This window comes from Mesorhizobium sp. M0408 (genome assembly GCF_040321495.1).
Classification (GTDB): domain Bacteria; phylum Pseudomonadota; class Alphaproteobacteria; order Rhizobiales; family Rhizobiaceae; genus Mesorhizobium.
This window is the reverse complement of the sequence record NZ_JAMYRO010000003.1, coordinates 163,901-220,339: the sequence shown is the minus strand read 5'-3', so window position 1 is coordinate 220,339 and position 56,439 is coordinate 163,901. Positions and strand designations below refer to the sequence as shown.

General features: G+C 62.1%; 57 protein-coding genes, 1 tRNA gene, 1 other RNA gene and 2 pseudogenes (2 of these 61 only partly in view). 45 read left to right on the top strand and 16 right to left on the bottom strand.

Annotated elements, in window-relative coordinates; all coding sequences use genetic code 11:
* Positions 1-141: the final stretch of a hypothetical protein gene (locus NKI67_RS05120; RefSeq protein ID WP_352644604.1), read on the top strand. Its footprint begins 249 nt before the window's first position; the window shows 141 of its 390 coding nt (coding positions 250-390); the start codon falls outside the window, past its left edge; the stop codon is at positions 139-141.
* On the opposite strand, the gene NKI67_RS05115 is transcribed toward NKI67_RS05120, so the two are convergent.
* Genes NKI67_RS05115 through NKI67_RS05095 form a run of 5 tightly spaced genes read right to left on the bottom strand, consistent with a single transcriptional unit; the run spans position 116 to position 4,896 of the window.
* Positions 116-700, bottom strand: a complete 585-nt coding sequence (locus NKI67_RS05115; RefSeq protein WP_352644602.1) for an SCO family protein — start codon at positions 698-700, stop codon at positions 116-118. The two genes, NKI67_RS05120 and NKI67_RS05115, sit on opposite strands and share 26 nt — an antisense overlap.
* A complete protein-coding gene (locus tag NKI67_RS05110; RefSeq protein WP_352595952.1) occupies positions 697-1,704 on the bottom strand; it encodes an ABC transporter substrate-binding protein in 1,008 nt (335 codons plus the stop codon). Before NKI67_RS05110 ends, NKI67_RS05115 begins: the two co-directional genes overlap by 4 nt.
* A gap of 42 nt (positions 1,705-1,746) precedes the next feature.
* A complete protein-coding gene (locus NKI67_RS05105) occupies positions 1,747-2,757 on the bottom strand; it encodes an ABC transporter substrate-binding protein (protein WP_352595954.1) in 1,011 nt (336 codons plus the stop codon).
* Positions 2,758-2,803: 46 nt separating this feature from the next.
* Complete coding sequence (locus NKI67_RS05100) at positions 2,804-3,853, bottom strand: ABC transporter substrate-binding protein (protein ID WP_352595957.1); 1,050 nt, start codon at positions 3,851-3,853, stop codon at positions 2,804-2,806.
* Between the two features lie 29 nt (positions 3,854-3,882).
* Complete coding sequence (locus NKI67_RS05095; RefSeq protein WP_352595960.1) at positions 3,883-4,896, bottom strand: ABC transporter substrate-binding protein; 1,014 nt, start codon at positions 4,894-4,896, stop codon at positions 3,883-3,885.
* 515 nt (positions 4,897-5,411) lie between these two features.
* On the opposite strand from NKI67_RS05095, the gene NKI67_RS05090 reads away from it, so the two are divergent.
* The 4 genes from NKI67_RS05090 to NKI67_RS05075 all read left to right on the top strand — a co-directional run bounded on the left by NKI67_RS05090 (position 5,412) and on the right by NKI67_RS05075 (position 8,818).
* Positions 5,412-5,564, top strand: a complete 153-nt coding sequence (locus tag NKI67_RS05090; RefSeq protein WP_352590059.1) for a hypothetical protein — start codon at positions 5,412-5,414, stop codon at positions 5,562-5,564.
* A gap of 454 nt (positions 5,565-6,018) precedes the next feature.
* Positions 6,019-7,287, top strand: coding sequence for a DEAD/DEAH box helicase family protein (locus NKI67_RS05085; protein ID WP_352644600.1), 1,269 nt, complete (start codon positions 6,019-6,021; stop codon positions 7,285-7,287).
* Positions 7,288-7,340: 53 nt separating this feature from the next.
* A complete protein-coding gene (locus NKI67_RS05080) occupies positions 7,341-8,201 on the top strand; it encodes a hypothetical protein (RefSeq protein WP_502897414.1) in 861 nt (286 codons plus the stop codon).
* A 284-nt stretch (positions 8,202-8,485) separates the two neighbouring features.
* Positions 8,486-8,818, top strand: a complete 333-nt coding sequence (locus tag NKI67_RS05075) for a hypothetical protein (RefSeq protein WP_352634284.1) — start codon at positions 8,486-8,488, stop codon at positions 8,816-8,818.
* A 212-nt stretch (positions 8,819-9,030) separates the two neighbouring features.
* On the opposite strand, the gene NKI67_RS05070 is transcribed toward NKI67_RS05075, so the two are convergent.
* Positions 9,031-9,120: transfer RNA gene (locus NKI67_RS05070), tRNA-Ser, on the bottom strand.
* Between the two features lie 338 nt (positions 9,121-9,458).
* Between NKI67_RS05070 and NKI67_RS05065 the strand changes: the two genes are divergently transcribed.
* From NKI67_RS05065 to NKI67_RS05055, 3 genes are all read left to right on the top strand, one after another.
* Positions 9,459-10,166 carry a 50S ribosomal protein L21 gene (locus NKI67_RS05065; RefSeq protein ID WP_023678078.1) on the top strand — a complete coding sequence of 236 codons (708 nt, stop codon included), beginning with the start codon at positions 9,459-9,461 and terminating at the stop codon, positions 10,164-10,166.
* Between the two features lie 98 nt (positions 10,167-10,264).
* Positions 10,265-10,534, top strand: coding sequence for a 50S ribosomal protein L27 (gene rpmA / locus NKI67_RS05060; protein WP_023678077.1), 270 nt, complete (start codon positions 10,265-10,267; stop codon positions 10,532-10,534).
* A gap of 120 nt (positions 10,535-10,654) precedes the next feature.
* Positions 10,655-11,242 (top strand): GNAT family N-acetyltransferase, encoded by a 588-nt coding sequence (locus tag NKI67_RS05055; RefSeq protein WP_023678076.1) that lies wholly within the window; start codon positions 10,655-10,657, stop codon positions 11,240-11,242.
* 10 nt (positions 11,243-11,252) lie between these two features.
* Here the strand turns inward: NKI67_RS05055 and NKI67_RS05050 are convergent, their stop codons facing one another.
* Positions 11,253-12,122, bottom strand: a complete 870-nt coding sequence (locus NKI67_RS05050; protein ID WP_023678075.1) for an endonuclease/exonuclease/phosphatase family protein — start codon at positions 12,120-12,122, stop codon at positions 11,253-11,255.
* Positions 12,123-12,293: 171 nt separating this feature from the next.
* Here NKI67_RS05050 and obgE point away from each other — a divergent pair, with 171 nt between their 5' ends.
* The 5 genes from obgE to NKI67_RS05025 all read left to right on the top strand — a co-directional run bounded on the left by obgE (position 12,294) and on the right by NKI67_RS05025 (position 17,984).
* Positions 12,294-13,325: a GTPase ObgE gene (obgE, locus tag NKI67_RS05045; protein ID WP_352590050.1), complete on the top strand. Its 1,032-nt coding sequence runs from the start codon at positions 12,294-12,296 to the stop codon at positions 13,323-13,325.
* 2 nt (positions 13,326-13,327) lie between these two features.
* Entirely contained in the window at positions 13,328-14,482 is a 1,155-nt protein-coding gene (proB, locus tag NKI67_RS05040) for a glutamate 5-kinase (RefSeq protein ID WP_023678073.1), read from the top strand.
* Positions 14,483-14,495: 13 nt separating this feature from the next.
* The gene (locus NKI67_RS05035) at positions 14,496-15,782 is read left to right on the top strand and encodes a glutamate-5-semialdehyde dehydrogenase (RefSeq protein ID WP_352644598.1); all 1,287 of its coding nucleotides are present in this window, start codon (positions 14,496-14,498) and stop codon (positions 15,780-15,782) included.
* Between the two features lie 250 nt (positions 15,783-16,032).
* Positions 16,033-16,620, top strand: coding sequence for a nicotinate-nucleotide adenylyltransferase (locus NKI67_RS05030; RefSeq protein WP_352644676.1), 588 nt, complete (start codon positions 16,033-16,035; stop codon positions 16,618-16,620).
* Positions 16,621-16,694: 74 nt separating this feature from the next.
* On the top strand, positions 16,695-17,984 hold the full coding sequence (locus NKI67_RS05025) for an MFS transporter (RefSeq protein ID WP_023678070.1): 1,290 nt from the start codon (positions 16,695-16,697) through the stop codon (positions 17,982-17,984).
* Positions 17,985-18,013: 29 nt separating this feature from the next.
* On the opposite strand, the gene NKI67_RS05020 is transcribed toward NKI67_RS05025, so the two are convergent.
* Complete coding sequence (locus NKI67_RS05020) at positions 18,014-18,871, bottom strand: mechanosensitive ion channel family protein (protein WP_023678069.1); 858 nt, start codon at positions 18,869-18,871, stop codon at positions 18,014-18,016.
* A 239-nt stretch (positions 18,872-19,110) separates the two neighbouring features.
* On the opposite strand from NKI67_RS05020, the gene rsfS reads away from it, so the two are divergent.
* The 8 genes and pseudogenes from rsfS to NKI67_RS04980 form a co-directional block, all read left to right on the top strand.
* A complete protein-coding gene (rsfS, locus tag NKI67_RS05015) occupies positions 19,111-19,488 on the top strand; it encodes a ribosome silencing factor (protein ID WP_023678068.1) in 378 nt (125 codons plus the stop codon).
* Positions 19,489-19,549: 61 nt separating this feature from the next.
* Positions 19,550-20,032, top strand: coding sequence for a 23S rRNA (pseudouridine(1915)-N(3))-methyltransferase RlmH (gene rlmH / locus NKI67_RS05010; RefSeq protein ID WP_023678067.1), 483 nt, complete (start codon positions 19,550-19,552; stop codon positions 20,030-20,032).
* A gap of 151 nt (positions 20,033-20,183) precedes the next feature.
* On the top strand, positions 20,184-21,527 hold the full coding sequence (locus NKI67_RS05005; RefSeq protein ID WP_352644596.1) for a murein hydrolase activator EnvC family protein: 1,344 nt from the start codon (positions 20,184-20,186) through the stop codon (positions 21,525-21,527).
* Complete coding sequence (locus tag NKI67_RS05000; RefSeq protein ID WP_023678065.1) at positions 21,528-22,853, top strand: S41 family peptidase; 1,326 nt, start codon at positions 21,528-21,530, stop codon at positions 22,851-22,853.
* A gap of 202 nt (positions 22,854-23,055) precedes the next feature.
* Positions 23,056-24,252, top strand: a complete 1,197-nt coding sequence (locus tag NKI67_RS04995; RefSeq protein WP_352644594.1) for a divergent polysaccharide deacetylase family protein — start codon at positions 23,056-23,058, stop codon at positions 24,250-24,252.
* Between the two features lies 1 nt (position 24,253).
* A complete protein-coding gene (locus NKI67_RS04990) occupies positions 24,254-24,775 on the top strand; it encodes an RNA pyrophosphohydrolase (protein ID WP_352574652.1) in 522 nt (173 codons plus the stop codon).
* A 29-nt stretch (positions 24,776-24,804) separates the two neighbouring features.
* The gene (alr, locus tag NKI67_RS04985; protein ID WP_352574654.1) at positions 24,805-25,956 is read left to right on the top strand and encodes an alanine racemase; all 1,152 of its coding nucleotides are present in this window, start codon (positions 24,805-24,807) and stop codon (positions 25,954-25,956) included.
* A gap of 117 nt (positions 25,957-26,073) precedes the next feature.
* Positions 26,074-27,351: pseudogene (locus NKI67_RS04980) on the top strand (D-amino acid dehydrogenase); the annotation flags it as partial.
* 37 nt (positions 27,352-27,388) lie between these two features.
* Here the strand turns inward: NKI67_RS04980 and NKI67_RS04975 are convergent.
* Positions 27,389-28,270, bottom strand: coding sequence for a LysR family transcriptional regulator (locus NKI67_RS04975; protein WP_023678060.1), 882 nt, complete (start codon positions 28,268-28,270; stop codon positions 27,389-27,391).
* A gap of 378 nt (positions 28,271-28,648) precedes the next feature.
* Here NKI67_RS04975 and NKI67_RS04970 point away from each other — a divergent pair, with 378 nt between their 5' ends.
* From NKI67_RS04970 to NKI67_RS04960, 3 genes are all read left to right on the top strand, one after another.
* Positions 28,649-30,145, top strand: a complete 1,497-nt coding sequence (locus NKI67_RS04970; RefSeq protein ID WP_023678059.1) for a CoA-acylating methylmalonate-semialdehyde dehydrogenase — start codon at positions 28,649-28,651, stop codon at positions 30,143-30,145.
* A gap of 190 nt (positions 30,146-30,335) precedes the next feature.
* On the top strand, positions 30,336-30,632 hold the full coding sequence (locus tag NKI67_RS04965) for a hypothetical protein (protein ID WP_023678058.1): 297 nt from the start codon (positions 30,336-30,338) through the stop codon (positions 30,630-30,632).
* Positions 30,633-30,935: 303 nt separating this feature from the next.
* Positions 30,936-31,250: a hypothetical protein gene (locus NKI67_RS04960; protein WP_352569558.1), complete on the top strand. Its 315-nt coding sequence runs from the start codon at positions 30,936-30,938 to the stop codon at positions 31,248-31,250.
* Positions 31,251-31,263: 13 nt separating this feature from the next.
* Here NKI67_RS04960 and NKI67_RS04955 read toward each other — a convergent pair whose 3' ends face one another.
* A complete protein-coding gene (locus NKI67_RS04955) occupies positions 31,264-31,854 on the bottom strand; it encodes a GntR family transcriptional regulator (RefSeq protein WP_502895519.1) in 591 nt (196 codons plus the stop codon).
* 166 nt (positions 31,855-32,020) lie between these two features.
* On the opposite strand from NKI67_RS04955, the gene NKI67_RS04950 reads away from it, so the two are divergent.
* The 13 genes and pseudogenes from NKI67_RS04950 to NKI67_RS04890 all read left to right on the top strand — a co-directional run bounded on the left by NKI67_RS04950 (position 32,021) and on the right by NKI67_RS04890 (position 46,640).
* Positions 32,021-32,914, top strand: a complete 894-nt coding sequence (locus NKI67_RS04950; RefSeq protein WP_352569559.1) for a dihydrodipicolinate synthase family protein — start codon at positions 32,021-32,023, stop codon at positions 32,912-32,914.
* 48 nt (positions 32,915-32,962) lie between these two features.
* Positions 32,963-34,213, top strand: a complete 1,251-nt coding sequence (locus tag NKI67_RS04945) for an NAD(P)/FAD-dependent oxidoreductase (RefSeq protein ID WP_352569560.1) — start codon at positions 32,963-32,965, stop codon at positions 34,211-34,213.
* Positions 34,214-34,241: 28 nt separating this feature from the next.
* Positions 34,242-35,243: a 4-hydroxyproline epimerase gene (locus tag NKI67_RS04940; RefSeq protein ID WP_352634258.1), complete on the top strand. Its 1,002-nt coding sequence runs from the start codon at positions 34,242-34,244 to the stop codon at positions 35,241-35,243.
* Between the two features lie 333 nt (positions 35,244-35,576).
* Positions 35,577-36,479, top strand: a complete 903-nt coding sequence (locus NKI67_RS04935; protein ID WP_023678052.1) for a branched-chain amino acid ABC transporter permease — start codon at positions 35,577-35,579, stop codon at positions 36,477-36,479.
* A 4-nt stretch (positions 36,480-36,483) separates the two neighbouring features.
* Complete coding sequence (livM, locus tag NKI67_RS04930) at positions 36,484-38,112, top strand: high-affinity branched-chain amino acid ABC transporter permease LivM (RefSeq protein ID WP_352574662.1); 1,629 nt, start codon at positions 36,484-36,486, stop codon at positions 38,110-38,112.
* A pseudogene (locus NKI67_RS04925) lies at positions 38,112-39,272 on the top strand (ABC transporter ATP-binding protein); the annotation flags it as partial. The gene livM and the pseudogene NKI67_RS04925, both read left to right, overlap by 1 nt.
* An 8-nt stretch (positions 39,273-39,280) precedes the next feature.
* On the top strand, positions 39,281-40,009 hold the full coding sequence (locus NKI67_RS04920) for an ABC transporter ATP-binding protein (protein ID WP_352455032.1): 729 nt from the start codon (positions 39,281-39,283) through the stop codon (positions 40,007-40,009).
* 19 nt (positions 40,010-40,028) lie between these two features.
* The gene (locus NKI67_RS04915; RefSeq protein WP_023678048.1) at positions 40,029-40,376 is read left to right on the top strand and encodes a DUF6867 family protein; all 348 of its coding nucleotides are present in this window, start codon (positions 40,029-40,031) and stop codon (positions 40,374-40,376) included.
* 138 nt (positions 40,377-40,514) lie between these two features.
* Positions 40,515-41,645, top strand: coding sequence for a branched-chain amino acid ABC transporter substrate-binding protein (locus NKI67_RS04910; protein WP_023678047.1), 1,131 nt, complete (start codon positions 40,515-40,517; stop codon positions 41,643-41,645).
* A gap of 231 nt (positions 41,646-41,876) precedes the next feature.
* A complete protein-coding gene (pyc, locus tag NKI67_RS04905; RefSeq protein WP_352644590.1) occupies positions 41,877-45,335 on the top strand; it encodes a pyruvate carboxylase in 3,459 nt (1,152 codons plus the stop codon).
* A gap of 161 nt (positions 45,336-45,496) precedes the next feature.
* Positions 45,497-45,757, top strand: coding sequence for a DUF2312 domain-containing protein (locus NKI67_RS04900; protein WP_023678045.1), 261 nt, complete (start codon positions 45,497-45,499; stop codon positions 45,755-45,757).
* A gap of 61 nt (positions 45,758-45,818) precedes the next feature.
* Complete coding sequence (locus NKI67_RS04895; protein ID WP_352644588.1) at positions 45,819-46,259, top strand: hypothetical protein; 441 nt, start codon at positions 45,819-45,821, stop codon at positions 46,257-46,259.
* A gap of 66 nt (positions 46,260-46,325) precedes the next feature.
* A complete protein-coding gene (locus NKI67_RS04890) occupies positions 46,326-46,640 on the top strand; it encodes a hypothetical protein (protein WP_023678043.1) in 315 nt (104 codons plus the stop codon).
* A 3-nt stretch (positions 46,641-46,643) separates the two neighbouring features.
* Here the strand turns inward: NKI67_RS04890 and msrB are convergent, their stop codons facing one another.
* The 3 genes from msrB to NKI67_RS04875 form a co-directional block, all read right to left on the bottom strand.
* Positions 46,644-47,048: a peptide-methionine (R)-S-oxide reductase MsrB gene (gene msrB, locus NKI67_RS04885; RefSeq protein ID WP_352569565.1), complete on the bottom strand. Its 405-nt coding sequence runs from the start codon at positions 47,046-47,048 to the stop codon at positions 46,644-46,646.
* 109 nt (positions 47,049-47,157) lie between these two features.
* The gene (locus NKI67_RS04880) at positions 47,158-47,979 is read right to left on the bottom strand and encodes an MBL fold metallo-hydrolase (RefSeq protein ID WP_352590027.1); all 822 of its coding nucleotides are present in this window, start codon (positions 47,977-47,979) and stop codon (positions 47,158-47,160) included.
* Positions 47,980-49,170, bottom strand: a complete 1,191-nt coding sequence (locus tag NKI67_RS04875) for a vWA domain-containing protein (protein ID WP_352569623.1) — start codon at positions 49,168-49,170, stop codon at positions 47,980-47,982.
* Positions 49,171-49,800: 630 nt separating this feature from the next.
* On the opposite strand from NKI67_RS04875, the gene NKI67_RS04870 reads away from it, so the two are divergent.
* Positions 49,801-50,862 (top strand): RNA-directed DNA polymerase, encoded by a 1,062-nt coding sequence (locus tag NKI67_RS04870; protein ID WP_352644587.1) that lies wholly within the window; start codon positions 49,801-49,803, stop codon positions 50,860-50,862.
* Positions 50,863-50,877: 15 nt separating this feature from the next.
* On the opposite strand, the gene NKI67_RS04865 is transcribed toward NKI67_RS04870, so the two are convergent.
* A complete protein-coding gene (locus NKI67_RS04865; RefSeq protein ID WP_023678039.1) occupies positions 50,878-51,324 on the bottom strand; it encodes a GNAT family N-acetyltransferase in 447 nt (148 codons plus the stop codon).
* A gap of 117 nt (positions 51,325-51,441) precedes the next feature.
* Positions 51,442-52,281, bottom strand: a complete 840-nt coding sequence (locus NKI67_RS04860) for an AAA family ATPase (protein WP_352569568.1) — start codon at positions 52,279-52,281, stop codon at positions 51,442-51,444.
* Between the two features lie 175 nt (positions 52,282-52,456).
* Here NKI67_RS04860 and ssrS point away from each other — a divergent pair.
* The 7 genes from ssrS (at position 52,457) to NKI67_RS04825 (ending at position 56,264) form a co-directional block, all read left to right on the top strand.
* Positions 52,457-52,612: non-coding RNA, 6S RNA (ssrS, locus tag NKI67_RS04855), on the top strand.
* A gap of 141 nt (positions 52,613-52,753) precedes the next feature.
* On the top strand, positions 52,754-53,338 hold the full coding sequence (locus tag NKI67_RS04850) for a 5-formyltetrahydrofolate cyclo-ligase (protein WP_352569569.1): 585 nt from the start codon (positions 52,754-52,756) through the stop codon (positions 53,336-53,338).
* 78 nt (positions 53,339-53,416) lie between these two features.
* A complete protein-coding gene (locus NKI67_RS04845; RefSeq protein WP_352569571.1) occupies positions 53,417-53,938 on the top strand; it encodes a DUF3592 domain-containing protein in 522 nt (173 codons plus the stop codon).
* A gap of 54 nt (positions 53,939-53,992) precedes the next feature.
* Entirely contained in the window at positions 53,993-54,817 is an 825-nt protein-coding gene (locus NKI67_RS04840; RefSeq protein ID WP_023678036.1) for a TIGR00282 family metallophosphoesterase, read from the top strand.
* Positions 54,818-54,887: 70 nt separating this feature from the next.
* A complete protein-coding gene (locus NKI67_RS04835) occupies positions 54,888-55,655 on the top strand; it encodes a TerC family protein (protein ID WP_352569572.1) in 768 nt (255 codons plus the stop codon).
* Between the two features lie 53 nt (positions 55,656-55,708).
* Positions 55,709-55,996, top strand: a complete 288-nt coding sequence (locus tag NKI67_RS04830; RefSeq protein ID WP_352569573.1) for a BrnT family toxin — start codon at positions 55,709-55,711, stop codon at positions 55,994-55,996.
* Complete coding sequence (locus tag NKI67_RS04825) at positions 55,977-56,264, top strand: BrnA antitoxin family protein (protein ID WP_352450852.1); 288 nt, start codon at positions 55,977-55,979, stop codon at positions 56,262-56,264. Before NKI67_RS04830 ends, NKI67_RS04825 begins: the two co-directional genes overlap by 20 nt.
* A gap of 42 nt (positions 56,265-56,306) precedes the next feature.
* Here the strand turns inward: NKI67_RS04825 and NKI67_RS04820 are convergent, their stop codons facing one another.
* Positions 56,307-56,439, bottom strand: partial view of an SRPBCC family protein gene (locus NKI67_RS04820; RefSeq protein ID WP_352569574.1) — the 3' portion only. 335 nt of this gene lie beyond the right edge of the window; only the last 133 of its 468 coding nucleotides appear in the window; its start codon lies off the right edge, out of view; it ends in the stop codon at positions 56,307-56,309.

Here is a 56,439-nt window from a genome sequence, read left to right as displayed (position 1 = left end):
CCCGACGGCCCCGAGCACGATCAGCAGGCCGACAATCGACAGGAACGCGATCAAGAGCTTGGTCTGGACGCGCGCCGGCAGCCGGGCAACCCAGCCAACGAGCCGGTTCGTTATGCTATTTGGATTCGTCCAAGAGGCTGAGAAGGTCATCCCGGAACTCCTCCAGGTCGAACCGGACACCAAGATACTGTACTCGCAAGATGCCACCGGGGTCCACGAGCGACGTCAACAAGTTATGGTCGACATCTCCGTTCGCCGCCTTCTTCGCGATGACCCCGTATTTCCGTCCAACCTCATGGACAATCGCCGGATCACCGGTAAGAAACGACCAGCCCTTCAGATCGGCGCCAAAATTCTGCGCATATTCCTTCAAAACATCGGGCGTGTCGCGCTCCGGGTCGACGGTGATCGAAACGAAGGCGATTTTCGGTCCGAATGCACTACCCAACTTTTCCTGCACGCTGGCCATATGGGCGGTCAGCATGGGGCAGACGTCGGTACAGTACGTATAGATGAATGAAACGGCGACCACCTTGCCGCGAAAGTCGTGCAGCGACACACGCACACCGTCCTGCGATACCAAGGTAAAGTCCGGCGCCTGTCCGATCGTCGGCAGGCGCTCGTCGTGCGGCGCGTCGTGCGCGTGTGCCGGCCCGGCCATCAGCGCCAGCAGCAAGATGCGCGCCGCCCACTCGCTCACGTTTTCATCTCGCGCTTGACCTCGTTGAAAAAGCGCCAATCCGTGCCGTTCGCGATGATCTCGTTTGGGTTCGACTTGACAATCCCGGCTTCATGCAGCCGCAGCGAGAAGAACCTCATCGTGTCCTCGGGATCGAAGTCGCGCCAATCAGAGTATGGGAGCTCGCGGAGCGACTGCACGGCGTAGTCGTATTGTTCGGTGTGTCCGCCATCCACCAGGAGGCGTGCCACCCGTTCCGGTTCGGCCGCGCAGATGTCGGCCGATTTGATGATGGCCCGGATGACGCGCTTGGTGGCAGCTGGATTTTTCTCGGCATACGCAGCGTTGACCGCCAGCATGCAGCAGTAATATTGCGACCACGGCCGGTCCTTGGAACTGTCGAGGATGACGTGGCCGACTTTGCGGGCGCGGAGGTCTTGAGCCTCAGGCGGAAAAGCCAGGAAGGCGTCGACCTTGCCCTCGGCGAAGAGCTCCGCCGGCTTTGCCTCGCCGACGATCCATTCGATGTCGCGTTGCGGATCGAGGCCGACATAGGTCGCCATGGCACTGACGAAGATATGCGGATCCGACGATAGATTGCCGCCGACGCCGACTTTGCGGCCCTTGAGATCCGCGATGCTCTTGATGTCCTCGCGTCCGAACAACTCGTAGCAGCCGACATGCACTCCGGAGATCACCTTGATCGGGGCGCCAGTGTCGACTGGAATGATTAGGGCCGTGGCAAAGTCAATGCCGAAGTCGATGTCGCCGCGCGCCAGCATCTCGGTCTGGGCGATACCAGCTTCGGCGGCCACGAAGCCGAAATCTGAGAACCCCTCTGCGCGGATCAGATCCTCGGCGACGTACTGCGGAGCAATGCAGATACCGGGCGCCGCCGCAAAGCGGGCGATTGTGGTTTCAGGTGCCGCTTCGGCGGCGGCCGCGTTGCGGCCCTTTGCAAGACCCACACCTGCGAGCGCGGACAGGCCTGTGAGGAAACGGCGGCGGTTCTGGATGATCTGCATAAGCCTTTCCTTCCCTGATGGGACACGACGTTCGGCGATTGCCTACGTCTTCAACTCCTGCTTTAGTTGATAGAGAAAGCGCCAATCCGTTCCGGTGGCGATTATCTCTTGCGGGCTCGACTTGATCATGCCCGTTTCGTACATGCGCAGCGCGTAGAAGCGCATCGAGGCTTCGGCATCGAAATCCCGCCATCTGTCGTACCGGAGGTCGCCAAGCGTTTGCAGCGCGAGTTCGTAGCTGGGGACGAAACCTCGATCGACCAGCTGCCCTGCAGTCCATGACGGATCTGAGACACAGAGGTCGGCGCCCTTGAGGATGGACCGCAGGACGCGCTTTGTCGCCGCCGGGTATCTGTCTACATAATCCGCAGTCGCGGAAATCATGCAGCAGAAGTGCTGCGACCACGGCGGGTCGGTGGTCGAGTTGAGGATTGTGTGGCCTACTTTCCTGGAGCGAAGTTCCTGCGTGCGGGGCGGTTGGCCGAGCACTGCATCGTACTTTCCTTCGACGAAGCCTTCCGCAAAATTGTGCTCTTCGATGACCCATTCGATGTCGTTGACGGGATCGAGCCCAACATAGGCGGCCATCAGAGAAACCAACACGTGTTGCGGCGAATCAAGCGTAAAGACCCCAACCCGCTTTCCACGCAGGTCCGAGACGCCTTTGACGCTGTCGTTGGCGATCAGTTCGAGGCACCCGGAGTGCAGTCCGCTTAGTACCCTGATCGGCACTCCTGCATCGATCGACGCCAGATGAATCGGCACATAGTTCACACTGAAATCCGTCTCGCCGTTTGCGATCCACGCGGAATGATCAACCTTCTTGTCACCTTGCACATAGCGGACATCGGTGAATCCCTCGGCGCGCAGCATCTCTCCGGCGAGGTACAGGCCCGCCCAGCAATAGGCGCCGCCGATGTACCGCGGCAGGCGGACCGAGGTGGTCTCCGGCAGCGGCTCAGCCCAGGCTTGCGTAGAGGTGCCGATAAGGCCCGCGGCGCCGGCTGACGCAGCGCCGGCTAGGAAACGGCGGCGGTTCTGGATGATCTGCATAAGCCACTCCTTCCCTCGATAGGGCGCACGGCATGATGGCGATTGCCTACGTCTTCAACTCCTCCTTCAGTTCGCTGAAGAAGCGCCAGTCGGTGCCTTGGGCCAAGAGCTTCTGGGGGGTGCTCTTGAGCATCCCGACCTCGTGGAGGCGCAAGGCGTAGAAGCGCAGGGTGTCCTCAGCGCTATACCCACGCCAACCGTAGGGGAGCCCCTTTATGACCTGGAGGGCATGGTCATAGCGCCTAGTATAGCCCTGCTCCACCAAGTACTGCGCGGACTGCTCCGGCTCGCTGGCGCAGAAATCCGCCGCTTTCAAGATGGCGCGGAGGGCGCGTTTGGTGGCCACCGGATACGTGCGGACGAACTCCCGGTTCCCAGCCAGCATGCAGCAGAAGTATTGCGACCAGGGCCGGTCCACGGTGCTGCTAATCACCACATGGCCGATCTGCCGCTCCCGCATCTCCTGCGGTTCGGGGGGAAAGCCTAGGTAGGCATCGATCTTCCCCTCACTTAGGAGCCGGATGGACTCGGGTCCCGGATGCGTGACGAAGTGTATGTCCTTATGGAGGTCCAGGCCTACATAAGCCGTCATAGCGGCGAGAAAGACGTATCGGCTGGAATCTAGCGCTGGCACGGCCACGGTCTTCCCCTTGAGGTCGCGGATCGACTGGATGCGATCGGTGCCGAACAGCTCAAAGCAGCCGACGTGGAGTCCTGCCAGGATGACGATGGGATCCCCCGCTTCCAGGCTGAGAAGGAGCGGGGCGGCGAAATGCGCACTGAGGTCGGCTTCACCAGAGGCGAGGGCCGGCGCGATGTCTGCGGTCCCCTCTTTTTGGAGGTAGTGCACCTCAGTGAACCCTTCGCTGCGCAGCAGTTCTTCGGCTACATACTGGGGGGCCTGACAGATGCTGGGAATCCGGACGAGCCGGATCCGCGTCGTCTCAGGCGGTGGCTCCGCAGCGGCTCGCCTGCGGACGCTAGTCGTTTCCGGCGGTGGCTCTGAGGGGAGCGATTGCTGGACCCCGACTAGGCTCGCGGCGCCGGCTGCCGAAAGGCCGGCCAGGAAGCGCCGGCGGCTCTGGATGATTTCCATGTCCACGTCTCCCCTTGAGACAAATGGGATCAGGTTTTCAGCTCACGCTTCAACTCGTCGAGGAAGCGCCAGTCCGTTCCGTCGGCGATGATCTGTTGCGGGCTCGATTTGATCATGCCCGTCTCCTGCATGCGGAGTGTGTAGAACCGCAGGGAGTCTTCAGGATCGAATTCCCGCCACCGGTCGTACCGGATATCCTTCAGCGTTTGGAGCGCGTAGTCATACGATGGGACGAAATCGCGATCGACCATCTGCCGAGCCACCCGCTGCGGATTCGACACGCAGAGGTCAGCCGCCTTGAGGATGGATCGCAAGACCCGCTTGGTCGCCACCGGGTACCTATTCACGTAGTCCGACGTCGCGGAGATCATGCAGCAGAAATACTGTGACCATGGGCGGTCGACGGCATTGTTGAGGATGGTGTGGCCGATCTTCTTGGCGCGCAGCTCCTGCGGCTGGGGCGGCGTGCCGAGGAATGCGTCGATCTTCCCTTGGACGAAGAGTTCCGTGGGCTTGACGCCCTCAGTCAAGACCCACTGGATATCGTTGACGGGATCGAGCCCGACATAGCCGGACATGAGGGACAGCCACACGTGTCGCGAGTTGTTGAAACCATCAACGCCCACCCTCTTGCCCCGCAGATCCGTGACGCTGCGGATGCTCTCCTTGGCGATCAGTTCGAGGCATCCCGAGTGCAACCCGGTTAGCACCTTGATCGGCACGCCGGCATCGATCGACGCGATTTGGTTCGGCGGAAAGTTGACCGAGAAATCCGTCTCACCGCGTGCGATCCACTCCGATTGGTCGACGCTTCTGTCGGCTTCTACGTAGCGAACGTCGGTGAAGCCATCTGCGCGCATCAGTTCTCCGGCGATGTACGCGCCGGCCCAGCAGTAGGAACCACCAACCCACCGCGGCAGCCGAACCGTGGTCGTTTCCAGCGGCGGTTCCGCGTGAAGCGACTCCGGAAGACCGACAATACCGGCAGCGCTTACCGCTGCAGCGCCGGCCAGGAATCGGCGGCGGGTTTGCATGATCTGCATCCGAACGCTCCTCTTCCGAATCGCAAATGGCAATTCTGGCCGGAACCGAGCAAAAGAGGTTCCGGCAGTGACAGACAGTCTTGTGAGCGCGCCGAACACAGCGAATTACGAGCGCGCCCAGAGTCTTGATGCGGGAGTCTTGCGCTCTCAGTCGCCGGCCCAGTATTAGCAACCGACGATATGCCACGGTACGCCCAATTTGCGTTGGTTGCGAGCGCAAAACTTACTCCGCCAAACGTCCCGCCAGCACCTCGCTGTCAGGGAGACTGTTTGCGCGGTTCAGAATGGCCACTTCGAGTTTACTGCGGCCGGGCCGAGTCATCGACGCAAAGGTCTGCACAGGGTCATCAGTACTGGTTGCGCTTAACGTCTGGTTCCGGGAAGGAAAATCGGCCTCGGAAGGTCCCGAAAGGGTCAGGAATGCTGGTCGCGGTGAATGTCAGCTATCGGGCAGCGAAATGGGCTCATGAAGGGCGGCTTTGGGTCAGGTCACGACGATGCCCACACCAACCTGAATGTCCGCTGTTGAATATCGCGGCGAAGCTGCCGGTCTGCTCTCGGCCCATTTCGACCAGAACGCGACCTTAGAGTATCTGCTCGGCAATGACCGCTCCTGGCGGATTTTGTTGAAAAAGTCTGGTGCTCCGGAGGGCATACCTCTGAAGTAGAAAGGCATTTCTCGCTGGGCGTACTGCTGGAATCAAGATTCACAGGCAATTCATTTGCGGAACGAAATTCTATCCGCGCAGCCCTACGGCCTCGGTGGCGGACTTTTCAACACTATCGGCGCAATTGAGCCGTCCGCCAACAAAGTCTGTGTAGGGGTGAAATCTTCGAGGCCTGAGCTAACCGCTAAACCTGCCTTTGCGTCGAGAACAGGACGCTTGACTGAAGGGAAAGCCGCTGGCCGGCAAAGCTGATTGTTAAGTCCCGCACGGTAGAAGAGTCGCCGTGAGACAGTCAGTTGAAACATTTCGAACGTCTAACGGGCTTTCGCCGAAGGGTTGCACATCATAGTGTGCGCGAATGAACGAGGGGGCATTTCATCCGGAAGACAGGGCGCGATCCCAGATTGATCGGCGTCTGTTGTTGTGCGGGTGGGTGGTGCAGACCCGCGCCGAGATGAACCTGGGAGCGGGCCTTGGCGTCGCCGTCCGGGAATTCCAGACCGCTAGCGGTCCCGTCGATTATGCCCTGTTCGTAGCACGAATCCTGTGCGGCGTCGTGGAAGCCAAGCCTGACGGATCAACGCTTTCAGGTTTCGCCGAGCAGGCGGCGCGTTACATGGCGGGCGCGCCAAGCCATCTGGTGCGGTCGGATGGACAGGTACGTTTCGAGTATGTTGCCTCATCCTCGGAAACGATCTTCAGGGACCACGCCGATCCGGATTCCACATCACGCATCGTGTTCTCGTTCCACCGTCCGGAGACACTTGAACGCTGGATCAAGGATACCACGACACTTCGTGCCCGGCTGCAGTCAATGCCACCGGTCGATCCAACTGGGTTGCGTGCCTGCCAAGTAGACGCTGTAGCTGCTCTTGAGCAGTCGCTGGCGGTGAACAAGCCGCGGGCGCTCGTCCAGATGGCCACGGGCGCCGGGAAGACATTCACTGCCTGCACGTTGAGCTATAGGCTGCTGGCGCATTCCGGCTTCCGGCGCATCCTGTTCCTGGCGGACCGAGCGAACCTTGTCCGCCAGACTCGTGACGAGTTTCTCGCTTACCGCCCGCCGGGAACAGGCAGATCCTTCTCAGAGATCTACAACGTCCAGAAACTCGGCGCGGCGGGGCTGGACAAGGATTCACAAGTGGTGGTCGCGACTATTCAGCGCGTCTACTCAGTGCTGACCGGCACGGAGCTTGCCGAAGAGGACGAGGAGATTTCGTCATTCGAGCAGTCCGGCCCGTCGACTGAACGGCTGATCAGTTACAATCCCTCGATCCCGATCGAGAGCTTCGACCTGGTCATCACCGACGAATGCCACCGGTCGATCTATGGCACGTGGCGGCAAGTGCTCGAATACTTCGATGCCTTCACGGTCGGCCTCACCGCGACCCCCTCCCTTCACACGCTCGGCTTCTTCAACAAGAACCTCGTGGCTCAGTATCCCTATGAGCGGTCGGTGGTCGACGGCGTCAATGTCGGCTTCGAAATCTTCCGCATCCGGACGGAAATCGGTGAACGCGGGTCGACCGTGAAGGCAGGCTACGCGATAAGCGAACGCGAGCCGAACGCTACGAGACCCTGTCGGAAGATTTCGCATACACGCCGGACCAGATCGACCGGACTGTCCTGGTCCCGAACCAGATCCGCACGGTTCTCGAATCCTTTCGTGACACACTCTTCACCGAACTATTCCCCGGCCGTCACGAGGTTCCGAAAACTCTGATATTTGCCAAGGACGACCACCACGCCGAGGAGATTGTTGGGCTGGTCCGGGAGGTGTTCGGCAAGGGAAACGACTTCGCGAGGAAGATCACCTACAAGACTGACGGCGCCGATCCCGAACAGCTGATCCGCGCCTTCCGCAACGACTACAACCCGCGCATCGCCGTCACCGTCGACATGATCGCGACAGGAACGGACGTCAAGCCGATCGAGGCGCTGATCTTCCTTCGAGATGTCCGTTCGGAGCTTTATTTCGAGCAGATGAAAGGACGTGGCGCCCGCACGATATCGCCGGAGAAACTGCGCGAGGTCACTCCGGACGCCGAAGCAAAGACGCGTTTCGTACTGGTCGACGCGGTTGGCGTTTCCGAAAGCCTCAAGACGGTATCGCAACCTCTCGATCGTGACCGGGTCATAGGATTCGATCGGCTGATCGACGAGATCGCCGCCGGACGGCGGGACGATGACGCCTTCGCAACCCTTGCGGCCCGTCTGGCCGCTCTTGACCAAAGGATCAGCGACAAGGATCGCGCGGCAATCACAAAAGTGACGGGCGGCGTCGATCTCGCGGGTTTGGCAGGGCGCCTACTCGATGCCGTCGACCCGGATGCGCTTGCAGCCCGCGTGGGCCAGGACGCGCCGGAGCTGGAGCAGCGCAAGGCGCGAGAGGCGGCCAAGGATAAGGCAGTGGAAATCTTTGACGACCCGGCTCTGCGCAAGCTGCTGAAGGACGTGAAGGCGGCAGCAGATAACATCGCCTACGACAACGGAGCCCTCCAGTATGGATGTCTCAAGATCGATGACGTGTTCGGAGACGTGAGACGAGAGGGCCGTTGCTCGCTACATTGGCAATTCTCGACACCTACACCCTCACGAAATCGGGAACGGATGAAACGATTTGGGTCGAACTTGTGAAGGGTAAACGGCAGAAGGACGGTGCCCGGTGGTGCTTCTACGAGGTGCCCATCGAGGCTGGTGAGTGAGGTCGGTGAGGTCTGCTTCTGTCGGGCATAGTCACCCAAAAAAATCATCATGTGTTGGGTAGCTGGTTCTCACCGTCTCTCCGGACAACGAGTTTTTTTCGCGTCACTTGCGTAAGGGAACCAGACCTCACCGACCTCACCTTCGGGCTGAGAAATTGTCCCGAAATCTGCACTTAACCTTGAAACGCTGCTGGCTGGAGCCTCCGGCGTCCGCGAATGCCTATCGCCCCGGTAATCGACCGCGCCCGCTACCGCCCGCCCTTCAATGGCGCATGCGGCGAACAATCGTTACGACCACAACTGCAAAAATCAGAGCCAGCACAAACCACGGTGCAATATCGAATAAAATTCGAAGGCCACCCCACATCTGTGCTCGATCCTTTGGTTATGCCGGAAGCTAGTGAATTGGTCGTCAACTTTCCACCTCAGCAGGCATCAACTCAACCTGATATCGACCGACCACAAGGGCATGCCGTCTGCCTCACGCCAGCACATGAAGCCGGTGGCTTTGCACCCAACCTGCGCGCCGTGACATCGCGGACGACATAGAGCGTGCCGCCCCTACCGCGCCGCCTGAGTTTGATTTGTTTGCCCATACTCCTACAAGAGCCACCGGCGGACCTTTCTCCGCCAGAAACCAGAGCAGATTCTAGAGCTAAAACCAGAGCTAAAAGTGCAAATAGTCGCCCGGTGGCGCAAACCAAAACGGCGAATTAGCGAGTAAATTCAATCAGTTAGGTGAAGATTTGAGAGGTGAAATGTGGCGGAGAGGGAGGGATTCGAACCCCCGATGGGCTTGCACCCATGCCGCATTTCGAGTGCGGTGCATTCGACCACTCTGCCACCTCTCCGCGGTCATGGTCCGCCGTTGCCGGCGCGGCGCACTAGATAACGGCTGGACAGGCAGGTTACAAGGGCCAATCTGCCCCGGCGCCGCAGCTTCTGTCCGTGCTTCCTTCGAGCCTCCGGCAGCCGCTGCTCGATATTTGCTAGGACTGGGCTCAACCCATTCGCAGCTTGCCCGCGGCGCTTGCCTTGACTCAAGCCGAACCTTCGGTTAGGGACAGCGCGCAATCGGCGTGGAGGGATCTTCCGCGCCGCTTGTTTTTTGAACCCGCAGACTGACAAAAAGACGGCCGAACCGCCTGAAGCGGTTCATCAAGGCCGACCGAACAGCGAAAGGCAAAAAATGTTCGCAGTCATCAAAACGGGCGGCAAGCAGTATCGCGTTGCCGCCAACGATCTCCTGAAGATCGAAAAACTCGAAGCCAATGTCGGCGACATCGTCGAGATCGGTAATGTGCTCGCGCATGGCGAAGGCGAAAACGTCACGTTCGGCGCGCCGTTCGTGGATGGTGCGATGGTCACCGCCGAAGTCGTCGAGCAAGGCAAGAACCGCACGGTCATCGCCTTCAAGAAGCGCCGCCGGCAGAATTCGCGCCGCAAGATCGGCCATCGCCAGCTTTTGACCACCGTCAGGATTGCCGAAATCCTGCTGGGTGGCGCCAAGCCGGCGAAGAAGGCCGCCGCCAAGACCGAAGCGAAGGCCGAAGTTGCAGCCAAGACCGAGGCGAAGGCTGAAGCCGCGCCGAAGGCAGCAGCGAAGGCAGAGGCTGCGCCGAAGAAGGAAGCCAAGGCCGAGACGACCGTGGACAAGGCTGCCGAAGCCGCCGCGCCGTTGTTCAAGGCGCCGAAGGGCGAGCCGGACGACCTGACCGTGATCAAGGGCATCGGCCCGGTCGCCGCCGGCCAGCTCAACGAACAGGGCATCACCACCTTTGCCCAGATCGCCAAGCTGTCCGACAAGGACGTCGCCAAGATCGACGAGCACATGCCGTTCAGCGCCGACCAGATCAAGGACTGGCGCGAGCAGGCCAAGGAATTGGCGAAGAAGTAGAACGAACCGGCGCAATCGTCGCCGGATCGGACTTGAAACGGAACGCGAACGCGTTCATAAGATCGTTTAGGCGCCTCGCGGCGCATCGGAGTAGTTAGATGGCACACAAGAAAGCTGGCGGATCGTCGCGCAATGGTCGCGACTCCCATTCCAAGCGGCTCGGCGTGAAGAAGTTCGGCGGCGAAGCCGTGATTCCGGGCAACATCATCATTCGTCAGCGTGGCACGACGTGGCATCCCGGCACCAATGTCGGCATTGGCACGGACCACACGCTGTTTGCGCTCGAAGCTGGCGCAGTCACCTTCAACAAAAAAGCCAATGGCCGAACCTACGTATCGGTGAACCCGATGACGAAGGCAGCGGAGTAGCCGGTTCCGCACGAGAACACCGGCACCCATCTCGGGAACCGGTGTCTGGCCAAGCCAGGAAATGGATCAGGGGAGATGGGTTTCCATCTCCCCTTTTTCTTGTGCCTGGAGGACTTTGATATGGTTGCCGAAGCGGAAGCGACAGACGACGAAAGTTACACGATAGATTGCCCGGTCCTGGTCACCGAGCGGCTGGTTATGCGTGCCCCGCGTGAGAGCGACATCGAGCAATTGGTGGCGCTCGCCGACAACCGCCATGTCGCGGAAATGCTGGCCCGCATGCCGCATCCCTATGGCGAGGCGGAGGCACGCGCTTTCCTGGCCATGACGGCATCGCGCCGGGCCGGAATCGCCTATGCGCTGACGCTGGCCGGCACCGAGACCTTCGTCGGCTGTGCCGGGCTCAACACCACGGATCGTGGGCTGGAGCTCGGCTACTGGATCGGCGAGCCGTACTGGAAACGCGGCTACGCGACGGAGGCAGCGCACGCACTGGTCGACCTTGCCTTCCAGAGAACCACGATCCAGGTGCTGCACGCCTCGACGCGGGTTATCAATCCGGCCTCGCGCCGGGTCATCCACAAATGCGGCTTCCAGTATGCCGGCCAGGGCATGCTGAATTCGATCGTTGCCGGTCAGGTGCCGGTCGAGCGCTACCGCCTCGATCGCAAGACCTGGACCAGCCTGCGGAACTGGGTGCATTTTTGATGGATGCGGCTCACGTCATCTCGAGCCAGATCGGCAAGTGATCCGAACCGGCCGCTTGCCGGTCGACCCACAGGCGCCTCAGCGATTTGGCAAGCGAGGCGCTGGTGAAGATGTAGTCGATGCGCTTGTAGCGGCTGGTATCGCCCGGCCGCTTGGGGTCGACCCAGGTGACGAGATCGGCGCCGGCAGCGCCGAGGCGGGTGGCAGCATCGATGGCGAGGTCGGCGGTCACCGGCATGCCGAATTCATGGTCAGGCTGGCCGGCGAGTTCGACATGTTCCGGCGATCCGGCCAGCATGTTGAAGTCGCCCATGACGACGAAGGCTTCGGGACAAGGCAGGTCCGGCAAGCCGATCTCGGCGACGCCGGAGAGCCCGCCGCCCTCGAGCGGGTATTTCAACAGACGCTGGCGCAGAAAGCGGATCTGGCTCAGCCGTTCAACCGGGCTACGGTGGTCGAGATGGGTGGAATAGAAGCGGATCGGACCAAGCGGCGTTTCGATCAGCGCCTCCAGCGCGCCGCGCTGGAAGTTCATCGCCTCGACACTGCGGCTGCGCGGCAAAAGGAGATTGCGCGACAGATGGATCGGCGTCCTCGACAGCACCATGTTGCCGAGCTGGAAGGTGGTCGTGATGGCGCGGCCGTTCTCCAGGCGCGAGCCGGCGTCGGCTTCGAAATTGCTGCCGTAGACGGCAAAATAGTCGGGCAGCGCCTCGCCGAGGTCGGCCACCATGTCGCGGCCGCCATTCTTCGGGTTGGCGCGGGTGACCTCCTGCAGCGCGATCACGTCGGCGCCGCGCACGGCATCGGCGATACGGCCGACATCATAGCGGGCGTCGAGGCCGACGCCGTAGTGGATATTGTAAGTAACCAGCTTCATTCCGACATCTCGCGCTTGGAAAGCCGAGGATCGATTTTCGGCAAGGGTCAACCAAATGCTACGCGTCCAGAGCTACGCGCGACGGTACAGTAGCAAAAACGGCCCTCGCCCTTCGACCCGCCTTGGTTTAGAGCAATCCCGCAAAGCCAATAGCAGAAACCATACAATCCGATGAAATTTCTCGATCAAGCCAAGGTCTACATCCGCTCCGGCGACGGCGGCGCCGGTTCGGTGTCGTTCCGGCGCGAAAAGTTCATCGAGTTCGGCGGCCCGGACGGCGGCGACGGCGGTCGCGGCGGCGATGTCTGGGTCGAGGCGGTCGATGGGCTGAACACGCTGATCGACTATCGCTACCAGCAGCATTTCAAGGCCAAGACCGGGACGCACGGCATGGGCCGCAACATGACCGGCGCCAAGGGTGCCGACGTAACGCTGAAAGTGCCGGCCGGAACACAGGTCTTTGCCGAGGACAATGAGGCGCTGATCTGCGATCTGACGGTCGTCGGCCAGCGCTTTCTGTTGGCCAAGGGCGGCAATGGCGGTTTCGGCAACCAGCACTTCAAGACCTCGACCAACCAGGCGCCGCGCCGCGCCAATCCCGGACTGCCGGGCGAAGAGCTCAACATCTGGCTCAGGCTGAAGCTGATCGCCGATGCCGGCCTTGTCGGGCTGCCCAACGCCGGCAAGTCGACCTTCCTGGCGGCGGTCACCGCGGCCAAGCCGAAGATCGCCGACTATCCCTTCACCACGCTGCATCCGGGCCTTGGCGTGGCCCGCATCGACGGTCGCGAATTCGTCATTGCCGATATTCCGGGCCTGATCGAAGGCGCGCATGAAGGTGTCGGCATCGGCGACCGCTTCCTTGGCCATGTCGAGCGCACGCGTGTCCTTCTGCATCTTGTCTCGGCGCAGGAAGAAAATCCGGCCAATGCCTACAAGACCGTGCGTGCCGAACTCGAAGCCTACGGCAACGGCCTGACCGACAAGGTCGAGATCGTCGCGCTTTCCCAGGTCGACATACTCGATGCCGACGCACGCAAGAAAAAGACCGCCTCGCTGAAACGTGCCGCCGGCCGCGCGCCGATGCTGCTTTCGGCAGTCACCGGCGAAGGCGTCGAGGCGGTGCTGCGCGCGCTGATCGCTGTGGTGGCCGATGCACGCGAGGCTGTCGCTGCGCCGGTCGAGACGCGCTGGAACACATAGCCATGGCCGCGCAATCGCTGAAAAATTATCGGCGCATTGCCGTCAAGATCGGCTCGGCGCTGCTTGTCGACCGCACGACGGGCCTGAAGCGCGACTGGCTGGCCTCGCTTGCGGACGACATCGCCGTGCTGGCCAATGGCGGCGCCGAAATTCTCGTCGTGTCTTCGGGCGCGATTGCACTTGGCCGCACCATTCTCGGCCTCGGCAAGCGGGCGCTGAAGCTCGAGGAGAGTCAGGCGGCGGCCGCCGTCGGGCAAATCGCGCTGGCCGGCGCCTGGTCGGATGCGCTCGGCAAGAATGGCTTGAAATCGGGCCAGATCCTGCTGACGCTCGGCGACACCGAAGAGCGCCGCCGCTATCTCAACGCGCGGGCGACGATCTCGACACTGCTCAAGATGAAGGCGGTGCCGGTCATCAACGAGAACGATACGGTGGCCACCTCCGAAATCCGCTATGGCGACAACGACCGGCTGGCGGCGCGCGTCGCCACTATGATGGGCGCCGACCTTTTGGTGCTGCTCTCCGACGTTGACGGGCTCTACACGGCACCGCCGGCGCGTGACCCGCAAGCTCGATTCATTCAGGTCGTCGACCGCATCACCCCCGACATCGAAGCGATGGCGGGTGCCGCTGCTTCGGAATTGTCGCGCGGCGGCATGCGCACCAAGCTCGACGCCGGCAAGATCGCGACCGCCGCTGGCACCGCCATGATCATCACATCGGGCACGCGGCTGTCGCCGCTGCTGGCAATCGAGCGCGGCGAGCGTGCCACCTTCTTCCGGCCGAGCGCCAATCCGGTCAAGGGCTACAAGACCTGGATCGCCGGGCAGCTCGAACCGGCCGGCCGGCTGACCGTCGATGCCGGCGCCATCGGCGCGCTGCTCTCCGGCAAGTCGCTGCTGCCGGCCGGGGTCAAACTGGTCAGCGGCAATTTTGCGCGTGGCGACACGGTGGCGATCCTGTCGCCCGAGGGCCGCGAGATCGCGCGCGGGCTGGTTGCCTATGATGCCGCCGATGCCGTAAGGATCGCTGGGCTGAGGACGACAGAGATCGAAACCGTGCTCGGCTACGAGGCGCGTTCGGCGATGATCCACCGCGACGATCTTGTGGTGAGCCATGCCGGTGGCGAGCAAGTAGTCGGTGACCAGGTTACATAGCGGAGGATGAGCCATGCTGACGCTGCATGAAAAATCCCGGGATGATACCGTGGCGCTGATGGCCGATATCGGCCGCCGCGCGCGTGCCGCGGCCCGCCCGCTGGCCATCGCTGCGGCCGAGCGCAAGCACGCGGCGCTGTTCGGCATGGCTCAGGCGATCCTTCGGCATGAGCAGGACATCCTCGACGCCAATGCCATCGACATCAGAAATGGCAGGGAGGCTGGCCTATCGGCAGCGTCGATGGATCGGCTGAAGCTCGATCCCGCCCGCATCCGCGCCATGGCAGACGGTATCAGCGAGATCGCCGGGTTACGCGATCCGGTCGGCGATGTCATTGCCGCATGGGACCGGCCGAACGGGTTGCATATCGAACGGGTGCGCACGCCGCTCGGTGTCGTCGGCGTCATCTATGAGAGCCGGCCTAACGTGACCGCCGATGCCGGCGCGCTCTGCCTCAAGGCGGGCAATCCGGTGATCCTGCGCGGCGGCTCGGATTCGGCGAATTCTTCCGCCGCTATCCATGCCTGCCTGGTCGAGGGGCTGAAGGCAGCCGGGCTGCCGGAGGATGCCATACAATCGGTGCCGACTACCGATCGCGCCGCCGTCGGCGAAATGCTGAAAGGACTTTCCGGCAATCTCGAGGTCATCATTCCGCGCGGCGGCCGCAGCCTGGTCGAGCGTGTGCAGAACGAGGCGCGGGTGCCGGTCTTCGCGCATCTCGAGGGCATCTGCCATCTCTATATCGACCGATCGGCTGATCTCGACATGGCGGTCAAGATCGCGGTCAATGCCAAGATGCGGCGCACCGGGGTGTGCGGTGCTGCCGAGACGCTGCTGGTCGACCGTGCCGCCGCCGGCACGCACCTGGTGCCGATCCTCGAGGCCTTGCGGGCGGCAGGCTGCGAGATCCATGCCGATGCCGAGGCGCTGAGGCTTTATGCCGATGCCCAGCCCGCGACCGATGCAGACTGGGTGACCGAGTATCTCGATGCCATCATTGCGGTGAAGCTGGTTGACGGCATTGGCGGCGCCATCGAGCATATCGAGACGTTTTCCTCGCATCACACCGAGGCGATCATCGCCGAGGACGCCACAGCGGTCGACCGGTTCTTCAACGAGGTCGATTCGGCGATTCTTCTGCACAACGCCTCGACCCAGTTTGCCGATGGCGGCGAGTTCGGCATGGGCGCCGAGATCGGCATCGCCACCGGCAAGATGCATGCACGCGGGCCGGTCGGCGTCGAGCAACTGACCTCGTTCAAATATCGCGTGCGCGGGTCGGGACAGGTGAGGCCTTGAATCCGTCCACAGTCCGAGCCTGAGAGGCGTGCGCCCAGCCACCCCCCTCTGTCCTGCCGGACATCTCCCCCTCAAGGGGGGAGATTGGCTGTCATTTCTGATTTCGCCAATCGGCGGCGTTGCAAGATTTGCGCCTGCGATGAAGCTGACAATCTCCCCCCTTGAGGGGGAGATGCCCGGCGCGGCAGAGGGGGGTGCCTGACGCATGCTTGCCTTGTCCGAACATGCCATATCCTCCCGCTATCTCAAGATGCCGCATGCCGGGAAAGGCGTGGCGGTCGGGCTGTTCGGCGGTTCGTTCAACCCGCCGCATGCCGGCCATGCGCTGGTCGCCGAGATCGCACTCAGACGCCTTGCGCTCGATCAGCTGTGGTGGATGGTGACGCCCGGCAATCCGCTCAAGAATGCCGGAGACCTGGCGCCGCTGGCCGAGCGGCTGCAGCTATCCGAAAAGATCGCGAAGAACCCGAAGATCAAGGTCACCGCATTCGAGGCGGCCCACCGCGTCCGCTTCACCGCCGACACGCTGGCGCTGGTCAAGGCGCGTAACCCGGGCGTCGATTTTGTCTGGATCATGGGCGCCGACTCGCTTCGCGACTTCCACCGCTGGCAGCGCTGGCGCCGCATCGTCATGCCGTTCCCGATCGGGGGGGTCGACCGGCCAGGCGCGACGCGGTCGTTCCTGTCGGCGGTGGGCGCCAAGACCTTCGACTATGCCCGCGTCGACGAGGGCGACGCACCGCGGCTCGCCCGCATGACGGCGCCGGCCTGGACCTTCATCCACGGCCCGCGTTCGTCGCTGTCGTCGAGCGCGATCCGCAAGGTGGCAAAGGGCTGAACCGGCGCGGAAGGCAAGTCCGGTGATGTCGCTTTTGCCGCTGCCTTGACCTGCTTGATGGGCGATCCTCGGTCATGACGATTCTCGAGCGCGACCAGGACAAGAACGGTCTAGGGCAGCCGGCGCCGTCGATCGCCATTGCCAGCATCCTTTTGTCGATGGCGCTGATCGCCGTCGGCAATGGGCTGATGTTCGCCTATATCCCAGTCCGGCTCGGCGCCGAGGGCTTCGATCCGACATGGGCGGGGCTGATCGTCACCGGCCTTTCGGCTGGCGGCCTCGCCGGCTGCATCCTGACCGGGCCGCTGGTGCGGCGTGTCGGCCATGCCCGCGTGTTCATGGTGCTGTCGGCGCTGATCGTGCTGTCCAACGCCGCGGTCGGCGCGGGGCCGCACCCATTGCCATGGATCGCTGCACGGGCACTCTACGGCTTTGCCATATGCGGCCTGTTCATTGTCGCGCAGAGCTGGCTGAACGATGTCGTCGCCAACGCCATCCGCGGCCGGGTCATGGCTATCTTCTACGTTGCCTACGTCGCCGGGCTCGGCGTCGGCTACTCGACGCTGGCGTTGATCGATATCCGCGCGGCCGACGCGCCGCTGATCGGCATTGCCTTCACCGCGCTGTCGATCCTTCCCGTCGGGCTGACGCGGCTTGCGCAGCCGCCGGCGCCGCAAGCGGCGTCCGTGGCGCTCGGCCGCGCCTGGCGGATCTCCCCGGTCGGCGTTGCCGGTATGCTTGCCGTCGGCGGCCTGTCGATGACGATCTCGGGTTTTGCGCCGATCCATGCCACGGCCAAGGGCTACAGCCAGGCCGACGTCGCCTTGCTGCTTTCGGCAATGCCGGTCGGCACGCTGATCCTGCAGATTCCGCTCGGCTGGATTTCCGACCGCACCGACCGGCGCTTTGTGCTGATCGCGGCGTCGGCGCTTGCCGCCGCGGCGGGCCTGTTTGCCCTCGGTTTCGACGGCGGCGCGCTGGCGGTGCTGCTCGTCATCTATGTGGTCTGGGACGGCGCCTCGGAATCGATCTATTCGCTTGCCAGCGCCCATGCCGGCGACCGCGCCGGCAAGGACGACATGGTGGCGTTGTCGAGCTCGCTTTTGTTTGCCTGGTCGCTGTCCGGCTTCGTCGTACCCGGCATTGTGACCGGACTTTCCGCCGTCTACGGCACGCAGGCCTTCATCTATGTGGCAATCGTCATTGCCACAGCCTACTGCCTGTTCGTTCTCTGGCGCGTCGTCATGGTTCGGCCGGTGCCCGCCACCGAGACCGGCAGTTTCGCGCCAATGACGGCGCAGGCGCCGTTGCCTGTCGATCTCGCCTTCGCGCCCGAAGATCAGCGCGGGCGCGGAGAGCTTTGAGGGCCATCTGCCGGCCGGGTTCAAATGCTCTATTGCTGCGTGGCTGAGGCCTCCGGCTGCGGCACTTGCGGCGCCGGCGCCGGGATTGAAAGGCCTTCGGCATCGAACGCCTGCTTGACGCTCTTGGTGAGGTCGATCTGGGCGGCGAAGAAATCGGCAGCCGCCGTCCAGTAGCGCAAGGTGATGGCGACGGTGCTGTCGCCGACAGTCGCGACAAAGGCGATCGGCGCCGGCTGCCGCCTGACGCGTCGGTCGGCGGCGGCGACACCGAGCATGGTCTTCTGCGCAAAATCGATGTCGTTCCAGGAGCCGATGCTGAGCGTGATGTCGCCGCGGCGCACACCGTTGCGGGTGAAATTGCGGACCGGCTGGTTCCACAGGGTCGAGTTGGGTGCAAGCACGTAGACGCCTTCGACCGTCCTCAGCGTTGTGGCAAACAGCCCGATCTCCTCGACGGTGCCGGATATCGCGCCGACTTCGACATATTCGCCGATGCGGAACGGCCGCAGCGCCAGGAGCATGATGCCGGCGGCAATGTTCTGCAGCGTGCCTTGCAGCGCCAGGCCGATGGCCAGGCCGGCGGCACCGATAGCGGCAATGATCGAAGCCGTCTGCACGCCGAACTGGCCGAGAACCATGATTACGACCAGTCCCAGGATGGCGTAGCGGACGACCTGCGAGAAGAAATGGCGGAGCGTTTCGTCGAAGCCGCTGATATGGCCGAGGCCGGCATAGATCGAACGCTCGGCGAGGCCGGCGACGATGTAGCCGATGACCAGCAGGATGACGGCGCCGACCGCCGAAAGCGAGTAGGAGACGATCAGCGTGCTGAGTTGCGCCAGGCCGGATTGCACGGTGAGGAGAGCGTTCTGGGGATCGATCGGCATGTCGGGATTCCGGTTCGTGGATGAGCCGATAACCGCTGCGGGGCGAGGCGGTTCCGATTTTCTGGCCCGAAAAGCCGGATATTCGGCCGCTGCCGGGTGCCTGCTTGCGAGCGGTGTCTTGAAACTGCAACCTAACTCTGCCTATCTAAGCAGTGTCACCTGATTTCAGAGGTGATTTGGTTGTTCTTGCTGCGAAAGGAAATACACTGAGAACAGCACTGCGGAAGAAGGCCGACATCGTGCCTTCGCCGGCCGGGATCAGCGTAAACGACGCCGTGTCCCGCGCCATCAAGACAGTCCTTGCCAGTCTGGAAGACTCCAAGGCCGAAAACATCGTCTCAATCGACATTCAGGGGAAATCGAGCCTCGGCGACTACATGGTCGTCGCGTCGGGCCGATCGCACCGTCATGTCTCGGCTGTTGCCGATCATCTCCTCAAGGCGCTGAAGGATGCCGGGCTCGGCACTGCACGCGTCGAGGGGCTGGCTGGCGCCGACTGGGTCCTGATCGATTCGGGCGACATCATCGTCCATGTCTTCCGTCCCGAGGTCCGCGACTTCTACAATCTCGAAAAGATGTGGCAGGCGCCCGATCTCGAGGAGGAGACCCTCCACTGAGCCGTATTCGTCTTGATGCATGTCGTCGTCCGACATGCATCAGCGGCTCTTCGAGGCAGGGATGAAGATTACGGTTCATGCCGTGGGCCGAATGAAAGCCGGCCCCGAGAAGCAGTTGGCCGACCGCTATTTCGAGCGTTTTGCCAGGAGCGGTCCTGCCGTGGGCCTCGAATTCGCCGGGATCGTCGAGATTGCCGAAGGTCGCGCGCAGACGGCCAATGAGCGCCGGCGCGAGGAAGGCCAGAAACTGCAGACGCACTTGCAACCGGGCACGGCGCTGATGCTGCTGGATGAGCGCGGCAAGAACCTTTCCTCCGAGGATTTCGCCGGTCGCATAGGTTCGCTGCGCGATGGCGGGCGCAAGGCGCTGGTGATCGCCATTGGCGGCGCCGACGGCCATGACCAGTCACTGCGCGACCTGGCTGATCTGACGGTGTCGCTCGGCGCGCTGACCTGGCCGCATCAGCTGGTCCGCGTGATGCTGGGCGAGCAGCTTTACCGGGCGGCCACGATCCTTTCCGGTCACCCCTACCATCGTTCATGAAGTCGGCTCCGTCGGCGAATTGATGCCAGCCGCCCGGATTTTTGCCCCAATGCTCATCGACAGTTTGGGCTCATGGGGTTTGTCGATGACGGCCGGGGCTCGAACATGGTTGATGGTTCGTTAACGAAGCCGCGCATAGAGTTGGGCTTCAATGTCTGAAGACTGGAAATCACGAACGGGCTCCTGGCGCGTGCGCTACGGCATCGCCGTGGCGACGATCGCGCTTTCGCTCGGCGTCGCGCGGGCCGAGAACACGCTCGACCTGGCGCCCGACCCGGACCAGAGCCGCGCCGAATACGAAAAAGTATCGAAAGAGATCACGCAGTCGTCCGAGCGGCTGGCCAAGCTCGCCGCTGACATAGCGGCTGTCAAGAAGGACCACGCCTCGATCACCGCGGCGCTGATCCAGTCGGCGATGACCGAGCAGAAGCTCGGCCAGGACATCGAGGACATTGGCGGCAAGCTGGAAGGGCTGAAGGCGCAGGGGCAGAAGATCCGCGCCTCACTGGCCGCCAGACGCGACGTTCTGGCCGAAGTGCTCGGCGCGCTGCAGCGCATGGGGCTCAATCCGCCGCCGGCGATCCTGGTCAAGCCGGAGGACGCATTGTCGTCGGTGCGCAGCGCCATCCTGCTCGGTGCCGTGGTGCCGGAACTGCGCCACCAGACCGACATGTTGCTGGCCGACCTCAAGGAGCAGTCGCGGGTGACGGCCTCGATCGAGGCCGAGCGGGCGCGGCTGACGGCAGCTGTCGGCGAGCAGGCGGCGGAAAAAAAGCGGCTCGGCATGCTGCTCGAAGCCAAGCAGAAGCTCGCCGCCGATACGCAAACCGCGCTGGCCGCCGAAAAGCAGCGGTCCGCGACGCTGGCGGCCAAGGCCGGCAGCCTGAAAGAACTGATCGCCTCGCTCGAGGCCGACAGAGCCCGCAAGGCGGCGGATGCGGCCAAGGCAGCCGAGCAAAAGACGGCCGACGCCGACAAGGGCCCGGCATCGGCTGCGGCGCCGACGGAATTGGCCTCGCTGCCGGTGCCGGAGAGCAACAGGCTCACCGCTGCCGCGCCGTTTTCCGCGCTTCAAGGGCAGATCGCGCTGCCGGTCACCGGCAGGATCAAGCGGCGCTTCGGGGCCGACGACGGTAACGGCGCGGTGATGCTCGGTGACATGGTTGCGACACAATCGGGAGCCATCGTCACGGCGCCGGCGGATGGAAATGTGCTTTATGCGGGGCCTTTCCGCTCTTACGGTCAACTCTTGATCCTGAATGCGGGTGACGGCTATCATGTCGTCCTGGCGGGGATGAGCAGAATCAGCGTCGCGTCTGGCCAGTCGGTGCTCGCAGGTGAGCCGGTCGGCGCGATGGGAGAGGCCCGGGTGGCGAGCACCTCGGCATCGAAGAATGGAAATGCCACACCGGAGCTCTATGTCGAGTTCCGCAAGGATGGAAAACCCGTCGATCCGGCCCCATGGTGGGCGGACCGTTTTTCTGGAAGGACGTGAATGATGCGGAAACTGTCGCTTCTGTTTGCCGGTGCGCTGATGGGTGCATCGGCGATGAGCCTGGTCTATGGCGCGCCCGGCTCGACAGCGAAGGCTGCGGGCTCCGAGACCTATAAGCAACTGGCGATCTTCGGCGATATCTTCGAACGGGTAAGGGCGAATTATGTGACGCCGCCCGACGACAAGTCGCTGGTTGAAAATGCCATCAACGGCATGCTGTCGTCGCTCGACCCACACTCCTCCTACATGAATGCCGAAGAAGCGCAGGACATGCGCGTGCAGACCAAGGGCGAATTCGGCGGCCTCGGCATCGAGGTCACCATGGAGAACGACCTGGTCAAGGTGATCACGCCGATCGACGATACGCCGGCCGCCAAGGCAGGCGTGCTCGCCGGCGACTATATCGCCAAGATCGACGGCGAGGAGGTCCGCGGCCTGACCCTCAACGACGCCGTCGAGAAGATGCGCGGGCTGGTCAATACGCCGATCAAGCTCACCATCCTGCGCCAGGGCGCCGACAAGCCGATCGAACTGACCGTCGTGCGCGATATCATCAAGGTCAAGGCGGTCAAGTTCCGGGTCGAAAACGACATCGGCTACATGAAGATCACCTCCTTTACCGAAAAGACCTATGACGACCTCGAGAATGCCATCGACACCATCAAGAAGCAGGTGCCGAACGACAAGCTCAAGGGCTACGTGCTCGACCTGCGCCTCAATCCGGGCGGTTTGCTCGACCAGGCGGTGAGCGTGTCGGATGCCTTCCTCGACCGTGGCGAGATCGTCTCGACGCGCGGCCGCGATCCGAAGGACGTCACCCGCTTCGACGCGCGGGCCGGCGACGACATCGGCGGCAAGCCGCTGATCGTGCTCGTCAATGGCGGCTCGGCCAGCGCATCGGAAATCGTTGCCGGCGCGCTGCAGGATCTGCGCCGCGCCACCGTGGTCGGCACGCAGTCCTTCGGCAAGGGTTCGGTGCAGACCATCATTCCGCTCGGCGAGAACGGGGCACTGCGGTTGACGACGGCGCTCTATTACACGCCGTCCGGCAAGTCGATCCAGGGCAAGGGCATCACGCCCGACATCAAGGTCGACCAGCCGCTGCCGGCGGAACTGCAGGGCAGGGACCTGACGCGCGGCGAATCGGACCTCAAGGGCCATATCAAGGGCGCCGACGAAAGCACGACCGGTTCGGGCTCGGCCGCCTATGTGCCGCCGGAACCCAAGGACGATTTGCAGCTCATCTATGCCGAGCAACTGCTGCGCGGCCAGAAGACCGATCCGGCGTTCCCGCCGAATCCGCAAAAGGCCGTGTTGAACCAGTAAGGGCGGGCAAGCCGGGCCAAACAGGTCTGGCTGCCTGAGCGAAGCGATGCGATGCTGCCGGGGCCGCGAGGCTCCGGCAGTTTGATTCGGGGCTGCGGCCGGCATGCTGCGCGTCCAGTGGAGCAAGGGGACGCGCCGACATTTTGGATTTTGCGCCTCCGGAGAAGGTTTACTTCGGGGATGCACGCCGGGGGGTGCGGGCTTGGCTGATATCGGCAAGGACATAGAACGACCTCTCGGACAGGCGATCCGGCTGCCGCGCTCAGGCAGCGGGATCAGCGCCGGTGCGGTCGCGGCCGCGCTTGTCGTGCTGTCCGTGGTCGGCGTCTCCAGCGCGATCGCCTTGCGAGACAAGCCGTTCCGGAAGCTGCAAGAAGTAGCCGTTTCGACGCCGAAGACGCCGGCGGCGGATACCGTCGCCGCGCCCGCCAAGGCGACGCCCGAAATGGCTGCGCCAAGCAACGCAAGGGGGGCCAACATAAGCGGGCCGAAGACGGGCGGTCCGCAGATCATCCATGTCCAGACCGAAGAGGGCGACGGTCCACCCAATGCGGCCATCGTCATCCGCGACCCTTCGACGATCGGCCAGAACCTCAGGATCGCGCACATTCCCGACAAGGCGCTGGTCGAGGCCAGCGAAACCGGTCCGTTGCCGATCCGCGCCGCCGACGGCAGGCGCCCGTTCGATGTCTATGCGCGGCCGTGGTCCGGGGCTCGCGGTGCACGCGTCGCGCTCGTCATCGGCGGGCTTGCCGTGTCGCAGACCGGCACGCAGGCAGCCATCGCCAAGCTGCCGGCGGAAGTGACGCTGGCCTTCGCGCCGCAAGGCAACAGCATCGGCCGCTGGATGCAGGTGGCGCGGCAGAGCGGCCATGAGGTCATCATGCAGGTACCGCTTGAGCCGTTCGACTATCCGAACGTCAATCCCGGCCGTAACACGCTGACCGTGGCTGCAACGCCGGACGAGAATTTGAAGAATTTACGCTGGGCGCTGTCGCGAACGACCAACTACACCGGCGTCATGAACTATATGGGCGCCCGCTTTTCGGCCGACGCGACGGCGATGGGGCCGTTGATGGCCGAGCTTGGCAAGCGTGGTCTGGCCTATGTCGACGACGGTTCGTCGGCGCGCAACCTGGCACCCGAACTGGCGCTGAAGGACGGCGTGCCGTTCGTCGGCGGCGATACGGCGATCGATGCGGTGCAGGACCGCGGCGCCATATTGAAGAAACTGGATGGGCTGGAAGCGACGGCACGGGCGAAAGGGTTTGCCGTCGGCATCGGCTCGGCTTTCGACCTGACGGTGGATACCGTGTCTTCCTGGGTGACCGAGGCCAAGAAGCGTGGCATCGAGATCGTGCCGGTTTCGGCGGTGGCCATAGATCCGGAAAAAGGCTGAGATGGCAAAGAACAAGCTCGTTGACCCCGAGACGCTGCCCTACCGGCCCTGCGTAGGGGTGATGGTCCTCAATGAGGCCGGCCTGGTCTGGGTCGGCCGTCGCATTGCCGAGCCGGACAGCGAATTCGCTGGAACGACGCAGCTCTGGCAGATGCCGCAGGGCGGCATCGATGATGGCGAGGAGCCGCTGCCCGCGGCGGCGCGTGAACTTTACGAAGAGACCGGCATGCGCTCGGTGTCGCTGCTGGCCGAGGCGCCGCACTGGATCAAATACGACCTGCCGGCGCATCTGGTCGGCGTCGCCTTCAAGGGACGATATCGCGGCCAGACGCAGAAATGGTTTGCCTTCCGTTTCCACGGCGACGAAACCGAGATCGCGATCAATCCGCCGCCGGGTGGCCACAAGGCCGAGTTCGACCGGTGGGCGTGGCGGCCGATGCTGGAATTGCCGGGCCTAATCGTGCCGTTCAAGCGCAAGGTCTACGAAGACGTGGTGGCGGCGTTCCGGCACCTGGTGGCGTAGCCGCCGGCCTTCCGTTAAAACAGGTCGGCATGAACGACATCTCCAGCAAATCTCTTCCGCCGACCGTCACCCTGGGCGAACCGATCAGCGAAGCCGCGGCAGGGGCGATCCTGACCATCGATCTCGGCGCCGTCCGTGAGAACTACCGGCGGCTGAAGGCGCGGCTGGGCGGCGTCGGCTGTGCTGGAGTGGTCAAGGCCGACGGCTATGGGATTGGCGCGGCGCCGGTGGCGGCGGCGCTGATGGGTGAGGGCTGTAATACTTTCTTTGTTGCGCATTTGGCCGGCGGCATCTTGCTGCGCAAGGCGCTCGGCTCAGACCCGGCCATTTATGTGCTGAACGGCATTCCGCCGGGTGCGGAAAGGGAAGCGGTTGCGGCAGGGCTTTGCACCGTACTCAACAGCGCCAGCCAGCTCTCGGCATGGCGTGAAGCGGCGGGGCGGGTGGGCCGCAAATTGCCAGCCGCCGTCCAGGTCGACAGCGGCATGTCGCGGCTCGGCATGACGCCATCCGAGGTGAAGGCAGTCGCGCAGGATCCGCAGGCTTTCGACGGTGTCGAACTGACGTTCGTGATGAGCCATCTCGCCTGCGCCGATGAACCCGAGCAGCCGGCCAACGAGCGGCAGCGGCTGGAATTCGAACGGCTGCGCCGGATGCTGCCGGAAGCGCCGGCTTCCTTTGCCAATTCATCAGGCATTTTTCTCGGGCAGCGCTATCACTACGACCTCGTTCGTCCGGGTGCCGCTCTCTATGGCGTCAATCCGACGCCGGCGAAGGACAATCCGATGCTGCCGGTGGTGCGATTGCAAGCCAAGGTCATCCAGACGCGGATATTGGAGGCCGGCGCCGGTGTCGGCTACGGTCACACTTTCCACACCAAGGCTCCGCTTGCCGCGGCTACGATTTCGCTCGGCTATGGCGATGGCTGGCATCGACGCGCCGCTTCCTCCGCCTGGCTCGAAAATGTGCGGCTGCCCTTCGTCGGCCGGGTTTCGATGGATTCGATCATCCTCGACATTTCCGCATTGCCGCCCGGCAGGCTGAAGGCCGGCGACCTCGTCGAACTCATTGGACCGTCGTCGCAGACGGTGGACCAGGTAGCCGGCCAAGCCGGCACCATCGGCTATGAGGTCTTGACCAGCCTCGGCCACCGTTTCCACCGGCGCTATGTGAATGGCTAGGACGCAAGGTTGTTGTCCTCACGCATGTCTTTTCCCTAAGCATCGGCACTTGGCTGACGCCACAGAATCCGGCAGACATGAGGCGGCGATGATCCCGGTCTCGAATCCCGACGAGATGCCGCCGCGGAGAACCAAACGATGAAGATCTTCGTGCTGGGCGGCGGCGTGATCGGGGTCACCACCGCCTATTTTCTTGCCGAGGCCGGTCATCAGGTGACGGTGATCGATCGCCAGAAAGGCCCGGCGCTGGAAACCAGCTTTGCCAATGCCGGCGAGATCTCGCCCGGCTATGCCTCGCCCTGGGCCGGGCCCGGCGTTCCGCTGAAGGCCATCAAATGGCTTTTGATGAAGCACGGTCCACTGGTGGTGCGACCGGCCCTCGATCCGCATATGTGGATGTGGCTGGTCAAGATGCTGCGCAATTGCACGGCTGAACGCTACGCGCTGAACAAGGCGCGCATGGTGCCGCTGGCCGAGTACAGCCGCGACACGCTGAAGGCGCTGCGCGAGGCGACCGGCATCGCCTATGACGAGCGCGCCAAGGGCACGCTGCAGCTCTTCCGAACGCAAAAGCAGATCGACGGCGTCGGCGGCGATGTCGAGGTGCTGAAGGCCTATGGCGTCCCCTACGAGGTCCTCGACCCCGACGGCTGCATTGCGGCCGAGCCTGGGCTGGCCGGCGTGCGCGAAAAATTCGTCGGTGGCCTGCGGTTGCCCGGCGACGAAACCGGCGACTGCAAGATGTTCACCGACAGGCTTGCCAAGCTTTGCGCGGTACGCGGCGTCACCTTCGAATACGACACGGAGATACGGCGCGTCGTCAAGAAGCGCGATCGCATCACCAACGTCAGCACCAGCAAGGGCTGGATGGTCGCTGATGCCTATGTGATGGCGATGGGCAGCTATTCGGCACGGTTCATGCGCATGCTGAAGCGGCCCATCCCGGTCTACCCGGTCAAGGGCTATTCGATCACCCTGCCGATCAAGGACGCCGCCGCCGCACCGGTCTCGACCGTGATGGACGAGAGCTACAAAGTAGCGATCACCCGGCTCGGCGACCGTATCCGGGTCGGCGGCACGGCGGAGATTTCCGGCTTCGACCTGCGGCTGCACGAATCGCGGCGGCGCACGCTCGAACATTCGGTCGGCGACCTGTTTCCGGGCAGCGGCGACATGCGATCGGCGACCTTCTGGTGCGGGCTGCGGCCGATGACACCCGACGGGCCGCCGCTGATCGGCCGCACCGATTTCTCCAATCTCTATCTCAACACCGGCCATGGCACACTCGGCTGGACCATGGCCTGCGGCTCGGCCAAAGTTCTGGCCGACATCATCTCCAGCCGGGTGCCGGACATCGACGTCGGCGATCTCGGGCCCGGACGATACGCCAAGTAAGACGCCCACCAGCTAAGACAGCCAGCGGCCGGCAGGCTCACGCAAACAAACCCCTGTCCCGTTCGACGGCCTTGGTAATGAAGCTCGCGACGACCTGGACGCGGCGCAGCGGCCTGACCGATTCATGATAGACCAGCCAGTAGGCGCGGCGTATGGGTGCGACGATATCGAGAGGCACCAGCTCCGGCATCGAGCGGGCAACGAAGGTGTGCAGGATGCCGATGCCGGCGCCGGAACGCACTGCTTCGGCCTGGCCGAGCGCGGAGGAAATAGCGAAGCTGGTGCGCCAGTCGGGGCTGAATTCGGCCGCGTAGTCGAGCGAGCGACTGACGATCAGGTCCGGCACGTAGCCGATCAGCGTATGCTGGCCTAGCTCGGCGGCGGTTCCGGGCAGGCCATGGGTGTCGGCGTAGGCCCGCGACGCGAACAGGCCGAGCGTGTAGTCGACCAGCTTTCCCGCCACCAGGCGGCCTTCCGTCGGCCGTTCGACGGTGATGGCAATGTCGGCCTCGCGCCGGGACAAAGAGAAGGAGCGTGGCACCGGCACCAGCTGGATGGTGAGCTCACGGTGCAGAGCGGTCAGCGCGCCGAGGCGCCTGGCCAGGAAGGCGACGCCAAAGCCATCCGGCGCGCCGATGCGCACGGTGCCCGAGACGTCGTCGCCTTCGCCTGAAACGGTCGAGCGCGCGGCGATCATGTCGCCCTCCATGCGTTCGGCAATCTCGAGGAAACGCTCGCCCGCCGGCGTCAGCTCGCTGCCGGTGGTAAGCCGGCGAAACAGTTTTGTCCTGAGCGCATCCTCGAGGGCGGCAATGCGGCGCGAGACGGTCGCGTGATTAAGCTCCAGCCGCCTGGCGGCGCCGAGGATCTGGCCGGCCCGCGCTACGGCAAGGAAGATACGGGCATCATCCCAGTTCATGAGGGTGGTCCTGGCGATAACGATCAAAACCGCGTTCCTTCGCGCCCCCCTCTGTCCTGCCGGACATCTCCCCCTCAAGGGGGGAGATTGGCAGTTTCGCCGCAGGCGTCTTTCTTGCCGCGGTGAAGATTTCCGAAGGCGGGCGTGACAGCCAATCTCCCCCCGTGAGGGGGAGATGTCCGGCAGGACAGAGGGGGGCGGTGAAGGAACTCAATCTCAATCCTTGCTGCTGGGGACCTGCATTCTTCCTATTTGCGAGAATTGATGCTCTGCCGTCAACCGCTATCTATTCTCCGCACAACGGTTGCGTTTTCGCTCGCGTTGCCATCGCTCCCGCAAAGGCGGACAATGCCTCATCACGAACCAGGGAGAGAGACCATGATCGAATACGGTCATTTCATCGGCGGCAAGCGCGTCGCCGGAACCAGCGGCCGCAAGCAGGACGTCATGCAGCCGATGGACGGCACGGTGCGCGGCACGGTGGCGCTGGCTTCGCAGGCGGAATTGCGCGCGGCGGTCGAAAACGCCAAGGCCGCACAGCCCGGCTGGGCGGCGACCAATCCGCAGCGACGCGTACGCGTCCTGATGCGGTTCCTCGAGCTGGTCGCCAAGGAGTATGACGCGCTGGCCGAGATATTGGCGCGCGAACACGGCAAGACCATCGCCGACGCCAAGGGCGACATCCAGCGCGGCCTCGAAGTGGTCGAGGTCTGCATCGGTGCGCCGCATATGATGAAGGGCGAGTTCACCGATGGCGCCGGCCCCGGCATCGACGTCTATTCGATGCGCCAGCCGCTCGGCGTGGTCGCCGGCATCACGCCGTTCAATTTTCCGGCGATGATCCCGTTGTGGAAGATCGCGCCGGCCATCGCCTGCGGCAATGCCTACATCCTCAAGCCGTCGGAGCGCGATCCGGGCGTGCCGATGCGGATTGCCGAACTGTTCATCGAGGCCGGTCTGCCGGCGGGCATCCTCAATGTCGTCAACGGCGACAAGGAAGTGGTCGACGCCATCCTCGACGATCCCGACATCAAGGCCATCGGTTTCGTAGGCTCGACACCGATCGCCCAGTACATCTATTCGCGCGGCTGCGCGGCCGGCAAGCGCGTGCAGTGCTTCGGCGGCGCCAAGAATCACATGATCATCATGCCGGATGCCGACATGGACCAGACCGTCGACGCGCTGATCGGCGCCGGCTACGGCTCGGCCGGCGAGCGCTGCATGGCGATCTCGGTGGCCGTCCCGGTCGGCAACGACACCGCCAACCGGCTGATGGAAAGACTGGTGCCGCGCGTCGAGAGCCTGAAGGTCGGTCCGTCGACGGATTCTTCCGCCGATTTCGGCCCGCTGGTCACGGCGCAGGCGCTGGAGCGGGTCAAGTCCTATGTCGACACCGGCGTCAAGGAAGGCGCCAAGCTGGTCGTCGACGGCCGCGGCTTTTCCATGCAGGGCTACGAGAACGGCTACTATATGGGCGGCTGCCTGTTCGACAATGTGACCGCCGACATGCGCATCTACAAGGAAGAGATCTTCGGGCCGGTGCTCTCGGTCGTTCGCGCACCGACCTACGAGAACGCCATCAAGCTCGCCAACGAGCACGAGATGGGCAATGGCGTCGCCATCTTCACCCGCGACGGCGACGCGGCGCGCGACTTCGCCTCGCGGGTTCAGGTCGGCATGGTCGGCATCAACGTGCCGATCCCGGTGCCGATCGCCTACTACACCTTCGGCGGCTGGAAGGCGTCCTCCTTCGGCGACCTCAACCAGCACGGGCCGGACGCGTTCCGCTTCTACACCAAGACCAAGACGGTGACGTCGCGCTGGCCGTCCGGTGTGAAGGACGGTGCCGAGTTCGTCATCCCGACGATGAACTGATCCAGATCGCAAACACTGAACGAGGCCTGGGCTCGGACCCGGGCCTTTTCGTTTGAACGTTAATGTGATGGAACCAAGAAGGCAGCAATCTTCTTAGGTTGCAGTCCTGCCGCGAAGGAGACGCTGGCAGATCAACCAACGGCGCTGGTGACGGCTCCGGGGGAAATGTCCGGCGCAAAGGAGGTGTCAGATGACACGTCTCATGGCGACTATAGCTTGCGCTGCGATGGCCCTTTCCGCCGTCCCGGCAATGGCTGCCGAGCAATGCGCGGCTCGCGCCGATATGGTCAAGGCGCTCGGCGAGAAGTTTCATGAAAACCCGAGCGCGGTCGGCGTCGTCAATCCGAATGTGGTGCTTGAAGTCTTCGTTTCCGACAAGGGCACCTGGACCATCCTCGCCAGCGACACAAAAGGTCAAAGCTGCGTGATTTCAGTCGGCGAAGGCTGGGAAAGCGCGATGACGACAGCGGCGCTGCCAGGCATCTGAACGATTTATCACGGGTCTGCGCGCCTCGGCATGGCCGCGCGGCCTGTGGCCCATTCTTTCGGCGACAACCGTAAAACGGATCTGCAGGCGCCCGCTTGGGCGCCTGCTTGCGCTTTTCCATTGCCGATACCATATATCGAGAACATAATGGGAACATCTGGAATCGTTCCCACCAATGGCAGACCGGAACACAGAAAGGAACGACGCGATGATGATGACGTCGGAACCGGCCTGGATCGCTCCGGCAAAATGAGGCAATCAAACCCCTCCTTTGCCGGAACGTGATGGCAAAGGAGGTGCCCTATGGCACGCAAATCGCTGTTGAGATGGGTGAAAACCCTGGTTTTTGCTGGCGCATTGGCGGTGGGTACGAACACCGCAGGCGCGCAATATCAATACTGCGTTGAACATGGCGAGATCGTCGCCCATTTGAGCGAGAAGTTCCAGGAAAGGCAGTTTGCTTTGGGGCTGATCGGTCATGAGGCGGTCATGGAAGTCTTTGTCGCCGAGACCGGAACCTGGACCATCGTCGTCACCGATATCGCTGGCAGAAGCTGCATCGTCGCGGCCGGCGACAATTGGGAAAACGTGATGGCCCTGCCCGGCCAGGGCGCATGACGAAATGGCAGGCTCAGCGCGTAGCAGCCGCCTCGGCATGGCCGCGCAAAAGCGCCATCAGCCGCTTGGCGTCCTTGGCCGCGGCCTCTTCGTCGCCGGCGAGGATCGAACGGATCAGCGCGACATGATGCTCGGCCGATTCGGCCAATCCGGTATCGGCCTTGTAGCGGAACCAGAAGCGACGGCTGTGGGTTTGCAAGGGTGCCGCCAGGCGCGCGGCGAACGGGTTGTCGGCAGCCAGCGCCAGCGCCTCGTCGAGCGCCTTGTCGGCCTGGATGAAGTAGAACACATTTTCCGAAATCACTGCCTTTTGCATGGCAAGGGCAGCGTCATGGAACAGGTCGGCGGCCTCGCGGGTAACGAAGCGGGCGGCCGAGCGGGCAAGCACCACCTCGACGCCACGGCGGGCGTCGAGGACACGCAGCCAGTCGCCGGGGTGGAGCGGCGCGATGGCGATGCCGGCGCGCGGCCGGACCTCGAGCAGCCCCTCCCAGGCCAGCCGCTGGATTGCTTCGCGAACCGGGGTGCGGCCGAGGCCGAGCCTGTCGATCAGCGCCCCCTCGGTGATGAAGCTCGCCGGCGCCAGTTCGAGAGTTACGATCATGTGCTCGAGCCTGCGGTAGGCCTTCGCGGTCGCCGGCTCGGAGCCCGGTCTGTCATATACCAATGCGACTTCTCCTGATATATTGTTGATATATCATATCAGATTCAATGTTGACAGCCGGCTTCTTAAGAAATATACGACTGATATATCAGATGGAGCGATCGACATGTGGGCCGGAGTCTTCCCCGCCGTTACGACCAAATTCACCGAGGACGACGGCCTCGACCATGCCGAGATGGAGCGCTGCTTTGCGCTGCAGATGGAGGCCGGCTGTGACGGCATCATCGTCTGCGGGTCGCTCGGCGAAGGCCCGATGCTGTCGCACGACGAGAAGATCGCGGTGCTGAAGAACGCGCAGAAGATCGCCGGCAAGAAACCGGTGCTGTTGACGGTCAACGAGGCCGGTACACGCGAGGCGGCGGCGATCGCGCGCCGCGCCGCCAAGGCGGGCGCCAACGGTTTGATGGTGGTGCCGAGTCCGATCTACCATACCAATGCCGAAGAGACGGTCGCGGCACTCAGCGCCGTCGCCGCGGCCGGCGACCTGCCGGTGATGATCTACTCCAACCGGCTTGCCTACCGCGTCGACGTCACCGTCGACCAGATGGAGGAGTTGGCGAAGGACCAACGCTTCGTCGCCATAAAAGAGTCCTCCGACGACATCCGCCGCTCGACCGAGATCATCAACCGCCTCGGCGACCGCTACGACCTGTTCACCGGCGTAGACAATCTCGCCTTCGAGGCGCTGTCGGTCGGCGCCATCGGCTGGGTGGCGGGCCTGGTCACCGCGTTCCCGCGCGAGACGGTCGCCATCTACCAGCTGATGAGACAGGGCCGTCGCGAGGAGGCGCTGAAGATCTACCGCTGGTTCCGGCCGCTGCTCGACCTCGACGTCTCGACCTATCTGGTGCAGAACATCAAGCTCGCCGAAGTGTTGGCGATCAACACCAACGACCGCGTGCGCATGCCGCGCCAGCCATTGTCGGGCGAGCGGCGCAAGGCAGTCGAAAAGATCGTCAGGGATGCGCTGGCGGTGCGGCCAGAGCTGCCGACATTCTGATCCAGTCGCTTTGAAGGCATTTGCAGATGTGCAGCGCGGCGCATGGCAATGAATGATAATGCTACGCTCGATGTCGCCATCATTGGTGGCGGCATCATCGGCATCTGCGCCGCCGCCTTTCTGGCAGAGGCGGGCCAAAATGTCACGATCTTCGATCGGACGGGGATCTGTGAGGAAACCAGCTCCGGCAATGCCGCTGCCTTTGCCTTCTCCGATGTGCTGCCACTCGCCCACAAGGGCATGATCAAGCAGTTGCCGAAATGGCTCGCCGACCCGCTCGGCCCGCTCAGCATCCCACCCGCGTATCTGCCGAAGCTGCTGCCCTGGCTGGTCCGCTTCTGGCGCGCCGGCCGAAGCGACCGCTATGAAGCCGGCCTTGCCGCGCAGGCCGGGATGATGAAGCTCGCCGAGGCGGAATGGATGGGCTTGCTCGACCGTTCCGGCACACGGCCGATGCTGCATGAGGACGGCTCGCTCGAACTCTACGACAGCGAGGCCGAGTTCAAGGCCTCGCTGACCGGCTGGGCGGCAAGGCAGCGCTTCGGCATCGGCTTCAGCCATGTCGAGGGGAGCGCTCTCACAGCCCTGCAGCCCGGTCTGTCGCCGCGCTTCGTCAAGGGAACGTTCGTGCCGGGGTGGAAAACCGTTGCCGATCCCAAGCTGCTTGGAAAGGCCTTGTGGGCCTATGCCGAGAGGTTGGGCGCCGGGTTCGAAAGGGCCCGGATCGAGCGTGTCAAGGCGGGACAGGACGGCGCGATCTTGACCACGGCCGACGGCACGCGGCGACGGGCGAAGCACGTCGTCATCGCTGCCGGGGCCTGGTCGCATCTGCTGGCGAGACATCTCGGCGACGGAATCCCGCTGGAGACCGAGCGTGGCTACAACACGACGTTGCCGAAGACTGCCTTCGATGTAAGGCGGCAATTGATCTTCTCCGGGCATGGCTTCGTCATCACGCCGCTCGAGACGGGCCTGCGCGTCGGCGGCGCGGTCGAACTCGGCGGCCTTGAGCGGCCGCCCAATTATGCGCGCTCGAAAGCGCTGCTCGAAAAGGCGCAGAAATTCCTGCCGGGACTGGATCCGGCCAATGGACGCGAATGGATGGGGTTCCGGCCGTCGCTGCCGGATTCGCTGCCGGTGATCGGGCGGTCGCAACAAACGCCGTCGGTGGTGTATGGTTTCGGCCACGGTCACCTCGGCCTGACCCAGGCTGCGGCGACCGGGCGCTTGATCCGCGAGCTCGTTCTCGGGCAGAATCCATCGCTCGATCTCGGCCCGTTCAGCCCGCAACGGTTTTGAGTTCGAAGACATTCAGTTGGGAGCCGGCATGGCCAAGAATTCCTTCTTCTGCATAGACGGCCACACCTGCGGCAATCCGGTGCGGCTGGTCGCCGGCGGTGGGCCTTTGCTCAAGGGCTCAACGATGATGGAGCGGCGAGCGCATTTCCTGGCCGAATATGACTGGATCCGCACCGGGCTGATGTTCGAGCCGCGCGGCCATGACGTGATGTCCGGCTCGATCCTCTATCCGCCGACGCGTGAAGATTGCGACATCGCCATCCTGTTCATCGAAACCTCGGGCTGCTTGCCGATGTGCGGCCACGGCACCATCGGCACGGTAACTTTTGCCGTCGAGCATGGGCTGATCAAGCCGAAGACACCGGGCGTGCTCAGGCTGGATACGCCGGCGGGCGTGGTCGTAGCGGAGTACAGCCAAGTCGGCGACTATGTCGAGGAGGTGCGCATCACCAATGTGCCTTCCTTCCTCTATGCCGAGGCACTGACGGTCGAATGCCCCGGGCTCGGCGAGATCAGCGTCGATGTCGCCTATGGCGGCAATTTCTACGCCATCGTCGAACCGCAAAAGACCTATCGCGACATGGCCGACCATTCGGCCGGCGAACTGATCGCCTGGAGCCCGGTGGTGCGGCAGCGGCTCAACGAAAAATATACCTTCGTGCATCCGGAGAATCCCGGCATCAATACGCTGTCGCACATATTGTGGACCGGCGCGCCGACCAACCCGCAAGCCGATGCCCGCAACGCCGTCTTCTACGGCGACAAGGCAATCGACCGGTCGCCCTGCGGCACCGGCACCTCGGCGCGTATGGCGCAGCTTCACGCCAAGGGCAAGCTTGGGGTCGGCGACGACTTCGTCCACGAATCGATCATTGGTTCGCTGTTCAAGGGCAGGGTCGAGGAAGAGGTCACCGTCGCCGGCAAGCCGGCAATCATTCCGTCGATCGGCGGCTGGGCACGAATGACCGGATTGAACACGATCTTCATCTACGACCGCGACCCGTTCGCGCACGGCTTCGTCGTCAAATAGAAAAAACACTGACGCAAGGGAAAGAGAGAGCGCAAGCGGATTGACGTCAACGGCGCAACGATCCCGCTCATCAACTTATTTTGACGGCGATTTCTTCGAAATGGAGCGCATGCTGCGATTGAATCGTCAAAGACATTGCGTTAGGCCAATGGTAGGGTCCGCGATGGTCCAGGGGGCGGACGGGAACAAAACGGGCAATCGAACGGCGTGCGGCGAAAACACGCATAATGATCGAAAAATCACGTTGCAATCCGGGCTCGAAACTTTACGACTAGGGGAAATACGAAAAGGAATGCGTCTGCATGGGCGACATTCCAGGGGAGCCACGACAGCATGCAGTATTTTGTCCAGCAGCTTATCAATGGGCTGACGCTGGGATCGATCTATGGGCTGATCGCGATCGGCTATACGATGGTCTACGGCATCATCGGCATGATCAATTTCGCCCATGGCGACATTTTCATGATCGGCGCTTTCACCGCGCTCATCGTTTTCCTTATCCTCGGTGCGTTGTTCTATTCGCTGCCGATCGTCGTTGCGCTGCTGATCATGATGATCGTCGCAATGCTGCTGACCAGCCTGTATAATTGGACGATCGAGAAGGTGGCCTACCGGCCTTTGCGCGGTTCATTCCGGCTGGCGCCGCTGATCACCGCGATTGGCATGTCGATTGCGCTGTCCAATTTCGTCCAGGTGACCCAAGGGCCGCGCAACAAGCCGGTCCCGCCAATGGTGTCCAAGGTCTACAACATCGAAGGCATCAGCGTCTCGCTGAAGCAGATCATCATCGTCCTGGTCACCATAGTCCTGCTGGCGCTGTTCTGGTACCTGGTCAACAAGACCTCGCTCGGCCGGGCGCAGCGCGCCTGCGAGCAGGACCGCAAGATGGCCGCACTGCTTGGCATCGACGTCGACCGCACCATCTCGATCACCTTCATCATGGGCGCCGCCCTTGCCGCCGTCGCCGGCACGTTGTTCCTGATGTACTACGGTGTGGTGGTGTTTTCCGACGGCTTTACGCCCGGTGTGAAGGCATTTACTGCCGCGGTGCTCGGCGGCATCGGCTCACTGCCCGGCGCCGTGCTCGGCGGGCTGATGATCGGCTTCATCGAGAGCATGTGGTCGGCTTATTTCTCGATCGACTACAAGGATGTCGCGGCGTTCTCGATCCTGGCGATCGTACTGATCTTCCTGCCTTCCGGCATTCTCGGCCGGCCAGAAGTCGAAAAGGTCTGAGATCATGGCGGTTACCGTGTCTCCGGAAAGCACCGTCGTCGCCACCCCGGTCCAGCGCGCCTTTCGCGAAGCGCTCTATGCCGGCGCCATTTCGCTTGGCCTGTTCGTGCTGTTCATCGGCCTGAAGACCGACCAGAACATCTCCAACGAACTGATCCTGGTGCAGCGCTGGGGCTTGCTCGCCGGCGTCGTGATCGCCACCATGGCCGGACGCTTCCTTTACGTCGCCTATGGCCAACCCTTCCTGGCGAACCAGAAGATCGTCGACGTCGCCACCGGCCTGCTGCCGGTCAGCCTGGCTTCGCGATTCTTCCGCTTTCCCGCGTTCATCGTGGCGCTCGCCGTCGCCGTTATTCTGCTCGCACTCAGCGGCTTTCTGACCGAGGCCTTAGGGCCGGAACTTTCCGATTTCGTGCGGTTCGTGCGGGCGCTTGCAATCATCTATGCGCTGGCCTGGCTGATTTATCATTTCCGGGCCTTCATTCATGCTCATTTCTCGGCATTGGGCATAACTGCACTGGCGCTCTACCCGATCGTGGTGGTGTTGGTGCTAGCGCTATATGCCGGGTCGATGGCCGCCGGTTTCCAGGGCTCGCTGAAATATGTCGACAATTACGGCATCCAGATCCTGATCTACGTGATGCTGGCCTGGGGGCTGAATATCGTTATCGGCTTGGCCGGCCTGCTCGATCTCGGCTATGTCGCCTTCTACGCCGTCGGTGCCTACGCCTATGCGCTGCTCGGCACGCATTTTGGCCTCTCCTTCTGGATCCTGCTGCCCGCCGCCGGCCTAATGGCTGCGTTTTGGGGGGTGATGCTAGGCTTCCCGGTGCTGCGCTTGCGCGGTGACTATCTGGCGATCGTGACGCTCGCCTTCGGCGAAATCATAAGGCTGGTGATCATCAACTGGCGCGAGGTGACCAACGGCTCGGCCGGGATTTCCGGCATCCCGAAGGTCTCTTTCTTCGGCCTGATGTCGTTCAACGTCTCCGATCCGAACTACATCTCGAAGGTGCTCGGCATCGCCCAATCGGGTGCCTACTACAAGATATTCCTCTACTATTTGATCCTCGGGCTCTGCCTGCTGACGGCCTTCGTCACCGTGAGGCTCAGGCGGATGCCGGTCGGCCGTGCCTGGGAAGCGCTGCGCGAGGACGAGATCGCCTGCCGTTCGCTCGGCATCAACACCACCACCACCAAGCTCACCGCCTTTGCCACGGGCGCGATGTTCGGCGGCTTCGCCGGCTCGTTCTTTGCCGCGCGGCAAGGCTTCGTCAGCCCGGAATCCTTCGTCTTCCTGGAATCGGCGATCATCCTCGCCATCGTCGTGCTTGGCGGCATGGGCTCGCTGGTCGGCATTGCCGTCGCCGCCATGGTGATGATCGGCGGCACCGAAGTCCTGCGCGAACTGGATTTCCTCAAGACCGGCCTCAGGTGGGGCAACACTACGGTCATACCCGGTTTCGGGTCCGGCTTCACGCCGGAACTGTATCGCATGCTGCTGTTCGGCATGGCGATGGTCATCGTCATGCTGTGGAAGCCGCGCGGCTTCGTCGGCAGCCGCGAGCCGACAGCTTTCCTCAAGGTGCGCAGGGCGGTGTCCGGGTCCTTCACCAAGGAGGGACACGGCTGATGAACGCGAGCCCCTCCATGAACAATGCCATCCTGCAGGTCGAGCATCTGTCGATGAAGTTCGGCGGTCTCGTCGCCATCGGCGACCTTTCCTTCCAGGCCAAGCGCGGCGAGATCACCGCGCTGATCGGTCCGAACGGCGCCGGCAAGACCACCGTGTTCAATTGCATCACCGGTTTCTACAAACCGTCGGAAGGCATGATCACGCTCAACCGGCGCGACGGCTCGACGTTCCTGCTCGAACGCTTGCCCAACCATGAGATCCCGGCGCGCGCCAAGGTGGCGCGCACCTTTCAGAACATCCGCCTGTTCTCGGGCATGACGCTGCTGGAGAACCTTCTCGTCGCCCAGCACAACAAGCTGATGAAGGCCTCCGGTTACACCATTCTCGGCCTGTTCGGCTTTAGCGGCTACAGACAGGCCTCGGCGGAATCGGTTGAACTGGCCGAGCACTGGCTGGAGAAGGCCGATCTTGTCGACCGCGCCGACGATCCGGCCGGCGATCTGCCCTATGGCGCGCAGCGGCGGCTCGAAATCGCTCGCGCCATGTGCACCGGGCCTGAGCTTCTGTGCCTCGACGAGCCGGCCGCTGGTCTCAATCCGAAAGAATCGGCGGGGCTCAATGCGCTGCTGATGGACATCAAGGACAACACCGGCACGTCGATCCTTTTGATCGAGCACGACATGGCGGTGGTGATGCAGATTTCCGATCACGTCGTGGTGCTCGAATACGGGCGCAAAATCTCGGACGGCAACCCGCAATCGGTGCGAACCGACCCGCGCGTCATCGCCGCCTATCTTGGCGTCGACGACGAGGAGGTCGAGACGGTGCTCACCGAAGTCGGCGACGAAGATGTCATCGAGCAATTGGATACGGGCCCGGATGCCGCCCACGGCCCAGGCACATCGTCTTCCTATCTCGCCGGACCGGTTGCCGACACGGTCGGCCACAGCGAGGGCGAGCGCGTCACCGTGTCGAAAGGTGCCTCGAAAGCCGGGCAGTTCGATGCGAGGTCGAGTGCCGCAGCAAGCAAGGCGGCAGCGCAGGCCAAAGCCAAACCGACGGCGAAATCTTCTGCCGCGAAATCCTCTGCAGCAAAGCCGGCCACCAAGGCTCCGGTGAAGCCGAAGACGCCGCGCGTCTCCAATCGGCGCGGAGGGCGCAAGTGATGGCCGGCACAACGCTGCTCGATATCAAGGGCGTTCAGACCTACTACGGCAACATCAGGGCGCTGAACGGTGTCGACGTCACCGTCAGGCAAGGTGAGATCGTAGCGCTGATCGGTGCCAACGGCGCCGGCAAGTCGACGCTGATGATGACCATCTTCGGTGCTCCCCGCGCCCGCGCGGGTACCATCACATTCGCCGGTACCGACATCACCCAACTGCCGACCCACGAGATCGCGCGCATGCGCATCGCCCAGTCGCCGGAAGGGCGCCGCATTTTCCCGCGCATGACGGTGATGGAAAACCTGCAAATGGGCGCCAGCCTCGACAACCTTGAGCATTATGACGAGGACGTCGAGAAGGTGTTCACGCTGTTTCCACGCCTGAAGGAACGCATTGCCCAGCGTGGCGGCACGCTGTCCGGCGGCGAGCAGCAGATGCTGTCGATCGGGCGCGCGCTGATGGCACGGCCGAAGCTGCTTTTGCTCGACGAGCCGTCGCTCGGCCTGGCGCCGCTGATCGTCAAGCAGATATTCGACGCAATCCGCGAGCTGAACCGGACTCAAGGCCTGACCGTGTTCCTGGTCGAGCAGAACGCCTTCGGCGCGCTGAAACTCGCCACGCGCGGCTATGTCATGGTCAACGGCAATGTGACGATGAGCGGCACCGGCAAGGAGTTGCTCGCCAATCCGGAAGTGCGCGCCGCCTATCTCGAAGGCGGCCATCACTGAGTTTCAGGAGGCATCAATCATGCAGGGCATTCTCTATGAGGAACCCTCGATCTGGCAGTTCTTCTTCGTCACCTGCCTGCTCGGCGGCTGGGCGGCGTGGATGACGGGCAAGGCGTGTGCGCAGACGTGGCGCAGCTTCGCCCAGTTGTTCGCCTTCATGCTGGGGCTCGGCATCGGCATAAGGTTCATTCATCACGCGCTGTTCGGCGGAACGATGTTCTCGCTGCATTACTACATCGTCGATACCATTGTGCTGATGATCTTGGGCTTCATCGGCTACCAATACACGCGCACCAACCAGATGGTAACGCAGTATAATTGGCTTTACGAAAGAGCCTCTCTTTTGAGCTGGAAACCAAAAGGTTGACATTTATCATTAACGGCGTTTCAGGGATGAATCGGCGTGACAAGTGCCTGAAAATCGGCAAAGTACTCTTTCTGCGAGCAAGAGTGGGCATCGCATGAAAGCAACATCCACGCCCACTCGGTAAATGGGAGCGTTTCAATGAAAAAGTCACTTTTGTCCGCCGTCGCCCTGACCGCGCTTGTCGCGTTCAGCGGCAACGCGTGGGCTGACATCCTGATCGGCGTTGCCGGTCCGATCACCGGTCCGAACGCAGCGTTCGGCGCCCAGCTTCAGAAGGGTGCCGAACAGGCAGTCGCCGATATCAATGCGGCCGGCGGCGTTCTTGGCCAGCAGCTCAAGCTTGAAGTCGGCGACGACGTCTCCGATCCCAAGCAAGGCATCTCGGTCGCCAACAAGTTCGTCGCCGACGGCGTCAAGTATGTCGATGGCCACTTCAACTCCGGCGTCTCGATCCCGGCGTCGGAAGTCTACGCCGAGAACGGCATCCTTGAGATCACGCCGGCCGCGACCAATCCGAAGTTGACGGAACGTGGCATGTGGAACACCTTCCGCACCTGCGGACGCGACGATCAGCAGGGCAAGGTCGCTGGCGACTATCTCGCCGCGAACTTCAAGGATGCCAAGATCGCTGTCATCCATGACAAGACGCCTTATGGCCAGGGCCTCGCCGACGAAACCAAGAAGGCGCTCGCAGCCAACGGCGTGACTGAGGCCATGTATGAAGGCATCAATGTCGGCGACAAGGATTTCTCGGCCCTCATCGCCAAGATGAAGGACGCGGGCGTCTCGGTCGTATACTATGGCGGCCTGCACACCGAAGCCGGCCTGATCATACGCCAGCTCGCTGACCAGGGCCTCAAGGCAACCTTCATGTCCGGCGACGGCATCGTGTCGAACGAATTGGCCTCCATCGCCGGCGACGCCGTCGAGGGCACGCTGATGACGTTCGCTCCGGATCCGCGCAAGAATCCGAACGCCAAGGAACTCGTCGAGAAGTTCCGTGCGGCCGGCTTCGAGCCCGAGGCCTATACCCTCTATTCCTACGCAGCGATGGAAATCATCGCGGCCGCCATCACCAAGACCGGTTCAGCCGATGACGCTCAGAAGGTAGCCGAGACCATCAAGTCGGCCGGCCCCTGGAAGACCGCGATCGGCGAGATCGGCTACGACGCGAAGGGCGATATCACCCGTCCTGACTACGTCATGTACACCTGGAAGAAGGGTGACGACGGCAAGTACACCTATGTCGAGAACGCACCCGGCAAATAACCGGACGTTGCTACATGAGAATGCCCGGCGCCTCGCGCCGGGCATTTTTTATGAGAGTTCCCGAAAGCCTGGATCGGAACTGCCCAGGCGTTCTTCGGATCGACACGCAATGTGTCAGCGCGATAGATCAAATTAAATCGGTTTAATCCTCTTTTCGATTTTGTTTGCACTGCAGCATTTTCGCGCTAATCATATCCGGCAGTTCCCTTCCCCGCGTCCGGAGCCCTGTCCTTGGCAATCTCGAAGATCCTTGTCGCCAACCGCTCCGAAATAGCCATCCGCGTCTTCCGCGCGGCAAACGAGCTCGGCCTCAAAACCGTGGCGATCTGGGCAGAGGAGGACAAATACTCCCTGCATCGCTTCAAGGCCGACGAAAGCTACCAGGTCGGGCGCGGGCCGCATTTGGCCAGGGATATGGGGCCGATCGAAAGCTATCTGTCGATCGAGGAGGTTATCCGCGTCGCCAGGCTATCGGGCGCCGATGCCATACATCCAGGGTACGGTCTGCTGTCGGAAAGCCCGGAATTCGCCGAAGCCTGCGCCAAGGCCGGCATCATCTTCATCGGGCCAAAGCCGGATACGATGCGCAGGCTGGGCAACAAGGTCGCCGCCCGCAATCTCGCAATCGAAGTCGGTGTGCCGGTAATTCCCGCTACCGATCCCTTGCCGGACGACATGGCGGCGGTAAAGGAACTCGCCAAGACGATCGGCTACCCGGTGATGCTCAAGGCGTCCTGGGGCGGCGGCGGCCGGGGCATGCGCGCCATCCGCTCCGAGGCCGATCTCGCCCGCGAGGTGATGGAAGGCAAGCGTGAGGCGAAGGCCGCTTTCGGCAAGGACGAGGTCTATCTCGAAAAGCTGATCGAGCGCGCGCGCCATGTCGAGGTGCAGGTGCTGGGCGACACACATGGCAACGCCGTGCACCTGTTCGAGCGCGATTGTTCGATCCAGCGTCGCAACCAGAAAGTGGTCGAGCGGGCGCCGGCGCCCTACCTCGAAATGTCACAGCGCGAGGAGCTTTGCGGCTACGCGCTGAGGATCGCGCGCGAAACCAGCTATATCGGCGCCGGCACGGTCGAGTTCCTGCAGGATGCCGATACCGGAAAATTCTATTTCATCGAGGTCAATCCGCGTATCCAGGTCGAGCACACCGTCACCGAACAGGTGACCGGCATCGACATCGTCAAGGCGCAGATCCACATCCTCGACGGCTTTGCCATCGGCACAGCGGAATCGGGCGTGCCGGCGCAGAAGGACATCAGGCTCAACGGCCACGCGCTGCAGTGCCGCATCACCACCGAAGACCCCGAGCATAATTTCATCCCCGATTATGGCCGCATCACCGCCTATCGCGGCGCCACCGGCTTCGGTATCCGCCTTGATGGCGGCACCGCCTATTCGGGCGCGGTCATCACCCGCTTCTACGATCCGCTGCTGGAAAAGGTAACGGCGTGGGCGCCGACGCCGGCCGAGACCATCGCCCGCATGAACCGGGCGCTGCGCGAATTCCGCATCCGCGGCGTGGCGACCAACCTCACGTTCCTCGAGGCGATCATCAATCACCCGAGCTTCGCCGACAATTCCTACACCACCAAGTTCATCGACACGACGCCGGAACTGTTCGCCAGTGTGAAGCGGCAGGACCGCGCGACCAAGCTGCTCAACTACCTTGCCGACGTTTCGGTCAATGGTCATCCCGAGACGCGCGGCCGGCCGCAGCCAAAGGCCGATGCGGCGCCACCGGTGGTGCCATATCTCAACGGCAATGTGCCTCAAGGCAGCAAGCAGAAGCTCGACGTGCTCGGGCCGGAGAAATTCGCCGCCTGGATGCGCGAGCAAAGAGAGGTGCTGGTCACCGACACGACAATGCGCGACGGGCATCAGTCGCTGCTCGCCACAAGGGTACGCACCTATGACATCGCCGGCATTGCCGGCACTTATGCGCGCGCGCTGCCACAGCTTTTGTCGCTCGAATGCTGGGGCGGCGCCACATTCGACGTCGCCATGCGCTTTCTCACCGAAGACCCATGGGAGCGGCTGTCGCTGGTGCGCGAGGCAGCACCCAACCTTGTGCTGCAGATGCTCCTGCGCGGTGCCAACGGCGTTGGCTATACCAACTATCCCGACAATGTCGTCCAGCATTTCGTCCGCCAGGCCGCTGCCGGCGGCATCGACCTGTTCCGGGTCTTCGACTGCCTGAACTGGGTCGAGAACATGCGCGTGGCCATGGATGCGGTCGGCGCCGAGGGCAGACTGATCGAAGCGGCGATCTGTTATACCGGCGACATACTCGATCCGGCGCGGGCCAAATACGATCTGAAATACTATGTCGGCCTGGCCAGGGAATTGCAGGCGGCAGGCGCCCATATCATCGCTGTCAAGGACATGGCTGGGCTTCTAAAGCCGAGCGCTGCCCGCGTGCTGTTCAAGGCACTGCGCGAGGCGACGGACCTGCCGATCCACTTCCACACCCACGACACATCCGGCCTGTCGGCGGCAACCGTGCTGGCGGCGGTGGAGAGCGGCGTCGACGCCATCGACGCGGCGATGGATTCGCTGTCCGGCAACACCTCGCAGCCGTGCCTCGGTTCGATCGTGGAGGCGCTGAAGGGCACCGAGCGCGATCCAGGCCTCGACCCGCAGTGGATCAGGAACATCTCGTTCTACTGGGAGGCGGTGCGCAACCAGTATTCAGCCTTCGAAAGCGACCTGAAGGGGCCGGCATCGGAGGTCTATTTGCACGAAATGCCGGGCGGTCAGTTCACCAACCTCAAGGAACAGGCGCGCTCGCTCGGGCTGGAGACACGCTGGCACGAAGTGGCGCAGACCTATCACGACGTCAATCTGATGTTCGGCGACATCGTCAAGGTGACGCCGTCGTCCAAGGTCGTCGGCGACATGGCGCTGATGATGGTGAGCCAGGACCTGACCGTCGCCGACGTCGAGAATCCGGCGAGGGACATCGCCTTCCCGGATTCGGTGGTGTCGATGTTGCGCGGCGATCTCGGCCAGTCGCCGGGCGGCTGGCCAAAGCCATTGCAGAAGAAGGTGCTGAAGGGCGAAAAGCCGATCACGGTGCGGCCGGGTTCGCTGCTCAAACCGGCGGACCTCAAGGCCAGTCGCACGGAGGTCGAGGAAAAGCTCGAGCGCAAGCTCAGTGAGTTCGAGTTCGCGTCGTGGCTGATGTATCCGAAGGTGTTTTCCGATTTTGCCGCCGCGCAGGAGACCTACGGGCCGGTCAGCGTGCTGCCGACGCCGACCTATTTCTACGGCATGAAGCCGGAAGACGAGATTTTCGTCGACATCGAAAAAGGCAAGACGCTGGTGGTGCGCTGCCTTGCCATGGGCGATGTCGACGAAAAGGGCATGGTCACCGTGTTCTTCGAGCTCAACGGGCAGCCGCGCCGGGTGAAGGTGCCGGACCGGGCGCATGGCGCCTCCGCCGCCAAGGCACGGCGCAAGGCGGAGCCGGGCAATGAGGCGCATGTCGGCGCGCCGATGCCTGGCGTCGTCTCGGCGCTTTCGGTGGCTGCCGGCCAGCCGGTGAAGGCGGGTGACGTGCTGCTGTCGATCGAAGCGATGAAGATGGAAACGGCGCTGCATGCCGAACGCGACGGCACCATAGCCGAGGTGCTGGTCAAGGCCGGCGACCAGATCGATGCCAAGGATCTGCTGATCGCGTTCGGGTGAAATAGGCCGGCATCAGACAGCCTTGTCGGCGCCTGGCAGCAACCCTTCATGCCGCATCGATAGCACCTTGACCCGCCGCGCCCGGTCGGGCATCGAACCGCTGCAATTCGCCGCTCGGGTCACCCCGAGTCGCGGTGAGAAAACGACGCGGAGAGAAGACTATGGCCGACGACATCATCGAGACCAGCCAGACTGTTGCCGCCGGCCAGCTGCGCGCCTTCATCGAACGCATCGAGCGGCTCGAGGAAGAGAAAAAGACGATTGCCGACGACATCAAGGAAGTGTTCGCAGAGGCCAAGGGCACCGGCTTCGACACCAAGGCGATGCGGTCGATTATCCGGCTGCGCAAGAAGGACCAGGCCGAGCGGCAGGAAGAGGAATCCATCCTCGATCTGTACAAGGCTGCGCTCGGCATGGTGTAAAGGCCGGCCTCGGCGCCGGAGACGATCGCGGGAGAAGCGGTTCTGACCATGGATTCCAGCCATGAGCGAATTCGATTTTGGCGCCCGCCGCGCCTCTGAATTCCGCCAACGCAGCTTCTGGACGCTGTTCGCGGAACGGCATCCGGATGAAAGGGCTCTGCTGGCGAGGCGCGGACCGTGGTTCTGGCAGCGTGGGCTGCCCGATTTCGCATTGGTCCTTTCCATGTACGTCGCGCCTGCGCAGAATCATGTCGGCGTCTTCTTCGGCCGCAACGAGAAGTTCGGTGCCACGCAAGCCTGGTCGCGGTTGAAGCCGTTCCAGCCGGCCATCGAAGACAGGCTGAAGCTCAGGCCAGAACAAAGTTGCGACGGCCTCGGCATCAATTCGATGTGGCGGGTGAATTGTCTTGCCGAAGACAATTGGCCGGCGATGACCGACTGGCTGGTGACGGAAGCCTCGCGTTTCGAGCGCGCGATTGCCGAAGTTCTGGGTCGGGAATAAAGCAGGGTTTCCAGACGCAATCCTTAGAATCGCTCTGGTGAGCAGAGCGAGGGAGCCGGTCGATCGATGACGATCATGTCGCGCGTTGCCGCCTTCTTCCGCTCACGCTGGTTCGGCGGCGTGCCGCTCGATCGGCTGTTCTGGCGCGACCTGGTCGTTGTCGGCACAGCGATCAACGTCGCGTCGTCGGTGGCGGCACTCATTCTGCTCGGGCTGAAGCTGCCGCTTGCGCTAGTCCTGGCGGTGCATTTCGCGCCGGTGCCCTACAATATCTTCCTGACCTTTGCCGTTTGGCGAACTGCCGGAAAATCGAGTGGCGTCATGGCCTCGCTGATGACGCTTGGCGCCACGTTGTGGCTGATCCTGGTGGTTGTGGCCTGACGATCAGGCGGCCGGATCGAATTTGAGCGCCACGCCGTTGATGCAATAGCGCAGACCGGTCGGCGGCGGGCCGTCGTCGAAGACATGGCCGAGATGGCTGCCGCAGCGGGCGCAATGGCACTCGGTGCGGACCATGCCATAGCTGCGGTCGACGGTGGTCTCGAGCGAACCCGGCACTGGGTCGTTGAAGCTCGGCCAACCGGTGCCGCTCTCGAATTTCAGCTTGGATTCAAACAAGGGCTGGTCGCAGCCGACGCAGGAGAAGGTGCCGGCGCGCTTCTCGTGCAGCAGGGCGCAGCTTCCCGGCCGCTCGGTGCCGTGGTTGCGCATCACCGCATATTGCTCGGGCGTCAGCCGGGCGCGCCATTCGGCATCGGTGCGGGTAACGGGGTAGGTGTGGCTGTCCATTTTTTCCTCTTAGCTTATCTCGCTATTTGGGTTGCCTTCCCAACTTCGCCTGAAATAGGCATTTGTTACGGCGTTTGCCCGTATTTCCTATCCCGTTGCAAAGAATTCCTCAGGCGATGGCCGCGAGATAGCGCGCAACCGATGCTGAAAATGCCGCCTTTGCATCTCCGATGACGTTCTGGTTCCACCATGCGCCGTAGATATGGTCGAACGCGAAAGGCTCCAGCGCGGCCTTGATGCCGTGCACCTTCGTCGCGTTGAGCGGGATATAGTTCGGATAGCTGTACATGAAGCTGACATGACGGCGGGTCGGCGTCACCTGCAGGATGTCGCCGGCCAGGATGGCATTGCCGGCATCGCGCTTCCAGTGCAGCACCTGGCCACCGGCAAAGTGGCCGCCGCAGCGGATGAGCGTCAGCGACGGGTTTATGGCGCGCATCTCGCCCTCCCAACTGATGATTGCCGGATGCGGCCGCATGATCCACTGACGATCATCGGCGTGCAGATAAATCGGCACGCCGCCAAACGCCGCGCTCCATTCGACCATTGCCGAATAATAATGGCAGTGCGAAATGGCGATGGCGGCCAGGCCGCCCCGGCGGTTGATCTCCGCCACCGCCTCGTCGCTTACCATTGAGATGCAGTCCCACAGCACATTGCCGTGCGGCGTTTGCGCCAGCAATGCGCGCTGGCCGATGGCGAAGCGCGGCTCGATGCCGAAGGCGAGCACGCCGGCATCATCCTTGATCACGAGCCGATGCCCGGCGGCGAGCTCTTCCGGCGTGGTCCAGGCCTGGCCCTCCCAGCGCACATATTGCCGCTCGTCCTCGCAGATCGGGCAATGTCGCGGCGGCGTCGCTGTCGCCGCGAACTGGACACCGCATTGCAGGCAAAGGAAACAGGTCGACCGTCCTGTTTTGCGTGGATCCATTCAGTGCTTCCTTGAAAGTTGCTTCGTCGCGGCTTCGAGGCCGGCGAGCGTCAGCGGAAACATGCGGCCGCCAAAGATATCGCGGATCATGGCAATCGAATGGGTATAGCCCCAGTTCTTCGCGCCTTCCGGATTGAGCCAAATGGCGTTCGGCCATTGCTGCAGCAGCCGGCCGAGCCAGACGGCACCGGCCTCCTTGTTCCAGTGCTCGACCGAGCCGCCGGGATGGGCGATCTCATAGGGGCTCATCGAGGCGTCGCCGACGACGATCACCTTGTAGTCGGGGCCATATTTATGCAGGAGATCGAAGGTCGGAATCACCTCGGCATGGCGGCGGCGATTGTCCTTCCACACGCCTTCGTAGAGGCAGTTGTGGAAGTAGAAATATTCGAGCTGGCGGAATTCGGCGCGGGCAGCCGAAAACAGCTCCTCGACGCTCCTGATGTGGTCATCCATCGAGCCGCCAACATCGAAGAACATCAGAAGCTTGACCGCATTGCGACGTTCGGGTTGTGTCTTAACGTCAAGATAACCGTGTTCGGCGGTGGCGTGGATGGTGCCGGACAGGTCGAATTCCTCTTCGGCGCCTTCGCGCACCCAGCGGCGCAAGCGCTTCAGCGCGACCTTGATGTTGCGGGTGCCGAGTTCGACGGCATCGTCGAAATTCCTGAACTCGCGCCTGTCCCAGACTTTTACCGCGCGGCGGTTGCGGCTCTCGTGCTGGCCGATGCGCACGCCTTCGGGATTGTAGCCATAGGCGCCGAAGGGCGAGGTGCCGCCGGTGCCGATCCATTTCGAACCGCCCTGATGCCGGCCCTTTTGCTCCTCCAACCGCTTCTTCAGCGTCTCCATCAGCTTTCCGAAGCCGCCCAGCGCCTCGACAAGTTTTTTTTCCTCGTCGGAGAGGTGCTTTTCAGCGAGCCTCCGCAGCCATTCCTCCGGGATGTTTGCGACATCGACCGCGTTTTCGCCAGCCAGCGCCTCGACACCTTTGAAGATGTGCGAAAAGACCTGGTCGAAGCGGTCGATGTGGCGCTCGTCCTTCACCAGAGCGGCGCGGGCGAGATAGTAAAAGCCCTCGACATCATAGTCGACCAGCCCGGCCTCCAGCCCCTCCAGCAGCGACAGATATTCGCGGAGCGAGACCGGAACCCGCGCTGCCTTCAGTTCGAGGAAGAAGGGGATGAACATGAAAATGAATGTATTAGATTGAATGCTGGCTGTCATTTACGATAACCTCGAACGAGGCTATCCGGTTATAGGGCATTTTGTCGTGAATTCATGTCTTTGAGAAGAACCCTACTGAGCAAAGGCCTTTTCCCTGAAACCCTTCCGCCTTGCTTCGATAGTGCGGACTTAAATAGATCTCTAATTGGATTGGTGGGAGAGCTTAATACTAGAAAATTTTATAAAAAGCGGTCCACCGCCTATATTCGGTATGTCGGCACGAAACACGATGGAAATCGTCGGGCTTATGCGACGCCAAATCCTATAACGTACTTTAGTATTTGTGAGTTTGTCTCTGCAAACTGGAAAAAGTTTGAAAAACAATTCAACCTTTCTCCATATAGCCTGAGTAGCCCAAAGATTGGGGGCAAGGATGACGATCGATCCGTCATAGTAGCCTCTCTCAGCGAGTTATCAGACCAGACCGCTAAGCGAATTAGATACGCTCCATACATCCTTAAGACTGACATATCTCAGTATTTTTCCAGCATATACACGCACTCAATACCGTGGATCGCGCATGGGACAGAGGCGTCTAAGCTGGATAGGGACCCAAAATCAAAGAAAAATAGGTTCAATGCACTCGACTGGTTCGTGCAGCAATCTCAAAGGGAGCAGACGCGCGGTATTCTAATTGGCCCGGACGCATATCGTTTGATAGCCGAATTCATTGGATGTCAGATAGACAAAAGCCTTAACGAGCGAGCTCAGCATCTAATTGTCGGGGCCATTCGGCATGTCGATGATTTTTATATTGGAGTTAGAAGCGAGTCTGACGCCAGCGTTGTCTTATCTCATCTAAGAGAGGTATTGCTGGACTATGAATTGCAACTTAACGATCCAAAAACCGGAATTTTGAACGGCCTGTCTCCAATTGACGACCTGTGGGCACAAAGATTACGAGGGTTCGGTGTTGAAAAGTGGGGGGAGCTTGAATCGGATAAGGTAGCATACCTGCTCGACAGTTCCTATCAGATGTCAAAGGACATGGGCTCCGAAAGCCCCCTTAAAATCGCTTTACGAAAACTAGATAAAGCGAAAGTTTACAAGAAAGATACATGGAACATAATAGAGCCAAAGCTTCAAAGAATAGTTCAGCATTTCCCGCATTCAATAGATTATGCATTTTTACTTGTAGCAAAGCGTTATGCTATTGGTGAAGATTTAGATGTGGACGGCTGGTCAGAGGTCATATCGACGTTAATCGCAAAGCATTCGTCTTATAGCCATCATCATGAAATTGTTTGGTGCCTTTGGCTCCTTTTTACGTGCGGCCTTAAGCATAGCAAGGATCTTATAGAGAGAACCGGCAAGCTGGAAAATGCTCATATTAGAGCGATAATAATTGCCGCGTATGGCGACGGCAGATGCCTTTATGGTCCTGGAATCAATTTGGGCGCTCGATTGCCATCTGACGATCAAAATTGGCTATCTGCGATTGTTTCCCGGACTTCTGGTGTTTCTAAGGCGCCTTTTGGCGGATCATTGGCGCCAGAATTTGAGCATCTGTCGGATCGAAACCTCCGGTTAATCGATTTTGAGAAGCATATCGAGGCTGTCCGTGTAAACAAGGTGCGGGCGATTAGCCGCTCTCGCTACGGCTATGACGACGATGACGATGATGTTGATTTTGACATCGATGATCTAGAATTTTGACAGTATGCGCTCTCATCACAACAGATCGTATTCGATGAAGCCGGTCCTGCGCGCCACGTGGTCGTAGAGCTTGCGTGCGGTGGTGTTGGTCTCGTGGGTCATCCAGTAGACGTTCTTGACGCCGATCTTGCCGGCTTCCTGCTTGACCGCTTCGATCAGGGCGGCGCCGACGCCCTTGCCGCGCACATCGGGGTCGGCGAACAGGTCCTGCAGATAACAGTTGTTTATCTGCGACCAGCAGGAGCGATGGTAGAGATAGTGCGTCAGGCCGACGGCCTTGCCGTCGAGGGTGGCGATGAAACCCTTCGGCTCGAACTCGCCCGCCGTGAACAGCCGCTTCCAGGTGACGGCGTAAACCTCTTCCGGCAGCTTGGTTTCGTAAAAGGTGAGGTAGGCGGTCCACAGACGCCGCCAGTTGGTATGGTCGGATTGCGCCAATGGGCGGACGGTGATCTCGGTCATTTCGTTTCCCTCTGAACTCGGCAACCCGAAGCTGCCTCCGTGCCCGGCTAGAGGCAACGGTCCAGCACCGGGAAAGCGCTGTCCGGTGACTTCGTGGGCTTCCGGCCGACCGGCCCCTCACCCCTGCCGTCTCGCCATGAAAGCCAGGCGCTCGAACAGATGCACGTCCTGTTCGTTCTTCAGCAAGGCGCCGTGCAGTTTCGGCAGCGCGTTCTTCGGGTCGGCGCGCAGGTCTTCGGGCGCGATGTCGTCGGCGACCAGCAGGCGGATCCAGTCGAGTGCCTCGGAGGTCGACGGCTTCTTCTTGAGGCCCGGCACGTCACGGATTTCATAGAATTGCGTGAGTGCGGCGCGCACCAGGTTCTGCTTGATGCCGGGATAGTGCACGTCGACGATTTTGTGCAGCGTCTCGACGTCGGGAAAGCGGATGTAGTGGAAGAAGCAGCGGCGCAGGAAGGCGTCCGGCAGCTCTTTTTCGTTGTTGGAGGTGATGATGACGATCGGCCGGACGGTGGCACGGATGGTCTCGCCGGTCTCGTAGACGAAGAACTCCATCCGATCCAGTTCCTGCAACAGATCGTTGGGGAACTCGATATCGGCCTTGTCGATCTCGTCGATCAGAAGCACGACTTTCTTGCCGGCAGCAAAGGCGTCCCACAGCTTGCCGCGCTTGATGTAATTGCGGATGTCGTTGAAGCGCTCGTCGCCGAGTTGGCTGTCGCGCAGCCGCGAGACGGCATCATATTCATAGAGGCCCTGCTGCGCCCGCGTGGTCGATTTGACGTGCCATTCGATCAGATCCAGGCCGAGCGCCGCCGCCACCTGGCGGGCAAGTTCGGTCTTGCCGGTACCGGGCTCGCCCTTGACCAGCAACGGCCGCTCCAGCGCGATCGCCGCGTTGACCGCCACCATCAGATCCTTGTCGGCAACATAGGCTGCCGTGCCTTCGAAACGCATTTTTGCTCCCGGGTTCATCGCGCGACCCTAAGGACGCGGCCTTCGCTGTGCAAGGCGCCGCTGGCAAAGCGGGGATCTTGCCGGCGCGACCTCGTCGAGCGGTTCTGCGTCGATTTAAGACTCGAAACATGTCGTCTCTCTGGCGCTTGGTCTGCCGTCTGCCTATATTGGCGGAGACGGTCTGCGCTTCCCGGCAGGAGAACATTTTCCCCGGGGCCTTAATGATCCCTAGGGAGCTGTCCCTGGGAAGACCCGTGGGTTTTCTCATACGGCGCCCACCTACTTTGTAGGTTCCCGGGATCGCTCTCTCCACCGGTTGTGTGGATCGTCACCTATCGAAAAGGCCATGTCTGGCGGATCTTGTCGTCGCGCCGCTTTGTGCGGTGCTCTCACGAACGAAAAGTTCGCCCCGCTCCTCCAAAACGTCGCTCGTAAAACTCCATTCAAATCTGACCTTTTCTAGCGTCGGCGCATGACATCCCCAAAAGACCTGAAAAAAAATCTCCGCAACCAAGCCCTCGGGCGCCGCGACGCGCTCGATCCTTTCTGGCGGGTGGAGGCAGCACTCGAAATGGCCGAGACGGCGCGCGACCGGATCACGGTCGAGCCGGGCCAGATCGTCTCAGGCTTCTGGCCGATGCGCTCGGAAGTCGACGTCCGGCCGCTGATGTTTGCCTTGCGCGAGAAGGGGGCAAGGCTCTGCCTGCCGGCCATTCTGGACAAGACCACCATCGTCTTTCGCGAGCTGGTGCGTGGCGCGCCGATGATCGACATGGGCTTCGGCACCGTCGGGCCGCATGAGGAAGCCGAGGTACTCGACCCCCAGGTCATGCTGGTGCCGCTCGCCGCCTTCGATGCGCGCGGCCACCGCATCGGTTACGGCGCCGGCTATTACGACCGGGCGATCGCGCGGCTGGCCGACAAGGGGCAGCAGCCGCGGCTGATCGGCATTGCCTTCGACTGCCAGGAGGTGGCCCTGGTGCCGGACGAGCCGCATGACGTGATCATTCCGGAAATACTCACCGAGAGCGGGTTGCGCCGGTTCGGTATCCCTTAAAATGTTCCGATCCGCTTAACGCGTTTCCAAGACATATCAGGATAGTGTTTCTGCAATACAATCCGGGTCGATGGCGCGATGGCTTTTGTCTTTATGCGATTCCTCTTGATGCCGTTCGCCCTGATCGCGGTAGCGCTGTTTGCGATGGGATTGCACGTCATCGGGACCACGCTGCATCACAAAGCCGCCTGGCATCAGACGGTCGCCACGGTGACGGATGTCGATCCCTACACCGAAACGCAGGAAAACGGCCTCACCACGGATGGCATCGATGTCGCCGTCACCTATGTGGTCAACGACGCGCCGATGACCTGGTCCGGAAAGGGAAAAATTATCGGTCTTTACAGTGCGTCCATGGGCGACAAGGTAGAATTGTACTACGACCCTGCCGATCCATCGAACCTCGATACCGCCGCAATGAAAGGCTGGCGTGGCGGGCTGTTGCTGCTTGTCGTCACCGGCGGTTTCATCGCCTTCTACGTCTGGTTCTTCTGGCTACGCGGACGGAATCCGCCGTCGCCTATGACGCCATCGCCCGTTCGCGCAGCGGGCGCGAGCGCAAAGCCGCAACGGCAGCGCGCCACTTTCGGCCGACATTAGAACCAATCGCGGGTACCGCTTGCCTAGCGTCCATGGCTCTGGATAGAAGTGCGCATGAGACTTCTCTTTCTCGGCGACATGGTCGGCAAGACAGGACGTACGGCGGTGTGGGAACAGCTGCCCGGCCTGATTTCGGATTTCAAGCTCGACTTCGTCATCGTCAATGGCGAGAACGCCGCCGGAGGCTTCGGCATCACCGAGGAAATTTTTCGTGAGACGATCTCGGCCGGCGCCGATGTCGTCACCACCGGCAACCACGTCTGGGACCAGCGCGATGCGCTGATTTTCGCGCCGCGCGAAGAGCGCTTCCTGCGTCCGTCCAATTTCCCCAAGGGTACGCCGGGGCGCGGCTCAGGCGTCTACATCGCCAGGAACGGCGCGCGCGTGCTGGTCGCCAACATCATGGGCCGGGTGTTCATGCATCCCGAGCTCGACGATCCGTTCCAGGCCGGCGAGCGCGAACTTGCCGCTTGTCCGCTTGGCGAGCAGGCCGATGCGATCGTCATCGATTTCCATGCCGAGGCGACCTCGGAAAAAATGTGCTTCGCTCATTTCGTCGACGGCCGTGCCAGCCTTGTTGTCGGCACCCATACGCATCAGCCGACCGGCGATCACCAGATCCTCAATGGCGGCACCGGTTATATTTCCGATGCCGGCATGTGCGGCGATTACGATTCCTCGCTCGGCATGGACAAGGAGGAGCCGCTCAACCGGTTCTTGTCCAAGGTGCCGAAAGGCCGCTTCGAGGCGTCGACCGGACCGGCGACATTGTGCGGCGTCGGCGTCGACATTTCCGACCGTAGCGGCCTGACCGAACGGATCGCGCCGTTTCGCCGCGGCCCGCGGCTGGAGGAAACGGCTCCATCCTTCTGGTCGTGACATTGATATAGACGCTTGCAATACCCAATTGCCGGCGAAACTGCTCTAGATCGTAGAGGGGACGACCTCCATGCAGCTAGTCGAATTCCTGGCGCCGCATCTCGCCTTTGTCTCCGACCCGACGGCATGGGTCGCGCTGCTGACGCTGATCGTGCTGGAAGTCGTGCTCGGCATCGACAATCTGATCTTCATCTCGATCCTGACCAACAAATTGCCGGTAGCGCAGCGGGCCCGCGCCCGGCGGCTCGGCATCTCGGCCGCGCTGGTGATGCGGCTGATCCTGCTGGCCACCATCTCGATCATCGTCCAACTGACGACGCCGATATTCACCGCCTTCGGCCACGGGTTTTCATGGCGCGACCTGATCCTGATCGCCGGCGGCCTGTTTCTCGTCTGGAAGGCGACCAAGGAGATCCACCACACGGTCGATCTCGATGATCACCAGGACACCATGATGGGCGAGACGCTGCAGCTTTCGCTGGCCGGCGCGATTTTCCAGATATTGCTGCTCGACCTCGTCTTCTCGATCGACTCGATCATCACCGCCGTCGGCATGACCGACGAAATCGCGATCATGTACATCGCGGTGATCGTGGCGGTGAGCGTGATGATGCTGGCGGCCGGGCCGCTGGCCGATTTCATCGCCAGGAACCCCAGCATCGTCATGCTGGCGCTCGGCTTCCTGCTGATGATCGGCATGACGCTGATCGCCGACGGCATGGGTTACCACGTGCCGAAAGGCTACATCTACGCCGCCATGGGTTTTTCGGCCTTGGTCGAAGGGCTCAACATGCTGGCTCGGCGGCGGAAGAAGGCAAAGGGCGGGGGCGGGCATTGACTTGACTCTTACAGAATTGTGCGTACAATTTTGTAAATAACGGTGCCGCCATATTGCGATTTGAATGGGATCCCGAGAAGGCCAAGCGCAACCGTGCCAAGCATGGTGTTGCGTTCGATCTCGCCGAAGATGTCTTCAAGGATCCGCTTCATCTGATTGTGCCTGACCGGTTTGAAGATGGCGAGCAAAGGTGGCATGCGATCGGGATGATCCAAGGGCTGGTGGTACTGCTCGTTGTTCACACTTATCCCGATCTCGAAGATGAGGAACGAATTCGGATTGTCGGTGCCCGGAAAGCAACGCCGCATGAAAGGAGGCGCTATGAGCAGGAAGGAACTTAGCCAAGATCAGCGCAACCAGCTCGCCAATTTGGCAGATTTGCCTGACAGCGAAATTGACACGTCCGACATTCCGGAAACTTCGGCCGAGAATTGGGTTCATGCTCGCCGAGGGCACCTCTACCGGCCACTAAAGCAGCCGGTGACCATTCGGCTTGACGCTGATGTGCTGTCCTGGTTCAAGGAGCATGTCGAAGGCGGTGGCTATCAAACGGAGATCAACCGCGTGCTCCGCCGTCATGTGCTAGAGCAGGAAAAGCGGCGTTCCTGAGCATTCGCGGTCTGTTGCCAGCCGATCTTGGCTCGCCGTTACTTAATTTGCTGGAACGTCCTTCGGGTGGCGGTCGCCGATCAGGCCGAGCATCACGCCTTGCTCCAGCCACGCCTTGGCGCCGGCGAGCACCAGCGCAAAACCGCCGGTCGAGCCGATCGCCTGCTTGACCTGC

Coding starts and splice junctions, on each gene's coding strand:
- NKI67_RS05005 (WP_352644596.1), top strand. CDS start 20,184: ATGTCTGAAGACTGGAAATCACGAACGGGCTCCTGGCGCGTGCGCTAC.
- NKI67_RS05035 (WP_352644598.1), top strand. CDS start 14,496: ATGCTGACGCTGCATGAAAAATCCCGGGATGATACCGTGGCGCTGATG.
- NKI67_RS04940 (WP_352634258.1), top strand. CDS start 34,242: ATGGCCAAGAATTCCTTCTTCTGCATAGACGGCCACACCTGCGGCAAT.
- NKI67_RS04970 (WP_023678059.1), top strand. CDS start 28,649: ATGATCGAATACGGTCATTTCATCGGCGGCAAGCGCGTCGCCGGAACC.
- NKI67_RS04900 (WP_023678045.1), top strand. CDS start 45,497: ATGGCCGACGACATCATCGAGACCAGCCAGACTGTTGCCGCCGGCCAG.
- NKI67_RS04950 (WP_352569559.1), top strand. CDS start 32,021: ATGTGGGCCGGAGTCTTCCCCGCCGTTACGACCAAATTCACCGAGGAC.
- NKI67_RS04860 (WP_352569568.1), bottom strand. CDS start 52,281: ATGCGTTTCGAAGGCACGGCAGCCTATGTTGCCGACAAGGATCTGATG.
- rpmA (WP_023678077.1), top strand. CDS start 10,265: ATGGCACACAAGAAAGCTGGCGGATCGTCGCGCAATGGTCGCGACTCC.
- obgE (WP_352590050.1), top strand. CDS start 12,294: ATGAAATTTCTCGATCAAGCCAAGGTCTACATCCGCTCCGGCGACGGC.
- NKI67_RS05025 (WP_023678070.1), top strand. CDS start 16,695: ATGACGATTCTCGAGCGCGACCAGGACAAGAACGGTCTAGGGCAGCCG.
- NKI67_RS05110 (WP_352595952.1), bottom strand. CDS start 1,704: ATGCAGATCATCCAGAACCGCCGCCGTTTCCTCACAGGCCTGTCCGCG.
- NKI67_RS04960 (WP_352569558.1), top strand. CDS start 30,936: ATGGCACGCAAATCGCTGTTGAGATGGGTGAAAACCCTGGTTTTTGCT.
- NKI67_RS05095 (WP_352595960.1), bottom strand. CDS start 4,896: ATGCAGATCATGCAAACCCGCCGCCGATTCCTGGCCGGCGCTGCAGCG.
- NKI67_RS04935 (WP_023678052.1), top strand. CDS start 35,577: ATGCAGTATTTTGTCCAGCAGCTTATCAATGGGCTGACGCTGGGATCG.
- NKI67_RS04835 (WP_352569572.1), top strand. CDS start 54,888: ATGCAGCTAGTCGAATTCCTGGCGCCGCATCTCGCCTTTGTCTCCGAC.
- NKI67_RS04920 (WP_352455032.1), top strand. CDS start 39,281: ATGGCCGGCACAACGCTGCTCGATATCAAGGGCGTTCAGACCTACTAC.
- NKI67_RS04890 (WP_023678043.1), top strand. CDS start 46,326: ATGACGATCATGTCGCGCGTTGCCGCCTTCTTCCGCTCACGCTGGTTC.
- NKI67_RS05000 (WP_023678065.1), top strand. CDS start 21,528: ATGATGCGGAAACTGTCGCTTCTGTTTGCCGGTGCGCTGATGGGTGCA.
- proB (WP_023678073.1), top strand. CDS start 13,328: ATGGCCGCGCAATCGCTGAAAAATTATCGGCGCATTGCCGTCAAGATC.
- NKI67_RS04875 (WP_352569623.1), bottom strand. CDS start 49,170: ATGTTCATCCCCTTCTTCCTCGAACTGAAGGCAGCGCGGGTTCCGGTC.
- NKI67_RS05090 (WP_352590059.1), top strand. CDS start 5,412: ATGTCCGCTGTTGAATATCGCGGCGAAGCTGCCGGTCTGCTCTCGGCC.
- NKI67_RS05030 (WP_352644676.1), top strand. CDS start 16,033: ATGCCGCATGCCGGGAAAGGCGTGGCGGTCGGGCTGTTCGGCGGTTCG.
- NKI67_RS05050 (WP_023678075.1), bottom strand. CDS start 12,122: ATGAAGCTGGTTACTTACAATATCCACTACGGCGTCGGCCTCGACGCC.
- NKI67_RS05085 (WP_352644600.1), top strand. CDS start 6,019: ATGAACCTGGGAGCGGGCCTTGGCGTCGCCGTCCGGGAATTCCAGACC.
- NKI67_RS04840 (WP_023678036.1), top strand. CDS start 53,993: ATGAGACTTCTCTTTCTCGGCGACATGGTCGGCAAGACAGGACGTACG.
- NKI67_RS05100 (WP_352595957.1), bottom strand. CDS start 3,853: ATGGAAATCATCCAGAGCCGCCGGCGCTTCCTGGCCGGCCTTTCGGCA.
- rlmH (WP_023678067.1), top strand. CDS start 19,550: ATGAAGATTACGGTTCATGCCGTGGGCCGAATGAAAGCCGGCCCCGAG.
- msrB (WP_352569565.1), bottom strand. CDS start 47,048: ATGGACAGCCACACCTACCCCGTTACCCGCACCGATGCCGAATGGCGC.
- NKI67_RS04845 (WP_352569571.1), top strand. CDS start 53,417: ATGGCTTTTGTCTTTATGCGATTCCTCTTGATGCCGTTCGCCCTGATC.
- NKI67_RS04825 (WP_352450852.1), top strand. CDS start 55,977: ATGAGCAGGAAGGAACTTAGCCAAGATCAGCGCAACCAGCTCGCCAAT.
- NKI67_RS04910 (WP_023678047.1), top strand. CDS start 40,515: ATGAAAAAGTCACTTTTGTCCGCCGTCGCCCTGACCGCGCTTGTCGCG.
- NKI67_RS05065 (WP_023678078.1), top strand. CDS start 9,459: ATGTTCGCAGTCATCAAAACGGGCGGCAAGCAGTATCGCGTTGCCGCC.
- NKI67_RS04975 (WP_023678060.1), bottom strand. CDS start 28,270: ATGAACTGGGATGATGCCCGTATCTTCCTTGCCGTAGCGCGGGCCGGC.
- NKI67_RS04990 (WP_352574652.1), top strand. CDS start 24,254: ATGGCAAAGAACAAGCTCGTTGACCCCGAGACGCTGCCCTACCGGCCC.
- NKI67_RS04915 (WP_023678048.1), top strand. CDS start 40,029: ATGCAGGGCATTCTCTATGAGGAACCCTCGATCTGGCAGTTCTTCTTC.
- alr (WP_352574654.1), top strand. CDS start 24,805: ATGAACGACATCTCCAGCAAATCTCTTCCGCCGACCGTCACCCTGGGC.
- NKI67_RS05105 (WP_352595954.1), bottom strand. CDS start 2,757: ATGCAGATCATCCAGAACCGCCGCCGTTTCCTAGCCGGCGCTGCGTCA.
- livM (WP_352574662.1), top strand. CDS start 36,484: ATGGCGGTTACCGTGTCTCCGGAAAGCACCGTCGTCGCCACCCCGGTC.
- NKI67_RS04945 (WP_352569560.1), top strand. CDS start 32,963: ATGAATGATAATGCTACGCTCGATGTCGCCATCATTGGTGGCGGCATC.
- NKI67_RS04955 (WP_502895519.1), bottom strand. CDS start 31,854: ATGATCGTAACTCTCGAACTGGCGCCGGCGAGCTTCATCACCGAGGGG.
- NKI67_RS05055 (WP_023678076.1), top strand. CDS start 10,655: ATGGTTGCCGAAGCGGAAGCGACAGACGACGAAAGTTACACGATAGAT.
- NKI67_RS04850 (WP_352569569.1), top strand. CDS start 52,754: ATGACATCCCCAAAAGACCTGAAAAAAAATCTCCGCAACCAAGCCCTC.
- NKI67_RS04895 (WP_352644588.1), top strand. CDS start 45,819: ATGAGCGAATTCGATTTTGGCGCCCGCCGCGCCTCTGAATTCCGCCAA.
- NKI67_RS04865 (WP_023678039.1), bottom strand. CDS start 51,324: ATGACCGAGATCACCGTCCGCCCATTGGCGCAATCCGACCATACCAAC.
- NKI67_RS05075 (WP_352634284.1), top strand. CDS start 8,486: ATGCCTATCGCCCCGGTAATCGACCGCGCCCGCTACCGCCCGCCCTTC.
- NKI67_RS04880 (WP_352590027.1), bottom strand. CDS start 47,979: ATGGATCCACGCAAAACAGGACGGTCGACCTGTTTCCTTTGCCTGCAA.
- NKI67_RS04965 (WP_023678058.1), top strand. CDS start 30,336: ATGACACGTCTCATGGCGACTATAGCTTGCGCTGCGATGGCCCTTTCC.
- NKI67_RS05020 (WP_023678069.1), bottom strand. CDS start 18,871: ATGCCGATCGATCCCCAGAACGCTCTCCTCACCGTGCAATCCGGCCTG.